Raw genomic sequence first — 57671 nt, forward strand, 5'->3', positions numbered from 1 at the left:
GAACCGGGCACGGCGCACCGTTCGTGACGACTCCAGGGGGAACCGCCGATGCGCATCCGAACCGTCCTCACCCTCTCGGCCGCCGCCACCGCTCTGCTCCTCGCGGTGCCCCAGAGCGGCTCGGCCACCCCGCAGCAGGCCGCCGGCCGGATCGCGAAGTGTGCGGGCAAGGTCCTGCAGCTGAGGGCCGGGCAGTCCGCGGACGCCCGCGTCGTGCACATCGGCGTCACGAACCGTTCCCCCCGTACCTGCACGGTCGACCGCATCCCCACCGTCACCTTCGGGGACCTGGACGGCGCCGCCCTGCCGACGCCCGCGGGAGAGAGCGGCCCGTACCGCCTCGGCCCGGGCCGGACGGCGTACGCGGCCGTCCGGACGATCGCCGACCCCGCCGACCCCGAGGCCCGCAGGGTGGACTCCATCACCGTGTCCGCCGACCCGTCCCTGTTCGGGCGTTCGTTCACCGCGGAGCAGCTGGGCGCGGGGGACGCCGTACTGGTGTGGGAGCCCATGACGACGTGGTGGAAGCCGTCCGTGGCCGCCGCGGACAAGGCGCTCGGCCTCGGCTGAGCGGCTCCCGGCATCCACCCGGCGCGCCCGGTCGCCGCGCCCCGGACAACCCGAGCGGCAGCTCAGCTTTCGCCCCGTGCCGCGAGGTGGGTTTGACTCGTGGTGTGCGCCGGATGCTCTTGCCACTGTTCGTCGCCCTCGGCGCGGCCGGGGCGGTGGTCCTGGCATGCGCCGTGTCGGCGTGGTGGTGGTGTGCGGCGGGGGTCCTGCTGGTCCTGACCGCGCTCGCCGTGCACGACCTGACACAGCGCCGCCGTGCGGTGCTGCGGAACCACCCCCTGCTCGGCCGTTTCCGGCGCGTCGTGGCGGGACGGCACTCCGCCGGACGGGCCGACGACGGGCGTCCGTACGGCCCCGGGGTGGTGGCCCTCGTGCGCGAGCGGGCCGCGGGCGCCGAGGCGCCCGAGCCGTTCGGCACCCGAGGGGACGTGTACGCCGGCGGGCACGAGTTCCTGGAACCGTCGATGTGTCCGGCCGAGGTGCCCGACGAGCCGCCCGTGGTCCGCGTCGGCGGCCCCGACTGCACCAAGCCGTACGACATGGCGCTGCTCAACGTGTCCGCGATGAGTTTCGGCGCACTGTCCTCGCATGCCGTCCTGGCGCTGAACAGGGGGGCGGCGAAGGGCGGTTTCGCGCAGGACACCGGCGAGGGCGGCCTGTCGGACCATCATCTGCGCGGCGGCGGGGACCTGATCTGGGAGATCGGCACCGGGTACTTCGGCTGCCGCACCATCGAAGGGCGGTTCGAGGCACGGGAGTTCGCGGACAAGGCGGCGCTGCCGGAGGTCAAGTGCGTGTCGCTGAAGCTCTCGCAGGGCGCTCATCCGGGGGCCGGCGCGATCCTGCCGGGGGTGAAGGTCGGTGCCGAGGTGGCCCGGGCGCGCGGCGTGCCGGAGGGTCGGGCCGTGGTGTCACCGGCGTGCCACCGGGAGTTCTCCACTCCGCGGGAGATGGTGTGCTTCCTGGCCCGCATGCGGGAGTTGGCGGGCGGCAAACCCATCGGGTTCAAGCTGTGCGTGGGTTCGCGCCGTCAGTTCCTCGCCGTCTGCAAGGCGATGCTCGCCGAGGGGGTCACCCCGGACTTCATCGTCGTCGACGGCGCGGAGGGCGGTACGGGCGCCGCTCCGGCGGAGTTCCCCGGCGCCGTGGGGATGCCGCTCACGGAAGGCCTGCTCACGGTGCACAACGCGCTGGTCGGCGCCGGGCTGCGCGACCGCGTCCGGGTCGGTGCGAGCGGTGGCGTCGCCACCGGCGCCGACATCGTCCGGCGGCTGGCGCAGGGAGCGGACTACACCAACGCCGCGCGCGCGATGATGCTCGCCCTCGGCTGTCTCCGGGCCCGTCGCTGTCACACCGGCACCTGCCCGACGGGAATCGCCACGCAGGACCCTCGTCGGGCGCGCGCCCTGGACATCGCCGACAAGGCCGAGCGTGTCCACCGGTATCAGCGGGCGACCGTGCGCAGCGCGTGCCGGATCATGGCGGCAGCAGGGGTGCGGGACCCGGCCGACCTGGTGCCACGTCTCCTGCTGCGGCGCATCGACGCGGCGACCGTGCGCTCGTACGCGGAGCTCCACGAGTGGCTGGCGCCCGGTGTGCTGGGGGCAGAGGCGCCCGCGTCGTGGCGGGCGGACTGGCGGGCGGCGGACCCGGACGTGTTCTGACCGAACGCGGTCGACGGGCTCAGAAGTCCACGGGGTCGCGGACGATGGGACAGGTCATGCAGTGGCCGCCGCCCCTTCCCCGCCCGAGCTCGGCGCCGACGATGGTGATGACCTCGATGCCGGCCTTGCGCAGCAGCGTGTTGGTCTGGGTGTTGCGGTCGTAGGTGAACACCACGCCCGGTTCCAGGGCGACGGCGTTGTTGCCGCTGTCCCACTGCTGGCGCTCGGAGGCGTAGACGTCCCCGCCGGTCTCGACGACGCGCAGCTCGGACAGGCCGAGGGCCTTGGCGACGACGTCGGTGAAGGGACGCGCGCCCTCGTCGGTGAGTTCGATACCGGGGGCCTTGTCGCTCGGGCGGAGGGAGAAGGTGTGGACCGCGTCCATGATGGTCGGGTACAGCGTGACGAGGTCCCGGTCGGCGAAGGTGAAGACGGTGTCGAGGTGCATGGCGGACCGCAGTTTCGGCATGCCCGCCACGATGACGTGCTCGGCGGCCCCGTTCTCGAAGAGGGCCGCCGCGACCTGGGTGATGGCCTGCCGTGAGGTGCGCTCGCTCATGCCCATCAGCACGATGCCGTTGCCGACCGGCATGATGTCGCCGCCTTCGAAGGACGCCTGGCCCCAGTCCCGTTCGGGGTCGCCCCACCACACGGAGGAGCCCGCGAAGTCCGGGTGGAAGGTGTAGATCGCCTTCATCAGGAGCGTCTCGTCGTGCCGGGCGGGCCAGTACAGCGGGTTGAGCGTGACCCCTTCGTACAGCCAGCACGTCGTGTCGCGGGTGTACAGGGTGTTGGGCAGCGGCGGCATCAGGTACTCGCGGACGCCCGTCGACTCGCGGGCCAGGGCGACATAGCCGGAGCGGAACTCGTCCGGCAGGTCGGCGGTGGCCAGACCGCCGATCAGGTACGTGGCGAGCTCGGCGGGTTCGAGGGTCTCCAGGAAGGCCCGGGTGTCGTCGACGAGTCCGAGTCCGACCTCGTTCGCGGTGATCTTCCGGTCCAGGAGCCAGTCCCGGGCGACGGGCATCGCCATGGTCCGGGCGAGCAGTTCGTGCAGCTCCACCACGTCGACGCCGCGCTCGCGCAGTTTGTTGACGAAGTCGGCGTGGTCGCGCTGGGCGTTCTCCACCCACATGACGTCGTCGAAGAGCAGGTCGTCGGAGTTGGTGGGGGTCAACCTGCGGTGCGCGAGGCCGGGCGCGCACACCAGCACCTTGCGCAGTCTGCCGACCTCCGAGTGGACGCCGTACGCGGGACGGCCGGTGGTGTCCTGACGACTGGTCACGGTGTGCCTTTCTCCGGGTCAGAGGCTGATCCAGCCCAGTGCGAGGGCGACGATGCCGAGGGCCGCGCCCGCGGTCGAGACGGCGAGGACGACGAGTTCGCGGGGCGAGAAGAGCCGTCTGCCCTGCTCGCGCCGCGCCATCACGAACAGGACGGTGGCGGGCGCGTAGATGATGAAGGAGACGAGGATGAACTTCAGTCCTGCCGCGTACAGCAGGAAGGCGGTGTAGAGGGTCGCGAGGAGGCCGACGGCCAGGTCCCTGCCGCGTCCGGCGCGCGCGATCTTGACGGCGAAGGCGGCCGCCAGCAGGAACGGAATCAGTGTCAGGGCGCTGGTCAGGTCCAGCGCGAAGTTGAACGCGTCGTCCGAGAACAGGGTGACGACCAGCATGATCTGAGTGAGGATCGTCGACATCACCAGGGCCGACACCGGCACGTCGGCGGCGGTGGAGCGGGCGAGGAAGCGGGGCATGTCCTCGTCCTTGGCGGCGACGAACAGCACCTCGGCCGCCATCAGCGTCCAGGCGAGGTAGGCGCCGAGCACGGAGACGATCAGTCCGACGCTGACGAAGACCTTGCCCCAGGTGCCGACAGCGCTCTCCAGGACCCCGGCCATGGACGGCTGGCGCAGTTCGGCGATCTCGCTCATCGGCATCAGCCCGTACGACACGATCGTCACCGAGGCGAAGATCGCGAAGACGCTCAGGAAGCCGAGGAGGGTCGCGCGGCCCACGTCCTCGCGGCGTCCGGCGTGCCGTGAGTAGACGCTGGCGCCCTCGACACCGAGGAACACGAACACGGTCGCCAGCATGGTGCCCTTGACCTGGTCGAAGAGCGAACCGGCGTAGTCGGCGCCGGCGAAGTTCTCGGCGAACACGTGCGGTTTCAGGTAGAAGAGCGCGAGGACGACGAAGACGAGGATCGGCACGACCTTGGCCACGGTGACGATCCGGTTGATGGCCGCCGCCTCCTTCACTCCGCGGCGGATGAGGAGGAAGAACGCCCACAGGCCGACGGAGGAGATCACCACCGCGAGGACGGTGTCGCCCTCGCCGAGCGCGGGCGCGATCGCCCCGACGGTCGACATGATGAGCACCCAGTACGTCACGTTGCCGACGCAGGCGCTGGCCCAGTAGCCGAACGCAGAGAAGAAGCCGAGGTACTCGCCGAAGCCCACCTTCGCGTAGGCGTAGACGCCCGCGTCGAGGTCGGGTCTGCGGATCGCCAGGCGCTGGAAGACGAAGGCGAGCATCAGCATGCCGGTGCCGGCGACGGCCCAGGCGATGAGGGCGCCGGCGACGCCTGCCTCCTCGGCGAACCGGCTCGGCAGGGAGAAGACCCCGGCTCCGACCATCGAGCCGACGACCATCATGGTGAGGGTCGGCAGTGTCAGCTTCGCGGCCGGCGGCGCCTGCGCGTCCGTGTCCACCTGCGTCATGGGCGTCCTGCCGGGAAGGGCATCGTCGTGCGCGACCACGATGCGGACCTCGTCATCTGGCGACGCAGCGACCCTAGCAACGAATTGCACCAAATGCCCGATAGGGGAATTGGTCCTATGGTGCTGTTATGGAGCACGCACTCAGCCCCGCGACCCTCTCCGAGCTGCGCAGGCCGCGGCCCTACCCGGCGGTGTCGGTGCTGACGCCGACACACCGCCGTGAACCAGACAACGCCCAGGATCCGGTCCGGTTGCGCAATGTGATGGCCGAAGCCAAGAAGCAGCTGGAGGCCGATCCCGCCGTCACCCGCGAGCGACGCACCGACGTCCTCCAGCAGCTCGACCGGGCCGTGAACGAGATCGACCTGGCACATACCGAGGACGGTCTGGTGATCTTCGCGGCACCCGGCGAGCACCAGGTGTGGTCCCTGGCACGCACCGTGCCCGAGCGCGTCGTGCTCTCGGACACCTTCCTGACCCGCAACCTCGTCGCCGCACAGGCCTCCGAGCGCCCGTTCTGGGTCCTGTCCGTCGCCGCCGACCGGGTCACGCTGTGGAACGGCGGCGGAGGCCATGTCGTCGAGGACCACACGGGCGGCTTCCCGCTGGTCAGAGACCGTGAGAACTTCGACGCGGAGCGTCAGGAGCAGATCGGCGACATCCCGAGCACCTTCCGCGACGAGGGCACCCGCCGGTTCCTGCGCGACGCGGACACCGTCCTGGCCTCGGTCCTGCGGGAGAACCCGCGACCGCTGTACGTCACCGGCGAGACCGCCGCGCTCTCCCTCCTGGACGAGCTCGGCACCGTGACCAAGGACGCGACGCACATCCCGCACGGCGGGCTCGCGCACGGCTCCGCCGAAGCCGTGTGGCAGGCGATCCGCCCGCTGATCAACGCCGAGGAACGCAAGGGGGCCGACCAGGTCGCCCGCGAACTCGAAACGGCCCTCGGCCGCAAGGAGTTCGCCGCCGGCGTCGACGAGGTGTGGCAGAACGCGACCGAGGGCCGCGTCCGGCTGCTCGCCGTCGAGGAGAACTACCGGGTGACGGTCCGCGACGACGGCGACCATCTCGTCCCGGCGGAAAGCGGTGATCTGGACTCCCGTGAGGACATCGTCGACGAGATCGTCGAACAGTGCCTGGAGACGGGTGCCGAGGTCCGCTTCGTCCCCGACGGGAGCCTCAGGGACGCGAAAGGCATCGCCGGGGTGCTGCGTTACTGATCATTCCGACCGACAATCGGACAGAGAACCGAACGTCGGCGGAGAGGTACGGAGCGCGTGAACGACCTGTTGGGTGTCGCAGTCCTGGGTGCCGGACACATGGGAGCCGACCACATACGGCGGATCGACCAGCTGGTGAGCGGCGCCCGGGTCGCCGCCGTGGCGGACCCCGAGACGGACCGGGCGAAGGACGCCGTGGCCGGCATCGAGAACGTCTCGGTGCACGCCGAGGCCGTCGCCGCTCTCGACGCGCCGGGCGTGCAGGCGGTGTTGATCGCCTCCCCCGGTCCGGCGCACGAGGCGGCACTCCTCGCGGCCTTCGCGCGCGGGCTGCCGGTGCTCTGCGAGAAGCCGATGGTGCCGGAGTCCTCCGGCGCGCTGCGGGTGGTGGAGGCGGAGGCGCGGCTCGGCCGCCGGCTCGCCCAGATCGGCTTCATGCGCCGGTACGACGCGGAGTACCTGCGTCTGAAGGCCCTGCTGGACGGCGGCCGTCTGGGCAGGCCCTTGATGCTGCACTGCACCCACCGCAATGTGTCGTCGCCGCCCCACTTCACCTCGGCGATGCTGGTCAACAGCTCCGTCTCGCACGAGATCGACGCCGCGCGCTGGCTGCTGGGCCAGGAGCTCACGGCCGTGACCGTGCTCCGCCCCCGGCCCTCCTCGCAGGCCCCGGAGGGCCTGTTGGACCCCCAGTTCGTACTGTTCGAGACCGCGGACGGCGCCGTGGTCGACGTCGAGGTCTTCGTCAACTGCGGCTTCGGGTACCAGGTGCGGTGCGAGGCGGTCTGCGAATCGGGCAGCGCCCGGATCGGTGACGAGCACACGATGGTGGTGACGTCGGCGGGCGGTGCGCGCGAGGAGGTGGCGCAGGACTATCTGGTGCGGTTCGCCGACGCCTACGACCGTGAGGTGCAGGCCTGGGTGGACGCCACCCGGCAGGGCCGGGTCACCGGCCCGAGCGCCTGGGACGGATACGCGGCCTCCGCCGTCGCCGAGGCGGGCGTCCGGGCCCTGGAGGAGGGCGGCCGGGTGAGTGTCGAACTGGCCCCGCGCCCGGACCTGTACGCGTGAACGACGGCGGCGGGCGCCCGGGCCCGCCGCCGCGCGCCGTCAGCCGCTGCGTGCGGTGCGGCCCGAGTGAACAGCGGTCGAACCCCCGCGAGTCGGCGAGGACGGGCCCCTGCGCACCGTCGCTCCGCGGCCGGCACGTCGCGCGGGCCGGGCTGCCGCGCTGTCGTCACCGGGAACCGGGCGCCGCGCCGTCCGCCGGGTCCGGGACGAGGATGACCTTGCCGGTGACGGTGCCGGACTCGGCGAGCCGTACGGCCTCCGCCGCGCGGCTGAGCGGGACGCGCGCCGCCACCTGGGCGGTGATCGCGCCGTCGGCGAGCAGGGCGAGCACCTGGCCGAGGTCGGTGCGCAGCCGCTCGTGGAAGGCGGCCGAACGACGCTTGCCCGCCCAGATGTTGTAGAAGTGCGTGCGCCGGCCGTTGGGCAGCAGGTTCCACAGGAGCAGCCGGCCGATGAGCTTCAGCACGGGCAGCTTGGACGAGCCGGCGACGTCCCGGGTGGCCGCGGTGCCGTACGAGACGAGCGTGCCGCCCTTCGCCAGCAGACCGAAGGAGTCCACGATGCCGTCGCCACCGACGTGGTCGAAGACGGCGTCGACGCCGCCCGGCGCCAACTCCCTGACCTGGCCGGGGAGATCGGCGGCGCGGTAGTCGAGTGGTGTCGCGCCGAGCGCACGCACCGCCTCGTGGTGCCGGGGCGAGGCCGTGCCGATGACCCGGATACCGGCGTGCCTGGCCAGTTGCACGAGGGTGGAGCCCACTCCGCCGTTCGCCCCGTGCACCAGGACGGTCTGTCCGGCGCGGACGCGGGCGACACGGTGCAGCATCTGCCAGGCCGTGATGCCGTTGACGACCACCGTCTCGGCCTCGGCGGGGTCCAGCCCGCCCGGGACCTCGACGAGACCGGCGACAGGGAGCGCGACGAGGCTGGCCCAGCCGCCCACCTTGGTCAGTGCGGCGAAGCGCCGGCCGACCAGGGAGGCGTCCACGCCCTCGCCGGTCCGGACGACGACGCCGACCATGTCGTACCCGGGCACGAAGGGGAACGGCGGCTGGTCGTAGTACTTGCCGCGGCGCATCTGCTGCTCGGCGAAGGACACCCCGGAGGCCTCCAGGGCGAGGACGACCTCGCCCGCGGCGGGCCGCGGCGCGGGGCGGACACGGATCTCCAGGCCGGAGGGCTCCACGACGCCCGGGAGGACCACCTCGGTCACCGCTCCCCCGGCGGTGTCGCCACGCTCGGCGGGATTGCTGTCCTCGACGGGGTGACTCTCCATGACGGCCTCCGGGTTCATGACGGACAGAGCTCCTTCGTTATCGACTCTCGCTTGCGTGAGAGCTTCTAACTAAAGCTTGCTCCTCTATATTCTGTTGGTCAAGAGCGGTCACCACCGCACCCCCAGCAGACGAAGAGGCGATGACGTGGCCACAGGAAGCCGGACCGGTACGGGCCCGCGCGATCGGTTCCGCGCGCAGGTACGACAGGAGGTCAAGACGGCGGCACTCGGACAGCTGGCCGAAGGCGGTCCGGAGGCGCTGTCGCTCAACGCGGTGGCCAAGCAGCTGGGCATGACGGGACCCGCGCTGTACCGCTACTTCGCCAACCGGGACAGCCTGCTCACCGAGCTGGTCGTCGACGCCTACGGAGATCTGGCGGCCGCACTGTCCCGGGCGGCGGGCCACGAAGCGCAAGGCCCCGGCAGCGGCCCGCACGACACCGGCACGACCGGCGCGGGCGACACGACCGGCGCGGCCCACGGGGGCGGCGCGACGGGCACGGACACGAGCGACGCCGAGGCTCCGGACGCCGTCGCCCGCCTGGCGGCGATCGCCCGGGCCTACCGCGCCTGGGCACTGGCCGAGCCGCACCGCTACCGGCTCCTCTTCCGGGCGCCGCTCCAGGGGTACGACGCCCAGTCGACCAGCCTGGTGGAGGCGTCCCAGCCCGCCATGAACGTCGTACTGGCCGCGGTGAGCGACCTGGCGCAGCCGGACTCGCCGGCTCCGGAGGGTCCGGCTGCACAGTTCCGGCGGTGGATGGAACGTCACGGGATCGAGGACGTCCCGGAGGCGGTCGCCGCGCGGTCCACCATCCTGTGGGCCCATCTGCACGGCTTGGTCAGCCTGGAGATCGAGGGCAATTTCGCCTCGATGGGCATCGACCCGGCGGCCCTGTACGAGGCCGAGGTGAAAGACTTCACGAGCACTCGCACATATGCTCCTCGAACAGGAGAATGAACGACGGGCGCAACCCCGCATCCACCCGTCAAGTCACGTACGCCACCTACGACTTGCACCACCGCACGCGTACCGCATACGTCCTGGGCGACCGGCCCGGAAGGACTGCGGCATATGCCAGATGCACCACCGTATCGGGTGTTGCCAAATCCCTTACAGCGCGTCGCAGGCTGTGCAACAGTCGTAACGGTCCTTCCGTCACACCAGGTCGTACCGTCCCCGCATCGGAGTACGTCATGCCCTCCCACCTCTCTGCGGACCGCTCCGCCGCCCAGCCGCCCCGGCGCGGCTCGGTCGACGCGCTGATCTCGCAGACGCGGCAGCTGCGGGGCGAGGTGGATGCCGTACGCCGTGAGGCACCCTCCGAGGTCACGGACCCACAGGGACGCTGGCAGCGGGCGCTGTGCAACCTGGCGATGCATCAACTCAACGATCTCGACGCGCACTTGGCGCAGCTGCGGGACGGCCCACCACCCTTCCCCGGCGCACCCGCGGCAGCGCCGGCCAGCACTCCGGCCGCGCCCGCCGCGTCCCGGCACGGCTCACTGCTGAGCAGGGTCGGCAGCGCCGAGTGGAATCTGCTGACCGACGAGGCCGGCTGGTCGGGCGAGCTCTACCAGATCCTGGGCCGCGACCCCGCCGCTCCCCCGCTCACCCTGGACGAGCTCCCCTCCCTGGTACTCGACGAGGACCGGGCGAAACTGACCACGATGGTCACGGACTGCCTCATCGACGCCAAACCGATCGACGGGGAGTTCCGCATCGTGCGCCCCGACGGCGAGGTGCGGGCCGTCCACATGATGGCCGAGCCCGTGCTCGACGCCGACGGCAGCACCACTTCGATGTGGGCCGTACTCCGCGACGTCAGTGAACTGCGGCGCAGCCAGCGGACGGTGAGCGAGCGCCGTGACTCGCTGCAACACCAGCGGCACCTCGCGCAGACCGAGCGGCGCATCGCGGTCGAGCTGCAGGAATCCGTGCTGCCGCCCCGGCGCGGTTCCTTGCGGTCCCCGCGCCGGGGCCCCGGAACGCTGGATCTGGCCGCGCACTACCTGCCGTCCTCGACCGGAGCGCTGATCGGCGGCGACTGGTACGACGCACTCGATCTCCCGGACGGGGAGATACTGTTGAGCGTCGGCGATCTCACCGGCCACGGGGTCACCGTGACCTCGGGCATGGCGATGCTGCTCGGCGCACTGCGCGGGATGGCCATGGCGGGCACCGAGCCGGGCCAACTCATGTCATGGCTGAACCAGTTACTGGACACCACCGTCCAGCCCGCTCTCGGCAGCGCCGTCTGTTGCCGCTACCGGCCCGAGACCCGCACCCTACGCTGGGCACAGGCAGGCCACCCCGCCCCCCTGCTGTTCCGCGAGGGGACGGGGCGCGCACTGACACCACCGGACGGCGTGCTGCTGGGGGCGACCTCGGGAGCCGTCTACGGACAGGCCGAAGAGACTCTCGAAGAAGGCGACCTGCTGCTCCTGCACACCGACGGACTGGTGCCGCGGCAGTGGGGATCCTCTCGCCGGGCCGAAGCCGGGAGCGAGACAGGAACGGCCGCCGTACAAGGTCTGCTCGGCTTGGCCCCACGCTTCGACGGAGCCCGTACCGCCCAGGACTGTGTACGGATGGTGGTTGAAGAATTCGGCGAATCCGAGCGCGCGGACGACGCGTGCGTGCTCATCGCCCGGGTCGGTTCCTGACGGCTTCGCGCACGAGAATCACACCGCGCCCTCCGACGGTGCCAAGGACCGGAATCGCCCTTGACCTTGCCCAGGGACCGCAGTCAAGCCCGGACCCCGACCCGTGTCGTCGGCACGGGCTCCTTACGCCCGCGCGCTGTTTCCGCCGCCCCTCGGCTTCAACGAACCGTTGGGCAGGGCCAGTTTGATCTCCTCACGCAGGTCGTGGATCTTCGGATAGCTGGAGTACTGCCCGGTGAGCCGGTACATCTCGCGCAGCCGGTCCCAGGTCCGGTGGGAGGAGTTGGCCCCCATCGAGGTCAGGGCGAGTCGCGCGTACCGGTCGGCCTGTTCGGGATCGTCGGCGATGAAGCAGGCCGACGCCAGGGAGATGTGGTCGAAGATCTTCGACCGGTCCCGGCCCGACTCACGCAGCTTCAGCGCCTCCTTCGCGTGGCGCTGAGCCGTGGCCGCCGCCGACGGCTCGTGCTCGGCGAGGGTGCGGTAGGCGAGAGCCTGCATGCCGTGCATGTCGGCCTCGTCGAACAGCTGCATCCAGCTCGGCGGAGGGACGTCGCCCCGGTCGGAGACGAACAGGTCCTCCGCCTGGCCGAGGGTGCGCCGCATCGCCTGCCCCTTGCCCATGGAGGCCTGCGCCCAGGCCTCGATGGTGTGGAGCATGGCCCGGGTGCGGGGCAGCACCTCCTCGCCGGAACCCGACTTCGCCAGCTTCATGAGGTCGAGTGCGTCGTCGGGCCGGCCCAGATGCACCATCTGACGAGCCGCTCGGGAGAGCGCCTCGCCGGCGCGGGGCCGGTCACCACCTTCTCGGGCCGCGTGCGCGGCGATGACGAAGTACTTCTGAGCCGTGGGCTCCAGGCCGACGTCGTGCGACATCCAGCCCGCGAGGACGGCCAGGTTGGCGGCGACGCCCCAGAGGCGTCGCTGCAGATGGTCGGGGTGCCGGTAGGAGAGCATGCCTCCCACCTCGTTCAGCTGGCCCACCACGGCCTTGCGTTGCAGCCCGCCGCCGCGAGCCGCGTCCCAGGCCCGGAACACCTCGACCGAGCGCTCCAGTTCCTCGATCTCCTGCGACCCGATGGGGGCGGCCTCGTACCGGTCGAACCCAGCGGGGTCGGCGTGCAGGGGATCTTCGAATCGGGGAGCGTCGGCCGCGAGGGCCGGATCGGTGTGGAGCCAGTCGTGCATGGCCGTGCTGAGTGCGGATCCCGCGGCGAGCGCGGCACCCGCGCCCACCAAGCCGCGTCGGTTGAGCATGAGGTCCATTCCCGTGAATTCGGTGAGGACCGCGGCGGTCCGTTCGGGCGCCCACGGCACTCCGTCGGGATGTTCCGCACTCCCGCCGCTCTGCCGCTTTCCCGTACGCCCGTGCCGGACCAGACCGAGGTCCTCGATGGTCACGACACGGCCGAGACGCTCGGTGAACAGGGCCGCCAGCACCCGCGGCACCGGATCGCGCGGGATCTCTCCCATGTCGATCCAACGCCGCACCCGCGAGGTGTCGGTCGCCAGTTGGGGGTGGCCCATGGCCGCCGCCTGCCGGTTGACCATCCTCGCGAGCTCGCCCTTGGACCAGCCGGCCAGGCCGAACAGGTCCGACAGGCGGGTGTTGGGTTGTCCGTTCACGTCAAGCCCCCAGGTTCTCGGCTGATTTGACAGTAACCGCCTGTCAGTTGCTGAGCGACTATTCGCCAGGGTTCGCCAGGGTGCGCCAGATGGTGTGCCAGTGGACCTCGGGTGTCAGGTAGGAACGCGCCACCCCGACCCGGTTGCCGCAGGGACACTCCCCAGGGTGTTCCGGCGCGGCCGGGGCGGGTTGCGCGGCAACTCGCAGGCACACGAAGGGATCTGTATCGCCCATGTACGCAGCATCGTCCTCCGTGTCCGCTCCGCCCCGGTCGTTGCACACCCGCCCGGCGGGCAGCGGCCCCTACCTCGACCCCGCCCGCCAGGCGCCCGTGCTCGGTGCCGGCCGGACGCGACGCGTCCCGGGGCTCGGCACCCAGCCGCTCAGCGGGAGAATCGACTTGTCCGGCCCTCAGGGCGCGCAGCTGCGCACGGCGATCGCGTCGGTGCACCGGATCTGTCCGGAGTTCGCTCCGGTACAGGTGCTGCGCCGCAGCGGACGCTCCGTGCTCCTCGTGGGCACGACGGGGCGCAGCACGGCCGTCGCCAAGTGTTTACTCGACCAGTCACCGATGTGGGCCGATCGGATCCGGCACGAAATAGCTGCCTACCGCTCGTTCGTCCGGCACCGGCCGCCGGTCCGGGTGCCGCGGCTGATCGCGGCGGACCCGGACAACGGCACCCTGGTCATCGAGCGGATGCCGGGCCGGGTCGCCGCGCTCCAGCGGCACCCCGCCGAGGCCCCGCCCCGCGCGGACATCCGGGCGGCGCTGGGCGCGATCTGCCGGCTGAACGCCTGGCGGCCACCGGCGGGCACGTTCGACGCCCCGCTGGACTACGCGGAGCGGATCTCCCGATTCCACGAGCTGGGTCTGCTCACGGACCGGGACATGGGCGATCTGCAGAAGCTGGTGCACGGCATCGCCCATTCGGCGGGCCGTCAGGGCATGGGTCAGTTCTGCCACGGTGATGCCCTTCTGTCGAACATCCTGCTCTCACCGGCCGGTCCAGTGCTGGTGGACTGGGAGCACGCGGGCTGGTATCTGCCGGGGTACGACCTGGCCACCCTGTGGGCGGTCCTCGGTGACGCGCCGGTGGCGCGGCGGCAGATCAGCCAGCTCGCCCAGTCGACGGGGCCCGCCGCGCGGGACGCCTTCCTGGTGAATCTGATGCTCGTGCTGACACGAGAGATCCGCACCTATGAGACGGCCGTGCAGCGTTCGATGCACGACACGGCCCCGGCGGCGCCCGGTCCGGCTCACCCGGGTGCCGCGCCGTCGGGCGAGGAACAGCGGTTGCTGCTGAGGCGGCTGCACGACGACTGCCAGATGGCCCGCCGGGCCGTACGAGCGGCGGTCGGCACTCGCTGACGGGGACGGAGGTCCGCGGTCGCGCCAGGACAGGGGCGCACCGCGGACCTCTGTCGTGTCGCGACCTCACCCGTTCGGTCCATTGGTCCACGCCACTGACGCCGTGCAGGCCGCGTCACCGCCGCCACGAAAACCTTCACCACGTGCGCTGACATGGGAAATCGCCTGCCACTGGGCATGATTGACGGATCGTCGGAGAGCCGGTAGCACTGACGCAGTTCGGCCCCGCACGCCCCACCGCGCCCGACCGTCCCAGGAGGCTGCATTGCCCAGGTCCGCCACCGATCCCCAGGCCCCCAACGGGCGCAGACGCACGCGCAGGACGGCGGGCGCCGTCGCCTCCGCGGCGCTGCTGCTGCCGCTGCTCGGTGCCGCCCCGTCCGGCCAGGCCGAGGCGGAGTCCTCGGCGCGACTCCAGCGGGCCTTCGCGGCCGCGGCCGCGGAGTACCACGTGCCGCAGAGCGTGCTGCTCGCCGTGTCCTATCTCCAGTCCCGCTGGGACGGGCACGACGGTGCCCCGAGTGTCACCGGCGGCTACGGCCCGATGCACCTGACCGACGCCAGGACGGCGATCGCGGGGGCACCGCACCACAGCGACGGGACGGAGGACGCCCGCGGCGACAGCTCTCGCCCGGCCCGCATCCCCACCGCCAAGATGCCGGAGAGTTCCGAACTCCCGGATCGTCTGAAGACGTTGACGAAGGCGGCCGAGCTGACCGGTCTGCCGCCCGAGGCGCTGCGGACGGACGCGGCGGCGAACGTGGAGGGCGGTGCCGCGCTCCTCGCCGCGGCACAGCGGGACCTCGGCGAGCCGCTCAGCTCCGACGCGGCCGACTGGTACGGCGCTGTCGCGCGCTTCTCGGGCGCGGACGACAGCTCGACGGCGGCGACGTACGCACAGGACGTCTACGAGGTGATGCGCGAGGGCGCGCAGCGCACCACGGACTCCGGTCAGCGCGTGGCGCTCGCCGCCCAGCCGGCGCTCAGCCCCGACACGGCGACGCTGCGGCGGGCCGGACTGCGGACGGCCTCCGCCGAGGGCACGGAGTGTCCCGCGGAGGTGTCCTGCGAATGGATCCCCGCTCCGTACGCGGAGTTCGGGGACGGCGACTACGGCAACCACGACCTCGGTGACCGGCCGGGGGCGCAGAGCATCAAGTACATCGTCGTCCATGACACCGAAGGCACCTGGGACGGTGTCCTGAACCTGGTGCAGGACCCCACGTACGTGTCGTGGAACTACACCCTGCGTTCGACCGACGGTCACATCGCCCAGCATGTGAAGGCCAAGGACGTGGCCTGGCACGCGGGCAACTGGTACATCAACGCCAAGTCGATCGGCCTGGAGCACGAGGGCTTCCTCGCCTCGCCGGACGCCTGGTACACGGAGGAGATGTACCGTGCCTCGGCGCGGCTGGTGAAGTACCTGGCGAAGAAGTACTCCGTTCCGCTGGACCGGCAGCACATCCTCGGGCACGAGAACGTGCCGGGCCCGACGACCTCCACCATCCCGGGGATGCACACGGACCCGGGCCCGTACTGGGACTGGCAGCACTACTTCACCCTGCTCGGGCGCTCCTTCCACCGGACCGTGAAGCAGGGCGGCGGGCTGGTGACCATCCTGCCGGACTTCGACGAGAACCGGCCGGAGTACACGGGCTGCGTGACCAAGGGAGAGCCCTGCGCGGCGCACGGCTCCGGTGAGGTGCGGCTGCACACACAGCCGGACGAGAACGCGCCGCTGGTCAAGGACATCGGCCTGAACCCGAGCGGCGCCGACTCGACCATCGACGTGAACGACGTCGCCTCCCGCGTGTCCACCGGCCAGCAGTACGCGCTCGCGGAACGCGACGGCGACTGGACGGCGATCTGGTACCTGGGGCAGAAGGCCTGGTTCAAGAACCCGGCGAGGCAGCCGACGGCGGTGAACGCGTCCGGGCTGGTCGTCACGCCCAAGGCCGGCCAGGCGGAGATCCCGGTCTACGGGCGTGCCTACCCGGAGAAGGAGGCGTACCCGGCGGGCGTGCCCGTCCAGGCGGTGTCGCCGCTGCCGTACAAGCTGCTCCAGGGCCAGCGGTACGCGGTGGGCGACAAGGTGCCGGGCGAGTACTTCTACTCGCCGACCTTCGACACGGCTCCGCACAAGGTCGTGATCGGCTCGGACATGTACTACGAGATCCAGTTCGGGCACCGGGTGGCGTTCGTCCGGGCCGCGGACGTGACCGTGCTCCCGTCGCACTCGTGAGACGAGCGGCCGGGCCCGCCTGGCGCGGGCCCGGCCGCCCATGGGTCGGGGGTCACGGTCGCTCGTCCGGGCGCCGCACTCCCGGCGGTCAGCCCTGCTGGAACAGCTCCGCCGGCAGCGGCTTCAGGAGGGCGTACAGGTCGTCCGTGATGGGGCGGTCCCAGGCGGCGATGGTCACCAGGACGTTGTCGTTGCGGTCGAACTGGACGCATGAGATGCGCGTCTCGGAGAGCTTCAGGCGCCGCACGATCATCAGGTTGTCGCCCTGCATCACCGGCATGTCCTCGGTTCCGGTGACGGTGACCTCTTCGTCGTTCTCCAGGGCGAGGAGCAGCTGGGCCACCTCGAAGGGGACCTCGTCCTCGGCGACGTCGCGGGCCGGGGAGCCCTCCGGCAGATTGCCGATGATCATCGCGGGACCGCGGCCGCCGAACAGGTCGTAGCGCAGGAAGACGCCCTGGCAGCTGCCGTCGGGGGCGGGCAGCAGGCCCGCGCCGAGGTTGCCCGGCCAGTCGCCCGGGTCCATGGCCAGAACGTCGAAGTCGGGCCCGGCGGGCGTGGCGCTGCGGCGGCGGAGGAAGGACATGCCGCAATGGTACGTGCACGGGCGTGTGTCGGGGCTCGGGGGCGCCCGGCGCGAACCGGTGCGAAGGGGCCCGGCCCCGGGGTGTGGGCAGCGGTGTCGCCGCCGGTCACGGGGCGGCCGTCGGCCGGGGCACGCCGACGGCCGTCCGGATCGCCGGGTCGCCCGTCCGGGTCAGCGTTCCGCCGCTTCTCCCAGGGCCGCGGGGAGCCCCGTCGGGTCCGTGCCGACCTTGCGGTAGACGGCCGACAGCAGGCGTACGACGGTGGGCTCCTCGGTGCGCAGTTCCGCGGCGATCTGCGCCGTGGTCCGGCCCCGTACGGTGAGCGCGGCGGCGGCCCGCTCGCGGGCCGTGAGCGTGTCCGTCTCGGTGCCGTGCAGGCGGCGCGGGCGCAGTCCGGCGGCGGTGAGTTCGTCGCGGGCCTCCTCGACGAGGCCGTCGGCCCCGCACTGGACCGCGGCGTCGAGGCCTCGGTAGAGGTGTTCGGCGGCTTCCTTGGGGCGCCCGGCGCGCCGCAGTTCGGTGCCGAGCGCGACCAGGGCGCAGGCCAGTTCGTAGGCGGCCGGTGAGCGTTCCAGGTGGCAGACGGCCTCTTCGAGGAGTTTCACCCGGTGCGAACCGGTGGAGACGTCGGCGGCGGCGCGCAGCGCCTGGCCGATCCCGGAGGGCGCTCCGTACTGGCGGGCACGGTTCACCGCTTCGAGTGCCGTGGCGACGGCGCGTTCCGGTGCGTCGTGGCTCTCGGCCCGGGCGAGGTGGAGCTGCCAGGGGCACCAGGCGGGGTTGCGCATGCCGCGCGGGTCGAGGCGGCGCCCGGCGGAGGCCAGCTCGGCGGACGCCTCCTCGGTGAGGCCGCGGGCGAGGAGCAGTTCGCCGTGCACGGTCTGGGCGTCGGGGAAGACGACGGCGGCGGGGAACGGCGCGCCGAAGGCGTGCTCGTCGGCGGTGCGCGCGGCCTCGGCGACCCGGCCGCGGGCCAGCAGGACCTCGATGAGGACGCCCACGGCATACCAGAGCGCCGGAACGCCGGGCCCGACCCGTTCGGCGAGGCGCAGGCCCGCCCGCACGAAGTCCTCGGCCTCGGCGAGGCGGCCCCGGCGGTAGCGCAGGTAGGCGAGCAGGGTGTAGCCGAAGGAGAGGTGGGCGCCGTGCCAGCCCTGGGCCTCGAAGTCGGCGATCCCGGTGGCGAAGAGTTCCTCGGTGCGGCCCGGGCGGTCGGCATACATGAAGGTGAGGGCGACCAGGACGGGCACCTCGAAACCGCGGTCGGCCTCGGCCCAGCCGAATCCGCCGGCCAGGGCGCGTTCGGCGTGGTGGAGGGCGACGTGGGCGGGCTCGCCGCGCAGGGTGGCGTCCCAGGCGCGCAGGCCGATCACGTACCGCTCGGTGAGGTCGCGTCCGGTGAGCCGGTCGGCGAGGCGGGCCAGGCGGCGGGAGCGGGCGGGCGAGTCGGGTTCGTCGGCGCGGAACGCGTCCCACATGAACTGCTCGGACTGCATGCGCAGGCGTACCCGGGCGTCACCCGTCTGGCGGATCTCGTGGGCGAGGGTCGCCGAGGCCTCGGCGAGGCGGTCGCTGTGGGCGAGGACCTGGGAGAGGCGGTAGACGGTGTTGTGGCGCAGCTCGGGGTCGGCGATGGGTTCTTCGAGTGCGGCGCGCAGATGGTTGACGGTGGTCGCCGGTTCGGTGAGCAGGGAGGCGCAGCCCAGTTCGTACAGGACGGCGGCCCGGTCCTCGAAGGGCGGCGGTTCGCGCAGGGCGCGGGCGAGGTAGCGGCGGGCTGCGTCAGGGGCTCCGGCGCGTTGGGTCTCGCGGGCGGCGGCGCGCAGCTGCTGGACGATCCAGGTGTCTCCGTCGGGGTGGGTCTCCATGAGGTGGCGGGCGGCGGCCGACGGGCCGAGTCCCTCGTCGACGATGCACCAGGCGGCCTGGCCGTGCAGGGCGACGCGGACACCGCCGGGGATGGCGCGGTAGACGGCGGTGGCGATGAGGGGGTGGACGAATTCGAGCGTGCCCGCGGCGTTCAGTGCGCCGGTGAGGATGCGGGCGCCGCGCAGGGCGTCCGCGGCGTCGGCGGCCTCCTCGGGGCCGAGTCCGGCGACGGCGGCGGCGAGCGTGGGGTGGATCTCGGTGCCGAGTACGGCGCAGGCCCAGGCGAAGCGGACGGTGGAGGTGCCGAGGCGTTCGAGGCGGGCGATGAGGCCGCTGCCCTTGACGGCGGCGGCGAGGTCGCGCAGCAGGTGTGCGCCGTCCTCGGTCGGGGTCAGTCCGCGGTCGCGGACCTTCGCGGTCAGTTCGACCGCCTCGAAGGGGTTGCCCGCGGTGACGGCCCAGCACTCGCGGCAGAAGGCGTCGTCGGCCTGGGCGCCGAGGTCCTCGCGCACGAGGCGGGCGACGGCCGCGGCGCTGAGCGGTTCGAGGCCGAGGGGGCGCTGGCCGGCGCGGCCGGGCAGACCTCTGAACGCCTCGGCGTGGTCGGGGAGTTCGTCGGGACGGTAGCCGACGACGAGGAGCAGCGGGAGCTGTTCGGCGCGGGGCGCGAAGGCGGCGAGCCAGCTCAGCGATTCCGCGTCGGCCCAGTGCGCGTCGTCGAGGACGAGGACCATCGGGGCGCGCTGCACCGCGAGGTGGGTGAGCACCCAGTCGAGTCCGTCGCGCAGGCCCTGCTGGTCGGGCGGGGCCCCCGCGGAGGGCGCGCACAGGCCGAGCGCCGGTCCGACGATCGCGTACCAACTCCCCAGCGAGCTGCGGAGTTCGGACTCGGCGGCTCCGGCGAGCTGGGGCTGGAGGAGCTGGCGGGCCACGTGGAAGGCGACGTGCTGTTCCTGTTCGCCGCCGCGCGCGGACAGCACCGTGCATCCCTTGGCGGCGGCGCGACGGCGTACTTCCGCGAGGAGGGTGGTCTTGCCGATCCCGGCCCGTCCGGCGAAGGCGAGCAGTGCGCCGCGCGGGCGGTCCGGCGGCTCACCTCCGTCCCTGCGCAGGCCGGTGAGCTCGCTCAACGCCTCTTCCACGGCGGCGAGTTCGTTCTCGCGCTCGAACATGGTCCGTCGGCTGCGGACGGCGCGCTGCGTCATGATCCACCCCCTGCCACGGTGATGCAGCCGGCGCGGGGAGCGGGTGCGCACCGTGACGTTCAGGCACCTCAGCGTACGCCCGGATCTTCTCCGATGGGGTCGTTGGAGCAGGACTGACCACGGACGCGGGACAACATCCGGTGACCGGCGCCCGTTCCGGCACCGAGGGGTCGTTCTTCAGGCGCTCGCGCGGTGTCGCGCGTGGTGGCGGGCGACCCGTGCGCGGTTGCCGCAGGACGGTTTGCACCACTCCTGTCGCGGGTGCTCCTTGATGAAGTACCGCACGCAGCGCGGCGCGTGGCAGGCACGCAGCCGCTGCCGCTCGGGGCCCGCGAGGAAGGCGAGGGCGGCGTGGGCGAGCGTCGCGGTGAGCTCCGTCCGGCCGTCCGGGGACTCCTGTCGTACGACGGGGTCGGCGCCGTCGGCCCAGGACAGGACGGGGACGGTCGGGACGCGGGCGGCGGCCGTGTTGAGCCGCTCGACCGCCTCGGGCACGGGCAGCAGGCGGGCGGCGTCCGCGGGGCTGGGCTCGCCGGGGCGTACGGCGCGAGCGAACAGCGCCCGTACCGCCGCGCGCAGCTCGCGCACCTCGCTCAGCGCGCGGTCGTCGGCCACGTACGTCGGGGTGTCCGGCAGCAGCCCGGGGTGGTCCCTGACCCAGGCGGTGAGCCCGGCGGGTGCGGCCAGGTCGTCCACGACTCCGCCGTTGCCGTCGTGCCGCACGGTCAGGGCGAGGTCGAGGGCGAGGCGTGCGTCGCCGCTGATCGAGTCGTCCATGGCGCTAATGATAGGTCTACTGGAATCCATTAGCACCTGCGGTCGTCCGGGCCCGGTGGCGACACCGTCGCCGGGTACCCGGCCCGGTCGCCGACGCCGGGACCTCGGCGGCGCCGTGGGCCGCGTCACCGGCGCGGCCTCAGCCCTCGTCGGCCCCGCTCGGCGGCACCACCGCCACCGGGCTCGCGGCGTGCAGCAGGACGGCCCGGGTGACCGAGCCCATCATCCTTGCGGGTGCGAGCAGCCGGCGCCGGTGCCGGCCCACCACGACGAGGTCCGCGTCCTTGGAGGCGGCGACGAGGCGACCGGCCGCGTCGCCCGGCGCCACGGTCAGCTCGACCTGGACGCCCGGGTGCCGTTTCCGGTGCGGGGCGACGAAGCCGTCGGCCAGTGTGCGGGTCTCGCCCTCGATGACGTCCTGTCCGGGAGCGGAGGGCACGAAGTCGCCGGGCGCGGACCAGATCTGAACCGGCCAGGGATAGGCGGCGATCACCTGGACACGGGCCCCGCTCAGGCCGGCCTCCTCGAACGCGAAGGCGAGGGTGGCCTCGTCGGGACCGTCGACGTGGAGGCCGACGACGACACGCGGCCCGGGTTCGGCGGCGGGCGCGTCGGGCACCTCGCGTCCGGGGCGCGGCACCACGACGACGGGGCATGCCGCGTCGGCGGCGACGGCCATGGAGGTGGAGCCGAGCAACAGGCTCGCGAAGCCTCCCCTGCCCCGCGAGCCGAGCACCAACAGCTGGGCGTCGGCGCCGAGTTCGGGCAGCACGGCGGCCGGGGCGCCCTCCAGGGCCACGTACTTCGGGACGGGCGGGCCGGTCCGGTCGGCCAGGTGGGCGCTCACCTGGCCGAGCACCGGGTCGTCGGCGGGGTCCGGCGGGCCGGCGACCAGCACGTCGGGCTGCCCCCAGGGCGCGTACTGCCGCACGTGGACCACGCGCAGGGGTGCCTCGCGGGTCCTGGCCGCGGTGAAGGCCATTTCCAGGGCGCGCAGACTGTCGTCCGACCCGTCGACCGCCGCGATGACCGGCAGGGTACTCATGGAATCCTCGCCTCCGGCACAGACTTCCGATCTTCCTGGGGCCAGCCTGACGCAGGCCCGTTCCCCAGGAAGGGGTCGTGGGTCGAGTGTCCGGAAAAAGGAGAAGGATTCACCTTCGGGCGCGTCACCTCGGGGTGACGCGCCGGCTCACGTCAGGTCGAACTCCCCCTCGCGCGCTCCCGAAACGAACGCTCCCCACTCCGCGGGCGTGAAGATCAACGAGGGGCTCTGCGGGCGGCCACTGTTGCGCATCGCGATGAAGCCCTCGACAAAGGCGATCTGGACGTCTCCCCGCCCTCGGCTGCTGGACTGCCACTCGGCGTTGCTGAGGTCCAGTTCCGGCTTGTCCCAGCCCGCGAGCGGGTGCTGCTCGATGGTGCTTTCGGCCACGTCCGTGCTCCTCCCGGTTCGTCGTCCGCCGCCAGCCTAGCGATCGGTCCGGGCGGCGGACAGGCCACGTGAGGGGGACGGATTCAGGAGGTGGGCGGTGCGGAGCCGACCAGCCACATGGAGAAGAACTGGGAACCGCCCCCGTAGGCGTGCCCGAGGGCCCTGCGAGCGCCGTCGACCTGGTGTTCTCCGGCCTGTCCGCGCACCTGGAGGGCGGCCTCGGCGAACCGGATCATGCCGGAGGCGCCGATCGGATTGGTGGAGAGGACGCCGCCCGACATGTTGACGGGCAGGTCCCCGTCGAGTTCGGTCACCCCGGACTCGGTGAGCTTCCAGCCCTCGCCCTCCTCGGCGAAACCGAGGTTCTCCAGCCACATGGGCTCGTACCAGGAGAACGGCACGTACATCTCCACGGCGTCGATGTCGCGGCGTGGATCCGCGATGCCCGCCTGCCGGTAGACGTCCGCCGCACAGTCCTTGCCGGCCTGCGGCGAGACGAAGTCCTTGCCCGCGAAGAGGGTGGGTTCGCTGCGCATCGCGCCGCCGTGCACCCACGCGGGCGGCTTCGGGGAGCGTGCCGCGCCCGCCCGGTCGGTGAGGATCATCGCGCACGCGCCGTCGGAGGAGGGGCACGTCTCCGAGTAGCGGATCGGGTCCCACAGCATGGGCGAGGCCTGGACCTTCTCCAGGGTGATGTCGTGTTCGTGGAGGTGGGCGTAGGGGTTCTTGAGCGCGTTGCGGCGATCCTTGTAGGCGACGAGGGAGCCGACGGTGTCGGGGGCGCCGGTGCGCCGCATGTAGGCGCGCACGTGCGGGGCGAAGAAGCCGCCCGCCCCGGCCAGCAGCGGCTGCTGGAAGGGGATGGGCAGGGACAGGCCCCACATCGCGTTGGACTCGGACTGTTTTTCGAAGGCGAGGGTCAGGACGGTGCCGTGGACGCGTCCCGCGACGAGGTTGGTGGCGACCAGGGCCGTCGACCCGCCGACGGAGCCGGCGGTGTGCACCCGGAGCATGGGTTTGCCGACCGCGCCGAGCGCGTCGGCGAGGTAGAGCTCCGGCATCATGACGCCCTCGAAGAAGTCGGGGGCCTTGCCGATGACGACGGCGTCGATGTCGGCCCACGTCAGTGCGGCGTCGTCGAGTGCCCGCCGGGCGGCCTCGCGGACCAGGCCGGCGATGGACACGTCCCTGCGGGCCGCCACGTGCTTGGTCTGGCCGATGCCTACGACGGCCACGGGCTCCTTGCTCATCGGGCGTCCCCTTCGAGTACGGCGACCAGGTTCTGCTGGAGGCAGGGACCTGAGGTGGCGTGGGCGAGTGCCCGGTCGGAAGCGCCGCGGTGGATACGGGCGGCTGCCTCGCCGATGCGGACGAGTCCGGCCGCCATCACCGGGTTGGCGGCGAGCGCGCCCCCCGACGGGTTGACGTCGACGCTGTCGTCGAGGCGCAGCGCCTTGCGCAGGACCACCTCCTGGGAGGTGAAGGGGGCGTGCAGTTCGGCGGTGTCGACGGGCCGTTCGAACACGCCGGCCCGCTCGGCGGCCAGCCGCGTGGACGGTGAGTCGGTCAGATCGCGGACGCCGAGGCCGTGCGCCTCGATGCGGTGGTCGATGCCCCGGATCCAGGCGGGACGCTCGCACAGGTCTCGGGCGCGTTGCCCGGCCGCGAGAATCACCGCGGCGGCCCCGTCGCCGATCGGCGGGCAGTCGCCGGTGCGCAGGGGTCGTACGAGGTGGTCGCCGTGGTCCACCGGACCGCGCAGCTGGGCGTGGGGGTTGGCGGTGGCCGAGGCGCGGCTGCGGGCGGCGATCCCGGCGAGCGCGGGCTCGTCGGTCTCGCCCGCGTCGATGAGCGCCTGCGCCTGGAGGGCGGCGAGAGCCACGGAGTCGGGCCACAGCGGGGCCAGGTAGTACGGATCGAGCTGCCGGGTGAGGACGTCCCGCACGGAGCCGGGGGACGACTTGCCGTACCCGTAGACGAGCGCGGTGTCGGCGTCGCCGGTGAGGAGTTTGGTCCACGCCTCGTAGAGGGCCCAGGCGCCGTCCATCTCGACGTGCGACTCGGAGATGGGGGGCCAGGCGCCGACCCCGTCGAGCGCCATGGTGAAGGAGAACGCGCGGCCCGCTAGGTAGTCGGAGGATCCGGAGCAGGTGAAGCCGATGTCGCCGGCTTTCAGGCCCGTCGCGTCGAGCACCTGGTGCAGGACCGGAAGGAGCATCTCCACCTCGGAGAGCTCGTCGCTGGTGCGCCGATGGTCGGTCTGGGCGAACGCGACGACGGCGATGTCCCTGATGGGCCGCATCTACAACAGCTCCTTGTACGTCTCGTAGTCCGCGTCCGGTTCGCCGGTGGGCCGGTAGTGGTCGGGGTGTCGGGCGCCCGGCGTCCACACCGGCTCCACGCGCAGGCCCATGCGCACCTGGTCGTACGGGATGCCGCCGATGCGGCCGTGCAGGGCGAGGTCGGCGCCGTCGAGGGCGATGTGCGCGTAGACGTAGGGCACTTCGATGTCGAGGTTCCTGGCCTTGATGTTGACGATGCAGTACGTGGTCACGGTGCCGCGGGGGCCCACCTCGACCTGCTCGGAGGTGGCGACTCCGCAGGTGGGGCACGCTCCGCGGGGCGGCACGTAGACCTTGCGGCACGACGGGCATCGTTCGCCGACGGTCCGCCGGCCGGACAGGGCGTGGATGTAACCGGTCTGGGCCCGGCCGGGAGAGTAGACGTAGTCGAGGCGCGCCTGGGCGACGATGCCGGTCACCTTGTCCGCGAACTCGCCACTGTGGGCGGCGGGTTCCTCACCCGAGGCACTGCCGTCGTACGGTTCGAAGCAGGCGATGTCGGTGATGGCACCGGAGCGTTCGGCGGCCCAGCGGACACGGACGCGCATGCCGGTGCGTACGGCGTCGGGGCCCGGGGCGTCGAGGGCGTGCAGCAGGGCGGTGTCGGCGCCGTCGAGCCTGACCAGCACCCAGGCGAAGGGGGTGTCGAGGGGCTGGCCACGGCGGGGCTCGTGGTTCCAGGCCCAGGTGGTGACCGTGCCGGTGGGGGCGACCTCGACGAGGTCGCCGATCTCCTCGGCCGTGACCGGGTCGTACTCGACGGGCGGGACCAGCGTGCGGGCGTCGGCGGTCCGTACGCCGAGCACGACGCGCTCGCGCAGGCCGGTGAGGAAGGCACTCTGCACGGGGCCGAGCGAGCGGGTGAAGGGGAATTCGACGACGAGGGGGGCTTTGAGGACTTCGGGCATCCCGGATGTCTCCTTCGGGGGTCGGGCGCGCCGGCCGCGTGGGCCCGTGCCGGGCGGACCCCGGCACGGGCTTCGAGGACCGGGGCGCGCCGGTGCGGGGTTCGGGTCCGGGCGGGCCCGGGCTTCGAGGCGGTGTGCCCCGGTGCCGGGCCTCGGGCCCGAGTTGGGGCTCCGTCGTGCCGTCCGTGCCGTTCCTCGGGGGCGACGCGCGGACGGGAGCCGCGGGATCAGGCGCGCCGGTAGACGGGCGGACGTTTCTCGGCGAAGGCGCGGGCGCCCTCCTTGGCGTCGGCGGTGTCGAACACCGGCCAGCCGCGTCCCAGTTCGGCGGCCAGACCGTCGGTCTCGGTCATCTCGGCGGTCTCGTAGACCGACGCCTTGACGGCTTCGACGGCGAGCGGGCCGCAGGCGTTGACGAGCTCGGCGATCTCCAGGGCCTTGTCGAGAGCCGTGCCGTCGGGGACGACGTGCCCGATCAGGCCGATGGCGGCCGCCTCGCGCGCCGGGTAGGCGCGGCCGGTGAGCAGCATCTCCAGGGCGTGCGTGCGCGGGATCTGGCGTTGCAGCCGGACCGTCGAGCCGCCGATCGGGAACAGCCCGCGCCTGACCTCGAAGAGGCCGAAGCTCGCGGACTCCCCCGCGACGCGGATGTCGGTGCCCTGGAGGATCTCCGTGCCGCCCGCGACGCAGTGTCCTTCGACGGCGGCGATCACCGGCTTGCGGGGACGGTGGTGACGCAGCATCGCCTTCCAGTGCAGATCCGGGTCGGCCTTGAGCCGGTCCCGGTACTCCTGGCCCTCCATCCCCCTGCCCGCCAGCGCCTTGAGGTCCATCCCGGCGCAGAAGGCGCCGCCCGCCCCGGTGAGCACGACCGAGCGGATCGCGTCGTCCGCGTCGGCCTCGAGCCAGCCGTCGTACAGGCCGACCAGCATCGGCAGCGAGAGCGCGTTCTTGGCCTCGGGCCTGTTGAGCGTGAGCACCAGTGTGGCGCCTTCGCGCTGCACGGTGAGGTGTTCCGTCCCACCCATTGCCGTCCTCCCGTCTCAGGAACGAGAACAGGTTGCAGGAGGCGCGGAGTCAGTACAAGAGTTTTCTGACAGACAGTCAGATTTCTTCGCCGGGACCCTTCACAGTTGGGTCGGGCTTTGCTCTGATGACCGTCGAGCCGAGGGCAGCCGCGGACGTTCGGGGTCAGGAGGAGCGGTGGAGTACAACCTTGCCGACCTGTTCGAGTCGGTCGTCGACGTGGTCCCGGACCGTGAGGCGCTCGTCTACGTCGACCACCCGGGCACGGGCGCGGAGCGCCGGCTGACCTACGCGCGGCTGGACGAGGCGGCGAACCGGATCGCCCACCACCTCGCCGACAGCGGGGTACGCCCCGGCGAGCACCTCGGCCTCCACCTCTACAACGGCGTCGAGTACATCCAGACCGTGCTCGGCTGTCTGAAGGCGCGGATCGTCCCCGTCAACGTCAACTACCGTTATGTGGAAGAGGAGTTGGCCTACCTCTACCAGGACGCCGACCTGACGGCCCTGGTCTTCGACGCGGAGTTCACCGACCGGGTGGCGGCCGCCCTGCCGCACGCCCCGGCACTGCGGCACCTCGTGCGCGTGGGGGACCCGGCGCCCGGGGCGGCCACGCTCGACGCGGTGGCGTTCGACGACGCCGAGGCCGCGGGCTCCCCCGGCCGGGGCTTCCCGGCGCGCTCGGCGGACGACCAGTTCATCATCTACACCGGCGGCACCACCGGCATGCCCAAGGGCGTGATGTGGCGGCAGGAGGACCTGTTCTTCGCCGGGCTCGGCGGCGGCGCCCCGACGGGCGAGCCGGTCAAGAGGCCGGAGGAACTCGCCGAGCGGGTCGCGGCCGGAGGTGAGGGGATCACCTTCTTCCCCACTCCCCCGCTGATGCACGGGACGTCGACGCTCACCGCGTTCATCGGCTTCAACTTCGGCCAGCGCGTCGTGCTCCACCGCAAGTACGCGCCCGAGGAAGTCCTGCGGACCGTCGAGAAGGAGCGGGTCACCAGCATGTCGCTGGTCGGCGACGCGATGCTGCGGCCGCTCGTCGACGCGCTGAGCGGGCCCATGAAGGACACCGACTGCTCAGCCCTGTTCAGTGTCTCCTCCTCCGGCGCGATCATGTCGGACACGGTGCGCGAACAGTTCCAGGCGCTCGTCCCGAACGTGATGCTCCTCAACAACTTCGGCTCCTCGGAATCCGGCTTCAACGGCACCGCCACGGCGGACTCGGGCCCGCGGCGCGGCTTCCGCGTACAGGTCAACGCCCGTACGCAGGTGGTGGACCCGGTCACGCACGAACCGGTCGCCGTCGGCGAGCCGGGCCGCATCGCCCAGCGCGGACATGTGCCTCTCGGCTACTACAACGACCCCAAGAAGACCGCCGAGACCTTCTTCCAGCGCGGCGACGAGCGCTGGGTGCTGCTCGGCGACATGGCCACGGTCGACGAGGAGGGCATCGTCACCGTCCTCGGGCGCGGCTCGCAGTGCATCAACACCGGTGGCGAGAAGGTCTATCCGGAGGAGGTCGAGCAGGCGCTCAAGTCGCATCCGGACGTGTACGACGCCCTGGTCGCCGGCGTCCCCGACGAGAAGTGGGGCAACCACGTGGCCGCCGTCGTCCAGCTCCGCGAGGGCGCGCCGCGGCCGTCCCTGGAGGACATCCAGACGCACTGCCGCACCCGCCTGGCGGGCTACAAGATCCCCCGGCAGCTCGTGCTCGCGGACACCATCCAGCGCTCCCCCAGCGGCAAGGCGGACTACCGCTGGGCCCGGTCGGTCGCGGTGGAGGCGGCCCACTGACCTCGCGTCGGAGTCTTTGCACGGCATTGACCTTCCGGTTGAACACCAGGTGAACCCCGGACGTACGCATGATCGCGGCCCCTGATCTGCCCCGAGCCCGGTCTGCCGCGTCGATGCCGGGCTTCGCACGGAAGGACCTTCGGCGTGTCGCACTCCACGCGCACTCGTCAGCTGCCGCAACGGCCGGAACCGGAACCGGAACCGGATTCGGAGGTCGCGGCGCGCGCGGACGCGGACGGGGCTTCCGGCTCGGGCGCGGACGCCGGTGCGCGCGCGGACGGGACGCGCGGCGTGGCCGCGGACGCGGACGGGACGCCCGGCTCGGGCGCGGACGCCGGTGCGGACGCGGACACCGCCACCGAGAAGTACGCGGACGGCACATCGGAGCGGGACACGGCACCGGAGCCGGACACGAGGCCGGAGGCGGACACGAGGCCGGGGACCGACGCACCGACCGACTCGAAGCCGGACACGGACACCTTCACCGGCGACGAGCCCGAGGCACCCGCAGCGCCCGACGAAGAGGAGCCGAAGGCGCGCGCGGCCGGCGCCTCCGCCGGGCAGGCCGACACCTCCCTCGCGCAGGTCGACGGCCCGTCAGGGCGGCGGGGCTGGTGGGGCTGGCGGATCAAGTATCCGCGGGCGGCCCGTGCCGTGACCGTCGGCACCACGGCCCTGGCCGGAGTCCTGGTGCTCTTCGCCCTGCTCGTGCCGAACCAGCTCGACCGCCTCGCGCCCAGTGCCTTCCTGCGGATCCCCGTGGAGGGAGTCCTGCTCGCCGGTCTGCTGCTGGTGCTGCCACCGCGGCCCCGGCGGATCGCGGCGGTCGTGATCGGGCTGGTTCTCGGCCTGGTGACCATCCTGAAGTTCGTCGACATGGGCTTCTACTCGGTGCTGGCGAGGCCCTTCGACCTCGTCCTGGACTGGATCCTGTTCGACGACGCCGCCGAGTGGGTCAAGGAGTCCTTCGGGAAGACCGGCGAGGTGGTCGCCGTGATCGCGGTCCTCGCGCTCGTCGTCGTCCTGCTCGCCCTCATGACCCTCGCCGTCGTGCGGCTGAGCGATCTCATGGCGCGTCACCGCCCCGTCGCCACGCGCACCGTGCTCGTCCTCGGTACCGCGTGGATCACCTGCGTGACGGTCGGCGTGCAGTTCACCGACGTACCCGTGGCGTCGCAGATCAACGCGGAGCTGGTGAAGAACCGCGTGCACCAGGTGCGGGCGGGCCTGCGCGACGGGAAGGTGTTCGCCGAGCAGGCGTCCGTCGACGCGTTCGCCGACACACCGCCCGACCAGCTGCTGACGGGACTGCGGGGCAAGGACGTCCTGTTCACGTTCATCGAGAGCTACGGCCGCACGGCGATCGACGACCCCGCGATGGCCGACCAGGTCGGCTCGGTGCTGTCCGAGGGGACGAAGTCGCTGAAGGCCGCCGGGTTCGCCTCGCGCAGCGCCTGGCTCCGTTCGCCGGTCACGGGCGCCGGGAGCTGGCTCGCGCACTCCACCTTCCTGTCCGGCCTGTGGATCAAGAACCAGCAGCGCTACCGGAGTCTGACCACCAGTGACCGGCACACCCTGACGAGCTACTTCCAGAAGTCCGGGGCCTGGCGCACGGTCGGCATCGTGCCGGGTGTCCGCCGCGCCTGGCCCGAGGGCAAGTTCTTCGGCCTCGACCACATCTACGACTCCGAGCATCTCGGCTACCACGGCCCGTACTTCAGCTGGACGCCCGTACCGGACCAGTTCAGCCTGGAGGCCTTCGAGCGCCTGGAGCACGGCAAGAAGGACCGCAAGCCGATGATGGCCGAGATCATCCTGGCGTCGAGCCACAACCCCTGGGCTCCGGTGGCCCACATGATCGACTGGAACGACCTCGGTGACGGATCGGTCTTCGAGCAGATCAAGAAGGAGGGCAAAGACCCCAAGGAGGTCTGGAAGAACCCCGAGAGCGTGCGCACCGAGTACCGGCACGCCATCGAGTACTCGCTGCACAGCCTCATCGAGTACGTGGAGCGGTACGGCGACAAGAACACCGTGCTGGTCTTCCTCGGCGACCACCAGCCCGTCCCCACCGTCACGGCCGGCAGTTCGAGCCGCGACGTGCCCGTCACCATCGTCGCGCACGACCCCAAGGTCCTGGACCGGATATCCGACTGGGGCTGGACGGACGGCCTCAAGCCGGCGAAGAACGCCCCGGAGTGGCGCATGGACACCTTCCGCGACCGCTTCATGACGGCGTACGGCTCGCGTCCCGGCACGTCCGGGGCGGCCTCCGCACGCTGACGCACGATCCGCCGCCCGCCGGGAGCGCGCCGATCGGTGACCGGGCCCGCAGCGGCCCGGTCACCGCCAGTCCGGAGCCCCCGAAGCGGGCGGCAGCAGCGCTTCGATCTTCGAGCGGATCTCCCCCATGACGGAGACGACGAGGACCTCGTGGTCCGCGGTCAGCCGGTCCAGGGGGACCGAGCAGCTGACGGCGTCGACGGCCGGGGTGTCGTAGCGCAGGGCGAAGCCGAAGCCCGCGATGCCGGGGACGGTCTCCTCCCGGTCGACGGAGTGGCCGCGCTCGCGTACCGCCGCGAGATCGGCGAGCAGCGCGGTGCGCTCCGTGCGGGTGTTCTCGGTGAGGGCCGCCAGCGGTCCGGCGGGCAAGGGGAGCGCGTCGTCGGGGCGTTCGGCGAGGAGCGCCTTGCCGAGGGCGCCCGCGTGGGCGGGGATCCGCCGGCCGACGCGGCTGATGGTGCGCGGGTACTCGTGGGACTCGCGGGTCGCGAGGTAGACGACGTCGGAGCCGTCGAGCCGCGCCATGTGGATGGTTTCTCCGAGGGCCTCCGAGGCCTCGTCGAGGTAGGGACGGACCATCCGCACGCGGCGGTCGCTGTCCAGATAGCTGGTGCCCGTGAGCAGGGCCCGGATGCCGATGCCGTAGAGGGATCCGGTGGTGTCCGTGCGCACCCAGCCGCAGTCGACGAGTGTCCTGAGCAGCTGGTACATGCTGCTGCGCGGCACACCCAGTTCCTCGGCCAGCTCGTCCAGGCGTGAGGGGTGGTCGCCGCGGTCGGCCAGCAGTTCCAGCAACGCGACCGTACGGGCCGCCGACTTCACCCCGCGGACCCCTGAGCTCTCCGGCATGGGCCCCATCGTAAATCCGCGTCGCCGCACCCATTGACCTTCGCGATTCACGAACCTAGCCTCCATTCTCATACATGGACGCCATCTGCATATGAGGATGAGAGATGACAGGGTTCAGCGTGGAGGCCGAAGCCGTGGCGCAGCGACTGCGGGACGGCATGGCGGGCGGCGTGCTGTCCTTCCCGCTCACGAGCTTCCGGGAGGACGGCGACCTCGACCCGGAGGCGTACCGGGCCTATCTGACGGGCCAGTTGGCCGCCGGCCCGGGCGCGGTGTTCCCCGCCTGCGGGACCGGTGAGTTCAGCGCGCTGGACGAGGACGAGTACCGCAGGGTCGTCGGGATCACCGTCGAGGTCGCCGACGGCCGGCTTCCCGTGGTCGCCGGCATCGGCTACGGGTGGGCCCAGGCACGGCGGTTCGCCAAGATCGCCGAGGAGGCGGGCGCGGACGCCGTGCTCGTGCTCCCGCACTACCTGGTCGAGGCCCCGCAGGACGGCCTGGTCGAGCAGTTGCGCCGGATCGCCGCCGGCACCCGGCTGCCGCTCATCGCGTACCAGCGCGGCCCGGTCGCCTTCACCCCCGAGGGCCTGCGCCGGATCGCCGGGATCCCGACGGTCATCGGCCTGAAGGACGGGCACTGCGACCTCGACCGGCTGCAGCGGCTGACGCTCGCCGCCCCCGACGGCTTCCTCTTCTTCAACGGCGCGGCCACCGCCGAGATCCAGGCCCGGGCGTACGCCACCGTCGGCGTCCCCGCCTACTCGTCCGCGGTGCACGCCTTCGCACCGGAGATCGCGGGTGCCTTCTTCTCCGCTCTGCGGGACGGCGACGAGACGACCCTCACCAAGCTGCTGCGCGACTTCTACATCCCGCTCGTCGAACTGCGCGACCGCGTGCCCGGGTACGCCGTGTCACTCGTCAAGGCCGCCGCCCGGCTGCGCGGCCTCCCGGTCGGTGCCGTGCGCGCGCCGCTCACCGACCCCGGCCCGGCCGACCTCGCCGAGCTGGAGCGGATCCTCGACGCCGGTCTCCATCTCGTCAAAGCGGTGCGCCGACCGGCCCGGTGACCGCGCGCGGCCCGGACGGGACCCGGACCGCCCCCAGATGTGCCCGGCAGCCCGACCCACAGTTCAAAGGGGAACTGACCTCATGCCTCTGCTCGTAGTCGGAATCAGCGTGCTGATTCTGCTGCTCCTGATGACGAAGCTGCGACTGAACGGCTTCGCCGCCCTCCTCCTCGTGGCCGTCGGTGTCGGCGTCGTCCGCGGCATCCCGCTGGAGAAGATCCCGGACGTCCTGTCGGAGGGCATCGGGGGCCAGATCGGCGACACGATGCTCACCATCGGGCTCGGCGCCATGGTCGGCCGCGTCATGGGCGACTCCGGCGCCGCACAGCGCATCGCCGGCCGGCTTCTGGACGCGTTCGGCCCGCGCTGGGTCCAGGTGGCCATGGTGGTCACCTCGATGCTGATCGGCGTGACCATGTTCTACGAGGTCGCGTTCATCATCATCGTGCCGATCGCGTTCACGCTGGTGAGGGTCACCGGGGCGAAGCTGCTCTGGGTCGGGCTGCCGATGTCGATCGCGCTGTCCACCATGCACAGCTTCCTGCCGCCGCACCCCGGTCCCACCGCGGTGGCCTCCACCTTCCACGCGTCGATCGGGCTGACCCTGTTCTACGGCCTGTTCATCGCCGTACCGGCCGGCGCCCTCGTCTCGCTCGTCTGGCCGCGCCTGCCGTTCGTCCGGGCGATGGACCCGGCGATCCCGCAGGGCCTGGTCAGTGAGCGTGAGTTCACCGACCAGGAGATGCCCGGCCTCGGCTGGTCGCTGTCCGTGGCCCTGTTCCCCGTCGTCCTGATCGCCGGTGCCGCGGTGACCGACCTCGCGACCTCCGCCGAGACGCCCTTCCTGCACTTCGTCGTGTTCGTCGGCTCGGCGCCGATCGCCCTCCTGCTGACCCTGCTCCTCGCCGTGTGGGCGTTCGGACCGCGGATCGGCCGCAGTCTCGACGAGGTGAGCGCCTCGTGCACCTCGGCCGCGAAGGCCATGGCGATGATCCTCCTGGTCATCGGTGCGGGCGGCGCCTTCAAGAACGTGCTCGTCGAAGGCGGGATATCCGACTACATCAAGGACGCCACCGCACACTGGTCGATCTCGCCGATCGTCCTCGCCTGGCTGATCGCGGTCATCCTGCGCATCGCGCTCGGCTCGGCCACGGTCGCCGTGGTCACGGCCTCCGGCGTGGTGCTGCCGCTGCTGGCCGGAAGCGGGACGCACCCGGAGATGATGGTGCTCGCCGTCTCCTGCGGTTCGATCGCCTTCTCCCACGTCAACGATCCCGGCTTCTGGCTGTTCAAGGAGTACTTCAACCTGTCCGTCATCGACGCGATCAAGGTCCGGACCACCTACACGACGGTGCTCGCGGTGCTCGGCCTCGGCGGTGTCCTGGCCGTCGAGTGGGCCCTGGACGTACTCAGCCTCTGACCTCTCCCTCATGACCCCTCAGCCCGTATCACCCCGTATGCAAGGATTCCGATGAGAACGAGCCAGCAGCCGACCGTCACCGAGTTCTCCGTCTATCCCGTCGCCGGCCGGGACTGCATGGAGCTGAACCTGTCGGGCGCCCACGGCCCCTACTTCACCCGCAACGTGGTCGTCCTCAAGGACTCCGAGGGCCGTACGGGTCTCGGCGAGGTGCCCGGCGGCGAGAAGATCACACAGACGCTGCGCGATGCCGCGCCGCTCGTCGTCGGGGCCGGGGTGGGCGACTACAAGCGCGTCCTGCGGGAGATCGGGAACCGCTTCGCGGACCGCGACGCCGGCGGGCGCGGCGCCCAGACCTTCGATCTGCGCACCACCGTGCACGCGGTCACCGCCGTCGAGTCGGCGCTGCTCGACCTGCTGGGCCAGCACCTGGACGTGCCGGTCGCGGCACTGCTCGGCGACGGGCAGCAGCGCGACTCCGTACGGGTCCTTGGCTACCTCTTCTACGTCGGCGACCCGGGCCGCACCGATCTGGACTACGTCCGCGAGCCCTCTTCCGAGGTGGACTGGTACCGCGTCCGGCACGAGGAGGCCCTGACCCCCGAGGCGATCGTCCGGCAGGCCGAGACCGCGTACGACCTGTACGGCTTCCGGGACTTCAAGCTCAAGGGCGGTGTCCTGGAGGGCGCCGAGGAGGTCAAGGCCGTGCGGGCCCTCAAGGACCGCTTCCCCGAGGCCCGGATCACGCTGGACCCCAACGGCGCGTGGTCGCTGCGCGAGGCCGTCGAGCTGTGCGCGCCACTGGTCGGCACGCTCGCCTACGCGGAGGACCCCTGCGGGGCCGAGGGAGGCTATTCCGGGCGCGAGATCCTCGCCGAGTTCCGCCGGGCCACCGGGCTGCCGACCGCGACCAACATGATCGCCACCGACTGGCGGCAGCTGACACACGCCCTGGCCCTCCAGTCCGTCTCCATTCCGCTGGCCGACCCGCACTTCTGGACCATGCAGGGCTCGGTCCGGGTGGCCCAGCTGTGCAACGCCATGGGCCTGACCTGGGGATGCCACTCGAACAACCACTTCGACATCTCGCTCGCCATGGTCACGCACTGCGGAGCGGCTGCGCCGGGCGCGTACAACGCGCTCGACACGCACTGGATCTGGCAGGAGGGCCTGGAACGGCTCACCGTCGAGCCGCCGCGCATCGTCGACGGCCAGATCACCGTCCCCGACGCCCCCGGCCTGGGCGTCCGCCTCGACATGGACCGACTGCTCGCGGCCCACGAGCTCTACCGGGAGAAGGCCCTGGGCGCCCGCGACGACGCCGTCGGCATGCGCTACCTCGTCCCCGACTGGCACTTCGACCCGAAGCGTCCCTGCCTGGTGCGCTAGGGAGGCACGCCCCGGCCACCGCGGGAGCGCGGTGGCCGGGCTCCGCCGCATCCCCGCGATGACCGGCCGGCAGGCGGGGCCGTGAGTCGGCGGGGATGCGGGTGCGCGGGCCCCTGGGACCATGGCCAGATGCCCCGTCCGCTGTCCCGGCCTGCCGCCGCGCAGGCGCCCGGCGCGAGAAAATCCGGGCCACCCCCTTGTCCGAGGGCCGGTGAGCCTGAATTACTGATCCCGAACACAGCGACCGAATGATCGGTCGTCCGGAATGATGCGGTTGGTGAGGGAGGAGTCCCCATGGCGGATTCCACGGGACCGAAGGACCTGCTGGACGCGGGCGAGCGGCTGGACGCGGACGGGCTGCGGGCGCTCCAACTGGAGCGGATGCGGGCGTCGCTGCGGCACGCGTACGAGAACGTGCCGTTCTACCGCGAGTCCTTCGACAAGGCCGGGGTCGGCCCGGACGACTGCCGTTCGCTCGCCGATCTGGCCCGCTTCCCGTTCACCACGAAGGCCGACCTGCGCGAGAACTACCCGTACGGGTTGTTCGCCGTCCCGCAGGACCGGATCAGGCGTCTGCACGCGTCGAGCGGCACGACCGGACGGCCGACGGTGGTCGGCTACACGGAGAACGACCTGTCGATGTGGGCCGACATGGTGGCCCGCTCCATCCGCGCCGCCGGTGGCCGGCCCGGCGACAAGGCGCACATCGCCTACGGCTACGGACTCTTCACCGGCGGACTCGGCGCCCACTACGGCGCCGAACGGCTCGGCTGCACGGTCATCCCCGCCTCCGGAGGCATGACCGCACGCCAGGTCCAGCTCATCCAGGACCTGAAGCCCGAGATCATCATGGTGACGCCCTCCTACATGCTGACGCTGCTCGACGAGTTCGAGCGGCAGGGCGTCGACCCGCGCGGCACCTCGCTGCGCGTGGGCATCTTCGGCGCGGAGCCCTGGACCGAGGAGATGCGGCGCGAGATCGAGGAGCGGTTCGCGATCGACGCCGTCGACATCTACGGCCTGTCGGAGGTGATCGGCCCGGGGGTCGCCCAGGAATGCGTGGACACCAAGGACGGACTGCACATCTGGGAGGACCACTTCTATCCGGAGGTCGTCGACCCGATCACCGGTGAGGTGCTTCCGGACGGCGAGGAGGGCGAGCTGGTCTTCACCTCGCTCACCAAGGAGGCCATGCCCGTCATCCGTTACCGGACAAGGGACTTGACGCGGCTGCTGCCCGGCACGGCACGGGTCTTCCGGCGCATGGAGAAGATCACCGGCCGCAGCGACGACATGGTGATCCTCCGCGGAGTCAACCTCTTCCCCACACAGATCGAGGAGATCGTGCTGCGCACGCCGGGGGTGGCGCCGCACTTCCAGCTGCGGCTGACCCGGGAGGGCCGCCTCGACGCGCTCACCGTGCGGGCCGAGGCGCGCGCCGGCGCCACCCCCGAGATCCGCGAGGCCGCGGCGCGGGCGATCAAGGCGGCGGTGAAGGACGGGGTCGGCGTGTCGGTCTCGGTCGAGATCGTCGAACCGGAGTCGCTGGAGCGGTCGGTGGGCAAGATCAAGCGGATCATGGACCTGCGGGAACGCCGGACGCCGTGAACCCCCTAGCCCTCGCCGAAGCGGTCCCGCAGCTCCCGTTTGAGGATCTTCCCGCTGGCGTTGCGCGGCAGCTCGTCCACGAACAGGACCCTCTTGGGTGCCTTGAAGTGGGCGAGCTTCTCGCGTGCGTGGGCGACGAGTTCGGCTTCGGTGACCTCGCCGCGGGCGACGACCACGGCGGTGACGGCCTCGATCCAGCGCTCGTCGGGCAGCCCGATCACGGCGACCTCGGCGACCTTCTCGTGCGTGTACAGCGCGTCCTCGACCTGCCGTGAGGCGACCAGCACGCCACCGGAGTTGATGACGTCCTTCACCCGGTCGACGACGGTGAAGTAGCCGTCGGCGTCGCGCACGGCGAGGTCTCCCGAGTGGAACCAGCCGTCGCGGAAGGCCTCCGCGGTCTCCTCCGGTTTGTCCCAGTAGCCCTCGCACAACTGCGGTGAGCGGTAGACGACTTCGCCCGGCGTCCCGTCCGGCACCTCCTTGCCGTCCTCGTCGACCACCCGCGCGTCCACGAACAGCACGGTGCGTCCGCAGGAGTCCATCCGCCCCTTGTGCTCGTCGGGCCCGAGGACGGTGGCCAGCGGCCCGATCTCGCTCTGTCCGAAGCAGTTGTAGAAGGCCAGCTTCGGCAGGCGTTCGCGCAGCCGCTCCAGGACGGGCACCGGCATGATCGACGCGCCGTAGTACGCCTTGCGCAGCCCGCCGAGGTCGCGGGTCGCGAAGTCGGGCCGGTTCGCCAGGCCGATCCACACGGTGGGCGGCGCGAACAGGCTGTCCGCGCGGCCGGCCTCGATCAGGTCGAAGAGGTGGTCCCCGTCGGGCGCGTCGAGGATGATGTTCGACGCGCCGACCGCGAGATACGGGAGCAGGAAGACGTGCATCTGCGCCGAGTGGTAGAGCGGCAGCGAGTGCACGGGCCGGTCCCCCGCGCTCAGGTCGAGGGCCGTGATCGCGCTCAGGTACTCGTGCACCAGGGCGCGGTGCGTCATCATCGCGCCCTTGGGCAGGGCGGTGGTGCCTGAGGTGTAGAGCAGCTGCACGAGCGTGTCGCCGCGCGGCTCGTCGCCGTCGTAGGGGACAGCGGCGTCCAGCCGGGCGAGCAGTGAGTCGTCGGTGTCCCGCAACGCCAGGGTGCGCATGCCGTCGGGGAGCCTGGCCGCGAGGTCCGGGTCGGCCAGGACCAGGGTGCTGCCGGACTGCCCGACGACGTAGGCGAGGTCGTCGCCCATCAGGTTCTGGTTGACCGGGACGTGCACGAGTCCGGCGCGGGCGCAGGCGAGGAAGCCGATCAGGTACGCGTCGGAGTTGTGTCCGTAGGCGCCGACCCGGTCGCCGGGGGTGAGCCCCTGTCCGAGGAGCACGCTCGCCGCGCGGGAGACCGCGTCGTCGAGTTCCGCGTACGTCCACGAGCGCTCGCGGTAGTCGACCGCTGTGCGTGCCGGGGTGCGCCGGGCACTGCGGCGCAGCACCCCGTCAACCGTGCTGCCCTGTCCTGGCGTCATGACACATGATCCTCGGTCCGCGGCACGAGGGAGGTCAAGACGAAGGCACCGGGGTCTCGTCCGGATGCCCGGCGGCGCGCGGCCCGCGCAGCGGGATCGCGACGGACCCCTCTCCGGACGACATACCCATTGGTACGCTCAACCGCCCTTTCCGCCAATGATGTTGGGAGGCACGATGCGCACCCGCCTGAGACGGTTCGTGGTCACGGCCGTCGCCCTGCTCACCGCCTCGGCCACGCTGCCCGCGGCCGCGGCCGAGCGGCAGGACCGTCAGGAACATCCCTCGCACGGCGGCCTGTCGGCCGTGATCCGCTACACCGAGTACGGCATCCCGCACATCGTCGCGAAGGACTACGCGAACCTCGGCTTCGGCACCGGCTGGGCGCAGGCCGCCGACCAGGTGTGCACCCTCGCCGACGGTTTCGTGACGCTGCGCGGGGAGCGCTCCCGCTACTTCGGTCCCGACGCGGCGCCGGACGGTTCGCTGTCCTCGGCGGCCAAGAACCTCTCCAGCGACCTGTACTTCCGTGGTGTCCGGGAGGCGGGCACGGTGGAGAAGCTGCTCGCGGAACCCGCGCCGCGGGGGCCCGGGCGGGACGCCAAGGATCTGATGCGCGGCTGGGCGGCCGGTTACAACGCCTGGCTCGCCCAGAACCGCGTCACCGATCCCGCGTGCCGGGGCGCCGACTGGGTCCGCCCGGTGACACAACTGGACGTGGCCGCACGGGGCTTCGCCCTGGCCGTGCTGGGCGGTCAGGGCCGGGGCATCGACGGCATCACCGCCGCGCAGCCGCCCGCGACGGCACCCGCCGGCACGGCCGCCCCGCAGGAGACGGGCGGTGCGTCCGGGAACTCCCGGACCCCGAACGCGCAGGCCACCGCCCGGGCCGCCCGGGAGCTGTTCGACAACGCCGACATGGGGTCCAACGCGGTCGCCTTCAGCGGTGCCACGACGGCCAACGGCCGGGGCCTGCTGCTGGGCAACCCGCACTACCCCTGGCAGGGCGGCCGTCGCTTCTGGCAGATGCAGCAGACCATCCCGGGGCGGCTGGACGTCCAGGGCGGGGCCCTGCTCGGTTCGGCGACGATATCCATCGGGCACACCGCGCGCGTCGCGTGGAGCCACACCGTCGCGACGGGCGTCACCCTCAACCTCCACCAGCTCACACTGGATCCGACCGATCCGACGTCGTACCTGGTGGACGGCAAGTCGGAACGGATGACACGGCGGAGTGTCACCGTGGCCGTGAAGGACGGCGCGCCCGTGACGCGCACGCAGTGGTGGACGCGGTACGGCCCGGTCGTCACCTCGCTCGGTGCCCAGCTACCGCTGCCCTGGACGTCCACCACGGCGTACGCGCTGGGCGACCCGAACGCGGCCAACCTGCGCGCCTCGGACACCGCGCTCGGCTTCGCCAAGGCCCGCGACACGGCCGGCGTGCTCACCGCCCTGCGGCGCACCCAGGGGCTGCCCTGGGTGAACACGATCGCCGCCGACTCGGGCGGCCACTCGCTGTTCACCCAGTCCCAGGTGATCCCCCGCATCACCGACGACCTGGCGCAGCGCTGCTCGACACCGCTCGGCAAGGTCACCTATCCGTCGTCCGGTGTCGCCGTCCTCGACGGCTCGCGCGGGGACTGCGCGCTGGGCAGCGACCCGGACGCCGTACAGCCCGGGATCTTCGGACCGGCGAAGATGCCGGTGCTGCGGGACGCGCCGTACGCGGAGAACTCCAACGACAGCGCCTGGCTGGCCAACGCGGACCGGCCGGTGACCGGGTACGAGCGTGTCTTCGGCACGATCGGCACGCAGCGGTCGATGCGCACGCGCGGCGCCGTCGAGGACGTGGCGGCGATGGCGGCCCGCGGCCGGCTGACCGTACGGGATCTCCAGGCGCAGCAGTTCGCGAACCGGGTGCCCGCGGGTGATCTGGCCGCGGACGACGTGGCGCGCGCGTGTGCCGCGCTTCCGGGCGGCACGGCGACCGGCAGCGACGGCAAGGCCGTCGACGTGACCGAGGCGTGCGGTGTGCTCACGGCATGGGACCACTCCATGGACACGGGCAGCCGGGGCGCGCTGTTCTTCGACCGGTTCTGGCGGAAGCTGACGGCCGCGGTACCGGCCGCGCAGCTGTGGAAGGTGCCGTTCTCGGCGGCGGATCCGGTCCGTACCCCGAACACGCTGAACACCGGCGCGGCCGGCTTCGCCACGGCCCTCGCGGACACCGTGACGGAGTTGGGCGCGGCGGGCATCTCGCCGGACGAGAAGCTCGGCGCGCACCAGTTCGTCGTGCGCGGCGGCGAGCGCATCCCGGTGCCGGGCGGCACCGAGTCGCTCGGGGTGTGGAACAAGGTCGAGCCGGTGTGGAACCCGGCGGCCGGCGGTTACACCGAGGTCACCACCGGGTCGTCGTACATCCAGGCCGTCGGCTGGGACGGCAGCCGCTGCCCGGTCGCGCGCACGCTGCTGACGTACTCCCAGTCGTCGAACCCGAACTCGCCGCACTACAGCGATCAGACGCGGCTGTTCTCGGGTGAGCGCTGGGTCACGTCGCGGTTCTGCGAGAAGGACATCCTCTCCTCGCCGGGCCTCAGGGTGGTCCGGGTCGGCGAGCACCGCTGACGCCGCGCACGTGGGCCCCACCCCGCGGAGGGTGGGGCCCACGTGCGTCATGACCGCCGGTTCACCGGCCCACGTGCCCCAGCTTCTCGGGGTTGAGGACGGCGTAGACGCCGTCGATGCGTCCTTCCTGCACGGAGATGGTGACGACCTGTTCGATGCCGTCGACCGCGAGCGCGAGGGCGGGAGCGCCGTTGGCGTCGACGACACGTGCCTCGCCGAACGGATAGCGGGCGACCAGTCCGGCGATGAACGCGACCACGTGGTCGCGGCCCACGACCGGGCGCAGCGCCGCCCTGACCTTGCCGCCGCCGTCGTTCCAGGCGATCACGTCCTCGGCCAGCAGGTCGGTCAGACCGCTGAGGTCGCCGCTCTGCGCGGCCTCCAGGAAGCTCGCGAGCAGTTTGGCGTGGTCGTCCTCGGCGAGGGCGAACTTGTCGCGTCCCGACGTGACCCGGCGGCTCGCGCGATGGTGCATCTGACGGCAGTTCGAGGCGGTCGTGTCCAGGATGCGCGCGATCTCGTCGTAGGGCAGGTCGAAGGCCTCCCGCAGGACGAACACCGCGCGCTCCGGCGGCGACAGACGTTCCATCAGATGCACGGTCGCGTAGGCCACCGTGTCGCGCAGCTCCGCGGTGTCGAGCGGGCCGAGCGCTCCCGTCGCGACGGGCTCGGGGAGCCACGGCCCGGTGTACGCCTCGCGGGTGACGCGGGCCGAGCGCAATTGGTCCAGGGCGAGGCGGGTGACGACCGTGATGAGGAAGGCCCGTGGTTCGCGGACGTCCGCCCGGTCGGTGCCGGTCCAGCGGAGGTAGGCGTCCTGGACGACGTCCTCGGCGTCCCACATGCTGCCGAGCAGCCGGTAGGCGAGGCCGAGCAGCAGCGGGCGGTACGCCTCGAACTGCTCGGTCGCCTGCTCCGGAGTCTCCAACTCCTCATTCCTTTCCTGCGGTTCGGCGTACGGCCGGCTCCCTGCCGATCAGCGCCCGGCCGTCACACCATTCAACTCGGCGGCGAACCCGGCGCGCCAGGAGGCGTACCTCGGCCGCCAGTCGAGGGTGAGCACGGCGCGCGCGTTGTCGGCGCCGCGCAGCCCGTTCATGAACGCCACGCCCCAGCTGCCGACGGCGAGCCGGGCGAGTGCCGCGGGCGCCTTCTTGGGCTCCTTGGCGCCGAGCATCCGGGCCAGCTCGGGCAGCCACTCGTGCAGCGCCACCGGTGTGTCGTCGACGATGTTCAGCGGGCCGCTCACGGGCTTGTCGAGCGCGGCGATCACCGCGGTGGCGGCGTCGTGGGTGTGGGTGAAGGAGAACACCGAGTTCCCGCCGCCGACCAGGGGCACCTTCCCGGCCGAGACCTGCTGCACGAAGGAGCCGTCGGAGGCGTAGATGGTGCCGGGCCCGTAGAGGTGTCCGAAGCGCAGGACGGTGCCGCCCGCGTCGGCGGTGCGCAGCTCCAGCTCCTTGAGCGCCTCCAGGACCGGGACGAACTGCTTCGGCGGGCGCTGCCACAACGGGGCGTCCTCGTCGGCGGCGCCCTGTCCGGCCGGGTCGTAGGCGTAGGCCAGACCCTGGGCGACGATCTTCTTGACGCCCGCGTCGTGGGCGGCCTCGTACAGGTTGCGGGTGCCCTCGGTGCGCAGCCGGTTGGTCAGGGCGAAGTCGCGGGCGAGATGGCGCGGGTCGATGGCGGCCGGGATGGCGGTGAGCATGTTCACGACCGCGTCGGGGGCCGCCTCTCGCACCGCCTTGTGCAGCGACGAGCGGTCGAGGGCGTCGGCGGCGACGGTGCCTGTGCCGGGGGTGCGGGAGAGGGCCACCACCTCGTGTCCGACCGAGGTGAGCAGCGGGACGAGCGCCCGGCCGATGACTCCGGTGGCTCCGGCGACGAGTACGCGCATGGAAGTTCATCTCCTGGATGTCGGGCCCCCGGGCGGTCCGGGGATCAGCTCCCGGGGGCGTTTCGGCATCAGGACGGGCGAGTGCGCCTCGACGTGACAGGTCGCGAATGTGACCTGCGTCACACGATTCTGGTGCGGCCCTCCCAGTAGGGGTCCCGCAGGCGCCGCTTGTACAGCTTTCCGTTGGGATCACGCGGCATGACCTCGATGAAGTCCACGCTCTTGGGACGCTTGTAGCCGGCGAGCCGCTGCTCGCAGTGGGCGAGGATCTCCGCGGCGAGCGCCGGGCCGGGTTCATGGCCCGGGGCGGGCTCCACCACGGCCTTCACCTCCTCGCCCCAGTCGTCGTGCGGGATACCGAAGGCGGCCGCGTCAGCCACGGCGGGGTGGGTGAGCAGTGCGGACTCGATCTCGGCCGGATAGATGTTGACCCCGCCCGAGATGATCATGTCGATCTTGCGGTCGCGGAGGAAGAGGTACCCGTCCTCGTCGAGATATCCGAGGTCACCGACGGTGAAGAAGTCGCCGATGCGGTTCTTCCTCGTCTTGGCCTCGTCCTTGTGGTACGAGAATCCGCCGGTGCTCATCTTCATGTACACGGTGCCGAGCTCACCCGGCGGCAGCTCCTTGCCGTCGTCGTCGAAGACGGCGAGTTCGCTGATGGGCCAGGCCTTGCCCACCGTGCCGGGCTTCTTGAGCCAGTCCTCGGCGGTCGCGAAGGCGCCTCCGCCCTCGCTGGCCGCGTAGTACTCCTCGACACTGTGGCCCCACCACTCGATCATGGCCCGCTTCACGTGGTCGGGGCACGGGGCGGCGCCGTGGATCGCGTGCCGCATCGACGACACGTCGTAGCGCGCCCGCACCTCCTGCGGCAGCGCCAGCAGCCGGTGGAACTGGGTGGGGACCATGTGGGTGTGGGTGCACCGCTGGACGTCGATGACGCGCAGCATCTCCTCGGGCGTCCATTTGTCCATCAGCGCCAGGCGGTGCCCGATGTGCAGGGACGCGCCGGCGAACTGGAGCACCGCGGTGTGGTACAGCGGCGAGCAGACCAGGTGCACATTGCCGTCGAACGGCTTGATGCCGAAGATGGCGAGGAAGCCGCCGAGGTACGACTCCTCGGGGAGTTTGCCGGGCAACGGGCGCCGGATGCCGCGGGGGCGTCCCGTGGTGCCCGAGGTGTAGTTCATGACCCAGCCGAGGGTGCGGTCGGCGGGCGGTGACACGGGCTGCCCGTCGAGGAGTTGGCCGTACGGCCGGAAGCCGTCGACCACGCCCACGGCGTAGCGGTGCGAGGCGGGGAGCCCGGCCTCGTCGGCGGCCCTCCGGGCGGCGTCCCCGAACCGTTCGTGTGCGATGAGGACCTTGGCACCGGAGTCGGAGACGATCCAGGCGATCTCGGGGCCGACCAGGTGGTGGTTGACGGGGACGAGATAGAGGCCCGCCTGGGACGCGGCGAGGTAGGCGACGAAGAACTCGGCGCAGTTGGGCAGGACGACCGCGAAGGCGTCGCCGCGTTCGAGGCCCGCAGCGCGCAGTCCGTGCACGAGCCGGTTGGCCGCGTCGTGCAACCGCCCCGCCGTCCACTCCTCTCCGTCCGGTGCGACGAGCGCCGTGCGCCCGGGGTCGGCGGCGGCCTGGGCCCAGAATCCGTTCGGCGGTGTGTTCACGAGCGCTCCTCCCTGCCCGCGATGCGGTTGATGCGGTCGACGGCCCTCTCGAAACCTCGCGTCAGGTCGTCGAACACGGCCTGGACGCTGCGTTCGCTGTTCATCCGGCCGACGATCTGTCCGACCGGTGTGCCGAGCAGCGGCTCCACCTCGTACTTCTGGATGCGCGAGAGCGCCTCGGCCACCAACAGCCCCTGGAGCGGCATGGGCAGCGTCCCGGGTCCGTCCGGGGAGTCCCAGGCGTCGGTCCACTCGGTGCGCAGCTGGCGGGCCGGTTTGCCGGTCAGCGCGCGGGAGCGGACGGTGTCGCCGGACCCGGCCGCCAGCAGTTTGCGGGTGACGGCACGCGAGTGCATCTCGGCCTCGGTGACGGTCAGCCACAGCGAGCCCAGCCACACACCCTGGGCCCCGAGGCTGAGCGCCGCGGCGACCTGCTGCCCGCTGCCTATCCCGCCCGCGGCCAGGACCGGCAACGGATCGACGGCGTCGACGACTTCGGGCGTCAGCACCATCGAGGCGATCTCCCCGGTGTGCCCGCCGGCCTCGTAGCCCTGTGCCACGACGATGTCGATGCCCGCGTCGGCGTGCTTGCGGGCGTGGCGGGCGCTGCCCGCCAGGGCAGCGACAAGGACCGAGCGGTCATGGGCGCGCTCGACGATGTCGGCGGGCGGTGAACCCAGCGCGTTGGCGAGGAGTTTGATCGGATAGTCGAAGGCGACGTCGAGCTGGCCGCGGGCGACCTGTTCCATCCAGCCGGTGATACGCCATCCGGACGCCTCGCCCTCCGCGAGTTCGGGCACACCGTATTTGGCGAGGGTGTCCTGGACGTACTGACGATGACTTTCGGGGATCATCGCCTCGACCTCGGCCTCGGTGACGCCTTCCACCTTCTTCGCGGGCATGACCACATCGAGGCCGTAGGGCCTGCCCGCGACGTGCGCCTCGATCCAGTCGAGGTCGCGGGCCAGTTCGTCCGGTGCGGTGTAGCGGACCGCGCCGAGCACCCCGAATCCGCCCGCGCGGCTGATGGCCGCGGCGACGGCGGGAAACGGCGTGAAGCCGAAGATGGCGTGCTCGACTCCCAGTCTCTTGCTCAGCTCCGTCTGCATGGGCGCAGGATGCCGCAGTCCTCCGGACGAGGGAAGGCCTTTTCTGATGCTCCGTCAGATTTCTTCACGCCCATCCGGGAGGGTTGACACGAGCACGTCTGACAGGAAAGTTTCACTCCGCACACTGGGTCCGGAAAGATACTTTCAGGCGACGCGGGAGGCAGCTCGATGACCGAAGGCGCTGAGGAAAGAGCGGACGGCGGGCTGACCCGTCGTCAATGGGGTCGCGCCGTACTGGCCGTGGGCGGGGCGCTGGCACTCGCCCCCTTCCCCGCGGGCCCCGCGGTGGCCGCGCAGGAGAAGGGACACCGCGCGACACTGCGCCACGGAACCGCCCGGGAGGCGGGCCTGCTCGGCGACCACCTGGATCAACTGGTCACGGACGCCGAGGCGTTCCTCGCGCCCTCGCCCCGGCACCCCTGGTACGCGGGCGCGGTGCTCCTCGCCGGACGCGGCTCGACCGTGGCCCTGCACCGGCCGATCGGCATGGCCGTGCGCTACGCGGCGTACGACGACAAGACCGACACCGGAGTGGAGTTCCCGGCGGACCAGCAGATCCCGGCTGCCGAGGACACCGTCTACGACCTCGCCTCCGTGTCGAAGCTGTTCACCTCCATCCTCGCGGTGCAGCAGATGGAGCGCGGCGCGCTGGAGCTGGAGGCGACCGTCGCCTCCTATCTCCCCGAGTTCGCGGGCGGCGGCAAACAGGACGTCACGATCCGTCAGCTCCTCACGCACACCTCCGGGTTCCGCGCCTGGATCCCCCTCTACAACGCGCCGACGCGCGAGGGAAAACTCAAGCTCATCTGGGACGAGAAGCCCCTCAATGCGCCCGGCACCGTCTACCTCTACTCCGACCTGAACCTGATCTCGCTGCAGCTGGTCCTGGAGAAGGTCACCGGCCGCACCCTCGACGTGCTGCTGCACGACGAGATAACCGCGCCGCTCGGCATGAGCCGCACCCGCTACAACCCGCCCGCCTCCTGGAAGCCGCGGATCGCCGCCACCGAGGACGCACGGCTTCCCTGGTCGGGGCTGAACCGCGGCCTCGTGTGGGGCGAGGTGCACGACGAGAACGCCTACTCCCTCGGCGGAGTGGCGGGGCACGCGGGTGTGTTCTCGTGCGCCTGGGACCTCGCGGTCCTCGGCCGGACACTGCTGAACGGAGGCGCGTACGGCAAGGCCCGCATCCTGCGGCAGGAGACCGTCGACCTGATGTTCACGGACTTCAACACGGCTTTCCCCGGTGACGAGCACGGCCTCGGGTTCGAGCTCTACCAGCACTGGTACATGGGCGCGATGGCCACCCCGCGCACGGCGGGCCACACCGGCTTCACCGGTACCTCGATCGTCCTCGACCCGACGACCGACTCCTTCCTCGTCGTCCTCGGCAACTCCGTGCACCCGGTGCGCACCTGGCGATCCGGTTCCGCTCCCCGGGTCGCCGCCGCGACGAACCTGGCACGGGCCGTGCCGGTCCGCCCCGCACGCGGACGCACATCCTGGTTCTCCGGTACGGCGAACGCCACGACGGCCACGCTGGCCCTGCCCCCGCTCGACACCGGCACGGGCCCCGCCCGTCTGCGCTGCGCCGTGTGGTGGGACACCGAGCCGCAGTCGGACCTCCTCTTCCTGGAGTCCTCGACCGACGACGGAGCCACCTGGCAGCCGGTGCCGTTCACCACGGCGGCGCCCGGGGAGGAGTCTCAGGAGCATTCGGCCGGTACGGCCACCGGCTGGTCCGGGCGGGTGTGGCACCGGCTCGTGGCCCAGGTGCCGCAGGCGCCACGGCTCACGCTGCGCTGGCGGTACACGACCGACCGCCTGTACGTCGGCCGGGGCGCCTACGTCGACGGCCAGCGGGTCGAGAGCGGTGACCGTGTCTCCTTCGACGAGGCACGCCCCGCGGACGCCGCACGGATCGAGGCGGTCGGCTGGGTGGCCTCCCGGGACTGACGGCTCGGAGGTGCCGGGCGGCCGGGCGGGATGCGCCCGGCCGCCCGGCCTGGCCGGGACGGTCGTGGCAGCGCCCGGCCGGAGCGGTCCTGGGAGCGTTCCGGCCGGAGCGCCCGTGAGAGCGCCCGGCCGGCACCGCCGTCGCGACGGTCAGCTCTGCCGGTCGGCCTCCTCCAGCACGGCCATCGCCGCGTTGTGTCCGGGAACCCCGCTCACCCCGCCGCCGCGCACCGCCCCCGCTCCGCACAGCAGCACGTTGGCGTGCCGGGTCTCGACGCCCCAGCGGCCCGTGCCCTCCTGCGCGTACGGGAAGGCGAGGTCGCGGTGGAAGATGTTGCCGCCCGGCAGCCGCAGGTCGCGCTCCAGGTCGAGCGGGGTCTTCGCCTCGATGCACGGGCGGCCCTCGGCGTCGGTGGCCAGGCAGTCGGCCAGCGGCTCCGCGAGATGGGCGTCCAGCTGCGCCAGCGTCGACTTCAGCAGCTCGTCCCGCACCGCGTCGTTGTCCCGTTCGAAGAGGCGGGCCGGAGTGTGCAGGCCGAACAGGGTGAGGGTCTGGTAGCCCTGGTCGACGAGGTCCTGGCCGAGGATGCTCGGGTCGGTGAGCGAGTGGCAGTAGATCTCGGAGGGCGGGGCGGCGGGCAGCTCGCCGGACGCGGCCTGCGCGTGGGCGGTCGCCAACTGCTGGTACCCCTCGGCGATGTGGAAGGTCCCGGAGAACGCCTCGCGCGGGTCGACGGCGCTGTCACGCAGCCGGGGCAGCCGCTTGAGCAGCATGTTCACCTTGAGCTGGGCGCCCTCGGCCGGGGTCGGCGGCTCGTCGCCGGTGAGGTGGGCGAGCTCCTGCGGCGACGCGTTGACGAGGACGTGCCGGGCCGCGACGACGCCCTCGCCGTCGGCGGTCCGGTAGGTGACCTCCGCGGACGTGCCGTCCGTCTCGACGCGGATCGCCTCGTGGCCGGTGGCGATCGTGGCGCCTGCGTTGCGGGCGGCGCCGGTGATCGCGTCGGTGAGCGCCCCCATGCCGCCGACCGGCACGTCCCAGGCCCCGGTGCCGCCGCCGATCACGTGGTAGAGGAAGCAGCGGTTCTGGCGCAGCGAGGAGTCGTGGGCGTCCGCGAACGTGCCGATCAGCGCGTCGGTGAGGACGACACCACGGACCAGGTCGTCGGCGAAGTACTCCTCCACCGCGGCGCCGACCGGCTCCTCGAAGAGCATCCGCCAGGCGTCCTCGTCGTCGACACGGCCCCGCAGCTCCTCGCGCGTGGGCAGGGGTTCGGTGAGCGTCGGGAACACCCGCTCGGCGACGCGGCCGGTCATGCCGTAGAAGCGCTGCCATGCCTCGTACTCGCGGTCGGAGCCGGTCAGCCGCGCGAACGCCTCGCGGGTGCGCCGCTCGCCGCCGCCGACGAGCAGCCCGGTGGGCCGGCCGTCGCGCTCGACGGGGGTGTAGGAGGAGATGGTGCGCCCGCGGACCCGGAAGTCGAGGCCGAGATCCCGGACGATCTTCCGGGGCAGCAGGCTGACCAGGTACGAATAGCGTGAAAGGCGCGCGTCGACTCCGGCGAACGGACGGGTCGAGACGGCCGCGCCGCCGGTGTTCCCCAGACGTTCCAGAACCAGCACGGACCGTCCGGCCCGGGCCAGGTAGGCGGCGGCGACCAGTCCGTTGTGGCCCCCGCCGACGATCACGGCGTCGTATCCCTCGTGTGCAGGCATGGTTCTTCGTAGCACGTGATGATCTACGTCGGCCAGGGGTGCGCGGCAAGCGGCGGGCGCCCGAGCGGGCGGGGGCGGTGCTGACTCGCCGTTCAGCGGATGGCGGACGTCCGGTGCTCGGGGCCCGGCTCGCCGCCCGGGCGCCGCCCGGGATGCGGTGCCCGGTGCTCCCGACACGTGGCCCGGCCGCCCCCGGAGCGCGGTGCCGGACGTCCACGGCACGCCGCCCGGGCGCCGCCGGGTGCGGTGACCGGCGCTCCCGGCACGCTGCCCCGTCGCCGGCGGAGCGCGGTGAGCGGTGAGCGGTGAGCGGCGGCCGTGACTTCCCGTTCAGTGGCCGCCGGACGCCCGCCGCTGGCGCAACGCCGCCACCCTGCGGTACAGCTCGACGGCCTCCTGACCGTGTCCCAGCTGCTCGAGGCAGTGTGCCTCGTCGTTGCGGCTGCCGAGGGTGTCGGGGTGGTCGGGGCCGAGGACGCGTTCGCGGGCGGCGGCGACGGCGCGGTACTCGGTGAGGGCGTCGGCCCAGCGGCCGAGCCAGCCCAGGCCGACGGCGACCTCCCTGCGGCTGACGAGGGTGTCCGGGTGGTCGGGGCCGAGGACGCGTTCGCGGATCGCGCACACGTCACGGGACTCCGCGAGCGCCTCCTCCCAGCGGCCCATGCGGCCCAGGTTCACCCCCAGGCCGTGCCGGGCGCGCAGGGTCTCGGGGTGCGTCGGGCCCTGCACCCGGACGCGGTCGTCGATCAGGTCGCGGTAGAGCGTCAGGGCCTGCGCGCTGCGCCCGAGCCTGCCGAGGCTGATGCCGACCTCGTAGCGGGCGGCGAGGGTGTCGGGGTGGTCGGGCCCCAGCGCCTGGGCGCGCGCGTCGGCCACTTCCTGGTAGGCGTGGAGCGCTTCGGGCCAGTGGCCGAGCTGCCCGAGGGCGTAGGCGACCTCGTACCGGGTGACGAGGGTGTCGGGGTGGGTGGGACCGAGGACGCGGGCCCGGGCGGCGGCTACCTCGCTCGCCATGCGGTACGAGTCCTCCAGCCGTCCTAGCCTGCTCAGGTTGAAGGCGAGGTTGTGGCGGCAGCGCAGGGTGTCGGGGTGGTCGGCACCCATGGCCCGCTCGCGGGCGGCGAGCACCGACGTATAGGTCTGGTGCGCCTCGAAGTGGCGGCCCAACTGACCGAGCACGTAGGCCATCTCCTGGCGCGCCGCGAGGGTGTCGGGGTGGTCGGCGCCGAGCACGCGCTCCCTGGCCTCCGCGACGTGCGCGTACTCGCGCAGCGCGTCGGCGGGGCGCCCGGTGCGGCTGAGCGTGAAACCGACCTCGTAGCGGCTGGCGAGCGTGTCGGGGTGTTCGGGGCCGAGGGCGTGCTCGCGTTCGGCGGCGACGGCGCGATGCACCTCTCCCGCCTCGGTCCACCGGCCGAGCCGCCCGAGGCTCAGCCCGGCGTTGTGCCGCCCCGCCAGTGTCGTGATCAACTCCATTGACGGGGCGGGGCGTTCGGGAACCGCGGGCCCGCTCGTCACAGCCGTCGAGGGCCGGGCGATCCAGTCTCCGGTGAGCCCGGCCGACACGTCCGGCGGGGTGCTGCGCAGTCCGCCTCCGGCGGCCTTGTGGCCGGTGGTCATGCCACGGGTCCAGGACGGCAGCCGGGGTTCGCGGGACGGCGGCTGTTCGGGGCGCGTCTGTGTCGAGGGCGCCACGGCACGGCGGCCCGTGACCGCCGGGGTGACCACCGTGGGCACGTACATCGGGGTGGCGCGGCCCGCGCCGATGCGGCGGGCCAGCTCGCGGGCGTCCTGCGGGCGCTCCTCGGGCTGCTTGGCGAGCAGGTCCAGGATGATCCGCTCGACGTACTCGGGCAGTTCGGCGCGGTGGCTGCGCGGTGGCTCGGGGGGTGTGTCGCGGTGGCCGACGAGGACCGCCCACGCGTCGTCGAGGTCGAACGGCGGTGCCCCGGTGGCGATCTCGTAGAGCACGCACCCGAACGAGTACAGGTCGCTGCGCTGGTCGACATGGGAGCCGCCGATCTGCTCCGGCGACATGTAGTGCGGCGTGCCCATGGCGATGCCGGTGCCGGTCAGCCGGGAGGTGAAGCCGATGTCGTGGCCGAGGCGGGCTATGCCGAAGTCGCAGATCTTCACGGTGCCGTCGGCCAGCCGCATGATGTTCGCGGGCTTCAGGTCGCGGTGCACGATGCCCTGCTGGTGGGTGTAGGCCAGCGCGGCGGCCACCTGGTCGGCGACGTCCACCACGTCGGCGACCGCCAGCGGATGGTGCTTGTTGTCCTCCAGGAGCTGGCTGAGGTTGCGCCCGTCGAGCAGCTCCATCACCAGGTACAGCACTCCGTCGGACTCGCCGAAGTCGTGGACCACGGTCACACCACGGTGCTGGAGGGCGGCGGCGACGCGGGCCTCGCGGCGGAACCTCTCGCGCAGGACACGCGTGAAGGACTGGTCGTGGTGCGGTCCCAGCGGCTTGAGGCACTTGACGGCCACCTGCCGGCCCAGTGACTCGTCACGCGCACGCCACACCTCGCCCATGCCGCCGCGCCCGATCAGATCGAGCAGCCGGTACCGGCCCTGGATCAGCCTGGAGTCCGCCATCTCGTGTGATCGCCCCCGTCACTGCTCAGCCCGCGCCCTCCCCCGGCCCGTCCAGTATGGCGAGCTATCTGCCGACCTTGTATGGTGCGGGGCGCGAGCCGGGGCCGAGCCGTGACATGGCGCGCAGAATGTGTTTGGGCGGGAGTTGCCAGCGCAGACGTGCGGGAACACAGCGCAGGGCGGTGCCCGTGACGCGCAGGTGCCGGGTCACCGAGGCCGGCGGCGGGGCGGGCCTGCCGTACAACTCGTGGGCGTACGGCGGCAGAGAGGCGTACGCCAGCTGTGCCACGCGCCGCCAGAGCACGGCGCGCGCCGGGAGCATCAGCGGGTGGACGGGCGGACGCCGCAGGAAGGCGTCCACCTCTTGGGCCTCGGGACCCGCCGCGAGCTCCGGAAGCATCGTGTCGAAGTAGGCGGCCAGCTCGACCCGGCTCGCCGGTACGTTTGCGGGGTCGAGCCCTACCAGTCGCGCGCTGACCAGGTGTTCGGCGACGTACCGGTCGGCCTGCTCGTCCGTCAGCCGGAAGCCGGAGCGCCGCAGCACGTGGAGGTAGGAGTCGATCTCGGCGCAGTGCACCCACAGCAGCAGTCCGGGTTCGTCGACCGGGTGGCGCGCCCCCGTGCCGGGATCGGTGGTCGTGAGCATGCTGTGAATCTTTCGTACCCTCGCCCCTGCCTTCTCGGCAGCCTCACCGGTGCCGTACGTCGTCGTGCCGACGAAGTCCGCGGTGCGCATCAGCCGGCCCCAGGCGTCGCGCCGGAAGTCGGAGTTCTGCGTCACCCCGCGCACGACGCGCGGGTGCAGGGCCTGGAGGTACAGCGCGCGGATGCCGGCGACCCACATCATCGGGTCGCCGTGCATCTGCCAGGTCACGGAGCGGGGACCGAAGAGTCCCGGGTCGCCCGGGAACGTGCTCTCCACCGTGTCAGGCTAACGCCGGACCCGGGGCATCCCCAGTCCGATCCACGAGATGATCTCGCGCTGGATCTCGTTGTTGCCGCCGCCGAAGGTGAAGATCACCGCGGAGCGGTAGCCACGTTCGAGCTCGCCGTGCAGGACGGCTCCCGCGGAGCCCTCCTTGAGCACCCCGGGCGCGGCGACGATCTCCATCAGCCAGGCGTACGCGTCGCGGCGCGCCTCGGAGCCGTACACCTTGACCGCGGAGGCGTCCTGCGGGGTGAGGGTGCCCTCCTGGACGGCGTTCACCATCTTCCAGTTGAGCAGTTTCATGGCGTCGAGCCGGGTGTGGGTCTGCGCGAGCCGGCGGCGCACCCACGGGAGGTCGGCGACGCGGCGGCCGTCGGTGAGCTTGGTCTCCATGGTCCAGCGCTGCACGTCGTGCAGGGCCCGGATCGCCATGGTGCCGTGCGCGGCGAGCGTCACGCGTTCATGGTTGAGCTGGTTGGTGATCAGCCGCCATCCCTTGTTCTCCTCGCCGACCCGGCGGGTGACGGGGACCCGGATGTTCTCGTAGTAGCTGGCGGTGGTGTCGTGCGAGGCGAGTGTGTTGATCAGCGTGCACGAGTAGCCGGGGTCGGAGGTCGGCACCAGGAGCATGGTGATGCCCTTGTGGGGCGGCGCGTCGGGGTCGGTGCGGACGGCGAGCCAGACCCAGTCGGCGGTGTCGCCGTTCGTCGTCCAGATCTTCTGCCCGTTCACGACGTAGTCGCCGTCGCCGTCGCGGACCGCCTTCGTCTTCAGCGCGGCGAGGTCGGTGCCGGCGTCGGGCTCGCTGTAGCCGATCGCGAAGTCGATCTCGCCGGAGAGGATCCTGGGCAGGAAGTGGGACTTCTGCTCCTCCGTCCCGAACTGCATGATCGTCGGGCCGACGGTGTTGAGGGCCATCAGGGGCAGGGGCACGCCCGCCTGGGCCGCCTCGTCGAAGAAGATGAACTGTTCCATGGGGGTCAGCCCGCGCCCGCCGTACTCCTCCGGCCATCCGACGCCGAGCCAGCCGTCCGCGCCCAGACGTCGGACGGTCTCGCGGTAGAAGCGCTTCTGCGAGGCGGGATCGGCGTACCGGGCGTAGGCGTTGTCGGGCACCAACTGGGCGAAGTAGTCGCGCAGTTCGGTGCGCAGACGCTGCTGCTCCGGCGTGTATTCGAGATGCACGGCGCCTCCTGTTGCCCGGTGCCCGAGCTGGTTCTCCCGGCTGGTCGGCGCACAGAGTAGAACGTGTTGCAGAACTTGGGAATGCTGATGACGCGTCAGAGGAATTTCCCGTGCTCCCCTTCGGCGACCACCGCCACTCCTTCCCCGGGGCCCGATCACCGGGCCCTGGGGCCTCTCGGCCGATCACCGTCTCTCCGGCGCCTCTTGTCCGATCACCGGGCCCCGGGCCCGTTCGGCACGCACCGCCACCACCACGGCACCGGCGATCATCACCGCGCCGAGCGGGAGGCCGCGTGCCCCCCGTGCCGCCCTTGGCCCGCGCCGCCGACGACAGGGAGATCGACGAGCACTTCGACGTCGGCCTCACGGCGCTGCTGGACGGCTTCGAGCTGCTGATCCGGCCGGCCTGACGTCCGGTGCACGCAGGAGGGCGGCCCCGGTCGAGGACCGGGGCCGCCCTTCCGTCACCGCTCAGTGGGCCACGGGAGTCGCCCCCGCGGTGACCTCCTGTCGGCCTCCGGCGGCCGGCTTAGGCGCCAGCACCCGTTCGGCCAGGAACCCGAAGACGAGCCCGAAGGCGGTCCACAGGGTCAGCTGGATGGCGAGGGCCGCGAGCCGGAACTGCCAGAGCAGGGTGCCCGAGAAGTCCTTCGGAACCTCGTTCACGGCCGGCAGGAACGCGTAGGCGAGACCGATCGTGAGGACGAAGAACGCGCCCCCCGCGATCGTCGCGTTCCAATTGCCCAGGCGCGGCGCGAGGCGCTTGCCCAGGATCACGGTCGCGACGGCCAGCAGCACGCTGAGCACCATCATCAGGAAGTACAGGGTCGTGCGCTTCCCGATGGTGTCGGGATCGCCGACCGACGGCGGGTTGGCCGGGTACTTCAGGAACGGCACGACATAGACCGCGAGCAGGCCCGCCACCGACAGCAGCAGCGCGCTCGCCCGCGGCCCGAAGCGGCCGATCCTGCCGAGCGCGAAGCAGTACGCGAGAGCGGCGATACCGCCGAACGCGACCCCGTAGACGAGGACGCCGGTGGCCAGGCCGCCGGTGGACTGCATCGTGCGGGACACCGCTTCCACGCCGTGCTCGTGCGCGTGGGAGTGCGCCTCTTCGTAGCCGATCGCCGAGTCGACGCGCGGCTCGCCCAGGAAGTAGGCGACGACCAGGGCGAGCAGGCCCGCGGCGAGTCCCGCGAGCATGCCACGCACCAACAGGTTTCTTACGATTGCGGAATTCATCGGCTCGTACGTCCCGTGGTCGTCAGTGGCACGGGAAGCCGAGCAGGTGGCGGGCGTCGTGGACCCACTCGTGGACGTTCTCGCCGGACACGACTGCGGTGGCGCCCTGTTCGGCGCCGACGAAGTAGAGCAGGACCAGCATCAGGATGCCGAAGAAGACCGCCCAGGGGGCGATCGCGCCGATCGGCAGCTTGGCGGGTACCGCGGTGGGTGTGGCGGTCGGCTGAGCGACGGACTGCGCCATGGGGCAGAACCTCCTGGGGAACTCGCGTCCCATTCCGGTGGTGCACTGGACGACAGCCGCGGGTCTGACTTGCCCTGCCCTCACCGCCCCTGGCGAGGGGGGGTCGTGCTGGGCTTACAGTGGCGCGACCGTGCCGGATTTCCACCGGGCTTCCGCCGAGCCGTCGTCGATTTCGACGCGACGGTACCGCGTCGGCGGGTTCCGGCCAAGGGCGCACGGGGGAGCACGGGGTGCGCCCCCACGGACCGGGTGTGCGGCGGATTCCCTTGCCCCATAAGGCTTTTCGGGCCGGCGGACACCACGAGAACCCATGAGAGTGAGGACATGACAAGTCGAGTGATCTTGATCTCAGCCGCGCTGGGCGCCGCACTGCGCGAGGCCCGCTTCGACGACGGACGTCCGCTCGACGCGTCCGGACTGCGGCTCGCGCGGGCGGCTGCGGGACAGCTGCCGGCCGCGGAGCGGCAGTGGGTCTCCCCCGCCGTGCGCTGTCGTGCGACCGCCGACGCTCTCGGTCTCGAAGGCGCCCCGGACGCACCGGAGTTGGCCGGTCTCGACGTGGGCCGCTGGCGCGGTGCGACTTTGGCGGAGGTGAGCGCGCAGGAGCCCGAGGCGGTGGCGGGCTGGCTGGCCGACCCCGGGGCCGCGCCGCACGGCGGCGAGTCGGTACGGGCGTTCTGCGACCGGGTGGCCGGCTGGCTGGACGGCACCGCGCAGGCGTCGGGCCGGACGGTCGCCGTGGTGGAGCCGGAGGTCGTACGGGCCGCGCTGGTGCGGGTTCTGGGTGCGCCGGACGCGGCCTTCTGGCGCGTCGACGTACCGCCCCTGACCGCCACGGAGTTCAGCGGGCGATCGGGGCGCTGGAACGTACGCGCGGGGCGTCCACTGGCGGAGCCGGGCTGATGCGCCGGCCGGAATTCCGGTCGCCGGCCGATGTTCCGGTCGTCCGCCGGAGTCCCAGGCATCCGCCGGAGTTCCCGCCGTCCGCCGGAGTTCCAGGCATCCGCCGGAGTTCCAGGCATCCGCCGGAGTCCCAGGCATCCGCCGGAGTTCCCGCCGCCCGCCGGAGTCCCAGGCATCCGCCGGAGTTCCCGCCGCCCGCCGGAGTCCCAGGCATCCGCCGGAGCGCCGTTCCCGGCCCGGACGTTCCGGTCCCGTCCCGTCGTGCCGCTCCCACCCGCGCCCGGGCGGGCCGGCGGACGGCTTCGCGCGGCGCTCGGCCCACAGCGTCCCGCACGGCGCGCGGCGCCGGACGGCCCCTGCCGCCCTCAGCCCAGGACCGCGAGGAAGTCCGCACACGCCTGCGCGCACGCACGGCACTCCTTCGCCGCGTCCCGCGCACCGTCGTACTCGTCGAAGACGAGGGCGCCCTCCAGGCAGACGTCGCGGCACCATTCCACCTGGGAGCGGACAGCGGCCTCGTCCCGGTGCGTCCCCTCGGACAGCACCAGGCAGGTCGCGTCGCACACTTCCGTGCACTGGATGCCCTTGCGGCGTACGCGATCCTGCTCCTCGGGCCCGTCCGGATCCATGAGGCTCGCGCGCAGCGCACAGACCCTGGCGCACTCGGTGCACGCCTGGGCGCAGGCGAAGCGGTCCTCCAGGAACCGGATGAGCTCCTGCCGGGAAGTCGTCGATGTCACCACGCGCGGGTAGCCGCGCGCCTTCGCGTCAAACCCGTCCGCGGCGTCCGGAACACGGCCCTGTGCGCCCGGTGCACACCGGGCCGCCCGACGTCACGCGCCGGCCGCCTCCTGGGCGATCCGGTCGAACTGGGCTCCCATCGCCTCGGAGAGCGCCTGGGCGGCGGACAGCGGGCGGACCATGACCATGAAGTCGTCGATCTTCCCGTCCTCGTCGAAGTGGAGGAAGTCGCAGCCGGTGATCTTCTTGTCGCCGACCTTCGCCTCGAAGACGAGCGCGTGGTCGCGGCCGTCCGCGCCGCCGATCTCGCGGACGTAGTGGAAGTCGGTGAAGACGCGCGTGACGCCGCGGAGGATGG

44 protein-coding genes and 1 riboswitch (1 of these 45 only partly in view) are annotated in these 57671 nt (G+C 72.0%); of the genes, 17 read left to right on the plus strand and 27 right to left on the minus strand.

From position 1 onward, the window contains the following. Positions 1–48: 48 nt before the first annotated feature. On the plus strand, positions 49–570 hold the full coding sequence (locus tag ACZ4IF_RS30280) for a DUF4232 domain-containing protein (protein WP_467568423.1): 522 nt from the start codon (positions 49–51) through the stop codon (positions 568–570). 113 nt (positions 571–683) lie between these two features. After that, the gene (locus ACZ4IF_RS30285; protein ID WP_467568425.1) at positions 684–2234 is read left to right on the plus strand and encodes an FMN-binding glutamate synthase family protein; all 1551 of its coding nucleotides are present in this window, start codon (positions 684–686) and stop codon (positions 2232–2234) included. Positions 2235–2253: 19 nt separating this feature from the next. Here the strand turns inward: ACZ4IF_RS30285 and ACZ4IF_RS30290 are convergent, their stop codons facing one another. Together ACZ4IF_RS30290 and ACZ4IF_RS30295 are read right to left on the minus strand one after the other, a co-directional pair. Next, the gene (locus ACZ4IF_RS30290) at positions 2254–3519 is read right to left on the minus strand and encodes an arginine deiminase (RefSeq protein ID WP_359490464.1); all 1266 of its coding nucleotides are present in this window, start codon (positions 3517–3519) and stop codon (positions 2254–2256) included. Between the two features lie 18 nt (positions 3520–3537). Continuing rightward, positions 3538–4956, minus strand: coding sequence for a basic amino acid/polyamine antiporter (locus tag ACZ4IF_RS30295; protein WP_467568427.1), 1419 nt, complete (start codon positions 4954–4956; stop codon positions 3538–3540). Positions 4957–5084: 128 nt separating this feature from the next. Between ACZ4IF_RS30295 and ACZ4IF_RS30300 the strand changes: the two genes are divergently transcribed. Both ACZ4IF_RS30300 and ACZ4IF_RS30305 read left to right on the plus strand, forming a co-directional pair. Then, a complete protein-coding gene (locus tag ACZ4IF_RS30300; protein ID WP_467568429.1) occupies positions 5085–6179 on the plus strand; it encodes a baeRF3 domain-containing protein in 1095 nt (364 codons plus the stop codon). A 57-nt stretch (positions 6180–6236) separates the two neighbouring features. After that, positions 6237–7250, plus strand: coding sequence for a Gfo/Idh/MocA family protein (locus tag ACZ4IF_RS30305; protein WP_467568431.1), 1014 nt, complete (start codon positions 6237–6239; stop codon positions 7248–7250). Positions 7251–7416: 166 nt separating this feature from the next. Here the strand turns inward: ACZ4IF_RS30305 and ACZ4IF_RS30310 are convergent, their stop codons facing one another. Continuing rightward, on the minus strand, positions 7417–8526 hold the full coding sequence (locus tag ACZ4IF_RS30310) for a medium chain dehydrogenase/reductase family protein (RefSeq protein WP_467568579.1): 1110 nt from the start codon (positions 8524–8526) through the stop codon (positions 7417–7419). A 145-nt stretch (positions 8527–8671) separates the two neighbouring features. Between ACZ4IF_RS30310 and ACZ4IF_RS30315 the strand changes: the two genes are divergently transcribed. Both ACZ4IF_RS30315 and ACZ4IF_RS30320 read left to right on the plus strand, forming a co-directional pair. After that, a complete protein-coding gene (locus ACZ4IF_RS30315; RefSeq protein ID WP_467568433.1) occupies positions 8672–9487 on the plus strand; it encodes a TetR/AcrR family transcriptional regulator in 816 nt (271 codons plus the stop codon). Between the two features lie 236 nt (positions 9488–9723). Next, complete coding sequence (locus ACZ4IF_RS30320) at positions 9724–11193, plus strand: PP2C family protein-serine/threonine phosphatase (protein ID WP_467568435.1); 1470 nt, start codon at positions 9724–9726, stop codon at positions 11191–11193. Between the two features lie 123 nt (positions 11194–11316). Here the strand turns inward: ACZ4IF_RS30320 and ACZ4IF_RS30325 are convergent, their stop codons facing one another. Beyond that, positions 11317–12819, minus strand: coding sequence for a DNA-binding protein NsdB (locus ACZ4IF_RS30325; RefSeq protein ID WP_359490476.1), 1503 nt, complete (start codon positions 12817–12819; stop codon positions 11317–11319). 233 nt (positions 12820–13052) lie between these two features. On the opposite strand from ACZ4IF_RS30325, the gene ACZ4IF_RS30330 reads away from it, so the two are divergent. Both ACZ4IF_RS30330 and ACZ4IF_RS30335 read left to right on the plus strand, forming a co-directional pair. Then, entirely contained in the window at positions 13053–14189 is a 1137-nt protein-coding gene (locus ACZ4IF_RS30330; RefSeq protein WP_359490478.1) for an aminoglycoside phosphotransferase family protein, read from the plus strand. A gap of 265 nt (positions 14190–14454) precedes the next feature. Further along, the gene (locus ACZ4IF_RS30335; RefSeq protein ID WP_467568438.1) at positions 14455–16434 is read left to right on the plus strand and encodes an N-acetylmuramoyl-L-alanine amidase; all 1980 of its coding nucleotides are present in this window, start codon (positions 14455–14457) and stop codon (positions 16432–16434) included. Positions 16435–16522: 88 nt separating this feature from the next. On the opposite strand, the gene ACZ4IF_RS30340 is transcribed toward ACZ4IF_RS30335, so the two are convergent. The 9 genes from ACZ4IF_RS30340 to ACZ4IF_RS30380 all read right to left on the minus strand — a co-directional run bounded on the left by ACZ4IF_RS30340 (position 16523) and on the right by ACZ4IF_RS30380 (position 26585). Beyond that, entirely contained in the window at positions 16523–17020 is a 498-nt protein-coding gene (locus tag ACZ4IF_RS30340; RefSeq protein ID WP_467568440.1) for a hypothetical protein, read from the minus strand. Between the two features lie 171 nt (positions 17021–17191). Next, positions 17192–20095: an ATP-binding protein gene (locus ACZ4IF_RS30345; RefSeq protein WP_467568442.1), complete on the minus strand. Its 2904-nt coding sequence runs from the start codon at positions 20093–20095 to the stop codon at positions 17192–17194. A gap of 177 nt (positions 20096–20272) precedes the next feature. After that, a complete protein-coding gene (locus ACZ4IF_RS30350) occupies positions 20273–20872 on the minus strand; it encodes a CGNR zinc finger domain-containing protein (protein ID WP_467568444.1) in 600 nt (199 codons plus the stop codon). A 139-nt stretch (positions 20873–21011) separates the two neighbouring features. Beyond that, positions 21012–21917, minus strand: coding sequence for a universal stress protein (locus tag ACZ4IF_RS30355; protein WP_467568446.1), 906 nt, complete (start codon positions 21915–21917; stop codon positions 21012–21014). Between the two features lie 147 nt (positions 21918–22064). Then, positions 22065–22307 carry a DUF397 domain-containing protein gene (locus ACZ4IF_RS30360; RefSeq protein ID WP_028799506.1) on the minus strand — a complete coding sequence of 81 codons (243 nt, stop codon included), beginning with the start codon at positions 22305–22307 and terminating at the stop codon, positions 22065–22067. An 83-nt stretch (positions 22308–22390) separates the two neighbouring features. Beyond that, the gene (locus ACZ4IF_RS30365) at positions 22391–23557 is read right to left on the minus strand and encodes a thiolase domain-containing protein (RefSeq protein WP_467568448.1); all 1167 of its coding nucleotides are present in this window, start codon (positions 23555–23557) and stop codon (positions 22391–22393) included. Then, a complete protein-coding gene (locus tag ACZ4IF_RS30370; RefSeq protein WP_359490494.1) occupies positions 23554–24609 on the minus strand; it encodes a thiolase domain-containing protein in 1056 nt (351 codons plus the stop codon). Before ACZ4IF_RS30370 ends, ACZ4IF_RS30365 begins: the two co-directional genes overlap by 4 nt. Continuing rightward, a complete protein-coding gene (locus ACZ4IF_RS30375) occupies positions 24610–25557 on the minus strand; it encodes a Zn-ribbon domain-containing OB-fold protein (protein WP_467568450.1) in 948 nt (315 codons plus the stop codon). A gap of 227 nt (positions 25558–25784) precedes the next feature. Continuing rightward, complete coding sequence (locus ACZ4IF_RS30380) at positions 25785–26585, minus strand: crotonase/enoyl-CoA hydratase family protein (protein ID WP_359490498.1); 801 nt, start codon at positions 26583–26585, stop codon at positions 25785–25787. A 175-nt stretch (positions 26586–26760) separates the two neighbouring features. On the opposite strand from ACZ4IF_RS30380, the gene ACZ4IF_RS30385 reads away from it, so the two are divergent. Together ACZ4IF_RS30385 and ACZ4IF_RS30390 are read left to right on the plus strand one after the other, a co-directional pair. Then, positions 26761–28380, plus strand: coding sequence for an acyl-CoA synthetase (locus ACZ4IF_RS30385; RefSeq protein ID WP_467568452.1), 1620 nt, complete (start codon positions 26761–26763; stop codon positions 28378–28380). A 144-nt stretch (positions 28381–28524) separates the two neighbouring features. Then, positions 28525–30663, plus strand: coding sequence for a sulfatase (locus tag ACZ4IF_RS30390; protein WP_467568454.1), 2139 nt, complete (start codon positions 28525–28527; stop codon positions 30661–30663). 60 nt (positions 30664–30723) lie between these two features. Here the strand turns inward: ACZ4IF_RS30390 and ACZ4IF_RS30395 are convergent, their stop codons facing one another. Then, positions 30724–31512 carry an IclR family transcriptional regulator gene (locus tag ACZ4IF_RS30395; RefSeq protein WP_467568457.1) on the minus strand — a complete coding sequence of 263 codons (789 nt, stop codon included), beginning with the start codon at positions 31510–31512 and terminating at the stop codon, positions 30724–30726. Between the two features lie 104 nt (positions 31513–31616). On the opposite strand from ACZ4IF_RS30395, the gene ACZ4IF_RS30400 reads away from it, so the two are divergent. The 4 genes from ACZ4IF_RS30400 (at position 31617) to paaK (ending at position 36996) form a co-directional block, all read left to right on the plus strand. After that, positions 31617–32579, plus strand: a complete 963-nt coding sequence (locus tag ACZ4IF_RS30400; protein ID WP_467568459.1) for a 5-dehydro-4-deoxyglucarate dehydratase — start codon at positions 31617–31619, stop codon at positions 32577–32579. 82 nt (positions 32580–32661) lie between these two features. Beyond that, positions 32662–33999 (plus strand): gluconate:H+ symporter, encoded by a 1338-nt coding sequence (locus ACZ4IF_RS30405; RefSeq protein WP_467568461.1) that lies wholly within the window; start codon positions 32662–32664, stop codon positions 33997–33999. Between the two features lie 51 nt (positions 34000–34050). Then, positions 34051–35388, plus strand: a complete 1338-nt coding sequence (locus ACZ4IF_RS30410) for an enolase C-terminal domain-like protein (protein WP_467568463.1) — start codon at positions 34051–34053, stop codon at positions 35386–35388. A 294-nt stretch (positions 35389–35682) separates the two neighbouring features. Beyond that, positions 35683–36996: a phenylacetate--CoA ligase PaaK gene (paaK, locus tag ACZ4IF_RS30415; protein ID WP_467568465.1), complete on the plus strand. Its 1314-nt coding sequence runs from the start codon at positions 35683–35685 to the stop codon at positions 36994–36996. A 5-nt stretch (positions 36997–37001) separates the two neighbouring features. On the opposite strand, the gene ACZ4IF_RS30420 is transcribed toward paaK, so the two are convergent. Then, a complete protein-coding gene (locus ACZ4IF_RS30420) occupies positions 37002–38501 on the minus strand; it encodes an acyl-CoA synthetase (protein ID WP_467568467.1) in 1500 nt (499 codons plus the stop codon). Between the two features lie 175 nt (positions 38502–38676). Between ACZ4IF_RS30420 and ACZ4IF_RS30425 the strand changes: the two genes are divergently transcribed. Beyond that, positions 38677–41124: a penicillin acylase family protein gene (locus tag ACZ4IF_RS30425; protein WP_467568469.1), complete on the plus strand. Its 2448-nt coding sequence runs from the start codon at positions 38677–38679 to the stop codon at positions 41122–41124. A gap of 61 nt (positions 41125–41185) precedes the next feature. On the opposite strand, the gene ACZ4IF_RS30430 is transcribed toward ACZ4IF_RS30425, so the two are convergent. From ACZ4IF_RS30430 to ACZ4IF_RS30445, 4 genes are all read right to left on the minus strand, one after another. Further along, positions 41186–42052 (minus strand): RNA polymerase sigma-70 factor, encoded by an 867-nt coding sequence (locus ACZ4IF_RS30430; RefSeq protein WP_467568471.1) that lies wholly within the window; start codon positions 42050–42052, stop codon positions 41186–41188. 48 nt (positions 42053–42100) lie between these two features. After that, positions 42101–43021 (minus strand): NAD-dependent epimerase/dehydratase family protein, encoded by a 921-nt coding sequence (locus tag ACZ4IF_RS30435; RefSeq protein WP_467568473.1) that lies wholly within the window; start codon positions 43019–43021, stop codon positions 42101–42103. Positions 43022–43140: 119 nt separating this feature from the next. Beyond that, positions 43141–44691, minus strand: coding sequence for an acyl-CoA synthetase (locus ACZ4IF_RS30440; RefSeq protein ID WP_467568475.1), 1551 nt, complete (start codon positions 44689–44691; stop codon positions 43141–43143). Then, positions 44688–45800, minus strand: a complete 1113-nt coding sequence (locus ACZ4IF_RS30445; protein ID WP_467568477.1) for a nitronate monooxygenase — start codon at positions 45798–45800, stop codon at positions 44688–44690. Before ACZ4IF_RS30445 ends, ACZ4IF_RS30440 begins: the two co-directional genes overlap by 4 nt. A 168-nt stretch (positions 45801–45968) precedes the next feature. On the opposite strand from ACZ4IF_RS30445, the gene ACZ4IF_RS30450 reads away from it, so the two are divergent. Further along, positions 45969–47756 carry a serine hydrolase domain-containing protein gene (locus ACZ4IF_RS30450; protein ID WP_467568479.1) on the plus strand — a complete coding sequence of 596 codons (1788 nt, stop codon included), beginning with the start codon at positions 45969–45971 and terminating at the stop codon, positions 47754–47756. Positions 47757–47906: 150 nt separating this feature from the next. On the opposite strand, the gene ACZ4IF_RS30455 is transcribed toward ACZ4IF_RS30450, so the two are convergent. From ACZ4IF_RS30455 to ACZ4IF_RS30480, 6 genes are all read right to left on the minus strand, one after another. Beyond that, positions 47907–49472: a phytoene desaturase family protein gene (locus tag ACZ4IF_RS30455; RefSeq protein WP_467568481.1), complete on the minus strand. Its 1566-nt coding sequence runs from the start codon at positions 49470–49472 to the stop codon at positions 47907–47909. Positions 49473–49802: 330 nt separating this feature from the next. Next, entirely contained in the window at positions 49803–52070 is a 2268-nt protein-coding gene (locus tag ACZ4IF_RS30460) for a serine/threonine-protein kinase (RefSeq protein ID WP_467568483.1), read from the minus strand. 64 nt (positions 52071–52134) lie between these two features. Beyond that, positions 52135–52932, minus strand: a complete 798-nt coding sequence (locus tag ACZ4IF_RS30465) for an oxygenase MpaB family protein (protein WP_467568581.1) — start codon at positions 52930–52932, stop codon at positions 52135–52137. Between the two features lie 69 nt (positions 52933–53001). Next, entirely contained in the window at positions 53002–54183 is a 1182-nt protein-coding gene (locus ACZ4IF_RS30470) for an acyl-CoA dehydrogenase family protein (RefSeq protein ID WP_467568486.1), read from the minus strand. A 471-nt stretch (positions 54184–54654) separates the two neighbouring features. Beyond that, positions 54655–55425, minus strand: coding sequence for a CbtA family protein (locus ACZ4IF_RS30475; protein WP_467568488.1), 771 nt, complete (start codon positions 55423–55425; stop codon positions 54655–54657). A 22-nt stretch (positions 55426–55447) separates the two neighbouring features. Beyond that, positions 55448–55669, minus strand: a complete 222-nt coding sequence (locus ACZ4IF_RS30480) for a CbtB domain-containing protein (protein ID WP_028799529.1) — start codon at positions 55667–55669, stop codon at positions 55448–55450. Positions 55670–55707: 38 nt separating this feature from the next. Beyond that, a riboswitch (cobalamin riboswitch) is annotated at positions 55708–55848 on the minus strand. Positions 55849–55993: 145 nt separating this feature from the next. On the opposite strand from ACZ4IF_RS30480, the gene ACZ4IF_RS30485 reads away from it, so the two are divergent. Next, the gene (locus ACZ4IF_RS30485) at positions 55994–56572 is read left to right on the plus strand and encodes a histidine phosphatase family protein (protein WP_467568491.1); all 579 of its coding nucleotides are present in this window, start codon (positions 55994–55996) and stop codon (positions 56570–56572) included. A 365-nt stretch (positions 56573–56937) separates the two neighbouring features. On the opposite strand, the gene ACZ4IF_RS30490 is transcribed toward ACZ4IF_RS30485, so the two are convergent. Continuing rightward, positions 56938–57312 (minus strand): four-helix bundle copper-binding protein, encoded by a 375-nt coding sequence (locus ACZ4IF_RS30490; RefSeq protein WP_467568494.1) that lies wholly within the window; start codon positions 57310–57312, stop codon positions 56938–56940. Between the two features lie 93 nt (positions 57313–57405). Continuing rightward, a protein-coding gene (locus ACZ4IF_RS30495; RefSeq protein ID WP_467568496.1) for a nuclear transport factor 2 family protein crosses the window boundary here: on the minus strand, positions 57406–57671 show its 3' portion. The gene runs 127 nt beyond the window's last position; the window shows 266 of its 393 coding nt (coding positions 128–393); the start codon falls outside the window, past its right edge — the gene reads right to left on this strand; its stop codon occupies positions 57406–57408.

The sequence above is a fragment of the Streptomyces sp. NPDC025784 genome (genome assembly GCF_055558435.1).

Bases quoted from the DNA above. Each gene is read 5' to 3' on its own strand.
- ACZ4IF_RS30280 (WP_467568423.1), top strand. From the start codon at position 49: ATGCGCATCCGAACCGTCCTCACCCTCTCGGCCGCCGCCACCGCTCTG.
- ACZ4IF_RS30285 (WP_467568425.1), top strand. From the start codon at position 684: ATGCTCTTGCCACTGTTCGTCGCCCTCGGCGCGGCCGGGGCGGTGGTC.
- ACZ4IF_RS30295 (WP_467568427.1), bottom strand. From the start codon at position 4,956: ATGACGCAGGTGGACACGGACGCGCAGGCGCCGCCGGCCGCGAAGCTG.
- ACZ4IF_RS30300 (WP_467568429.1), top strand. From the start codon at position 5,085: ATGGAGCACGCACTCAGCCCCGCGACCCTCTCCGAGCTGCGCAGGCCG.
- ACZ4IF_RS30310 (WP_467568579.1), bottom strand. From the start codon at position 8,526: ATGGAGAGTCACCCCGTCGAGGACAGCAATCCCGCCGAGCGTGGCGAC.
- ACZ4IF_RS30320 (WP_467568435.1), top strand. From the start codon at position 9,724: ATGCCCTCCCACCTCTCTGCGGACCGCTCCGCCGCCCAGCCGCCCCGG.
- ACZ4IF_RS30330 (WP_359490478.1), top strand. From the start codon at position 13,053: ATGTACGCAGCATCGTCCTCCGTGTCCGCTCCGCCCCGGTCGTTGCAC.
- ACZ4IF_RS30340 (WP_467568440.1), bottom strand. From the start codon at position 17,020: ATGTCCTTCCTCCGCCGCCGCAGCGCCACGCCCGCCGGGCCCGACTTC.
- ACZ4IF_RS30345 (WP_467568442.1), bottom strand. From the start codon at position 20,095: ATGACGCAGCGCGCCGTCCGCAGCCGACGGACCATGTTCGAGCGCGAG.
- ACZ4IF_RS30350 (WP_467568444.1), bottom strand. From the start codon at position 20,872: ATGGACGACTCGATCAGCGGCGACGCACGCCTCGCCCTCGACCTCGCC.
- ACZ4IF_RS30355 (WP_467568446.1), bottom strand. From the start codon at position 21,917: ATGAGTACCCTGCCGGTCATCGCGGCGGTCGACGGGTCGGACGACAGT.
- ACZ4IF_RS30365 (WP_467568448.1), bottom strand. From the start codon at position 23,557: ATGAGCAAGGAGCCCGTGGCCGTCGTAGGCATCGGCCAGACCAAGCAC.
- ACZ4IF_RS30370 (WP_359490494.1), bottom strand. From the start codon at position 24,609: ATGCGGCCCATCAGGGACATCGCCGTCGTCGCGTTCGCCCAGACCGAC.
- ACZ4IF_RS30375 (WP_467568450.1), bottom strand. From the start codon at position 25,557: ATGCCCGAAGTCCTCAAAGCCCCCCTCGTCGTCGAATTCCCCTTCACC.
- ACZ4IF_RS30380 (WP_359490498.1), bottom strand. From the start codon at position 26,585: ATGGGTGGGACGGAACACCTCACCGTGCAGCGCGAAGGCGCCACACTG.
- ACZ4IF_RS30395 (WP_467568457.1), bottom strand. From the start codon at position 31,512: ATGCCGGAGAGCTCAGGGGTCCGCGGGGTGAAGTCGGCGGCCCGTACG.
- ACZ4IF_RS30400 (WP_467568459.1), top strand. From the start codon at position 31,617: ATGACAGGGTTCAGCGTGGAGGCCGAAGCCGTGGCGCAGCGACTGCGG.
- ACZ4IF_RS30405 (WP_467568461.1), top strand. From the start codon at position 32,662: ATGCCTCTGCTCGTAGTCGGAATCAGCGTGCTGATTCTGCTGCTCCTG.
- ACZ4IF_RS30410 (WP_467568463.1), top strand. From the start codon at position 34,051: ATGAGAACGAGCCAGCAGCCGACCGTCACCGAGTTCTCCGTCTATCCC.
- paaK (WP_467568465.1), top strand. From the start codon at position 35,683: ATGGCGGATTCCACGGGACCGAAGGACCTGCTGGACGCGGGCGAGCGG.
- ACZ4IF_RS30420 (WP_467568467.1), bottom strand. From the start codon at position 38,501: ATGACGCCAGGACAGGGCAGCACGGTTGACGGGGTGCTGCGCCGCAGT.
- ACZ4IF_RS30425 (WP_467568469.1), top strand. From the start codon at position 38,677: ATGCGCACCCGCCTGAGACGGTTCGTGGTCACGGCCGTCGCCCTGCTC.
- ACZ4IF_RS30435 (WP_467568473.1), bottom strand. From the start codon at position 43,021: ATGCGCGTACTCGTCGCCGGAGCCACCGGAGTCATCGGCCGGGCGCTC.
- ACZ4IF_RS30445 (WP_467568477.1), bottom strand. From the start codon at position 45,800: ATGCAGACGGAGCTGAGCAAGAGACTGGGAGTCGAGCACGCCATCTTC.
- ACZ4IF_RS30450 (WP_467568479.1), top strand. From the start codon at position 45,969: ATGACCGAAGGCGCTGAGGAAAGAGCGGACGGCGGGCTGACCCGTCGT.
- ACZ4IF_RS30455 (WP_467568481.1), bottom strand. From the start codon at position 49,472: ATGCCTGCACACGAGGGATACGACGCCGTGATCGTCGGCGGGGGCCAC.
- ACZ4IF_RS30460 (WP_467568483.1), bottom strand. From the start codon at position 52,070: ATGGCGGACTCCAGGCTGATCCAGGGCCGGTACCGGCTGCTCGATCTG.
- ACZ4IF_RS30465 (WP_467568581.1), bottom strand. From the start codon at position 52,932: ATGCACGGCGACCCGATGATGTGGGTCGCCGGCATCCGCGCGCTGTAC.
- ACZ4IF_RS30475 (WP_467568488.1), bottom strand. From the start codon at position 55,425: ATGAATTCCGCAATCGTAAGAAACCTGTTGGTGCGTGGCATGCTCGCG.
- ACZ4IF_RS30480 (WP_028799529.1), bottom strand. From the start codon at position 55,669: ATGGCGCAGTCCGTCGCTCAGCCGACCGCCACACCCACCGCGGTACCC.
- ACZ4IF_RS30485 (WP_467568491.1), top strand. From the start codon at position 55,994: ATGACAAGTCGAGTGATCTTGATCTCAGCCGCGCTGGGCGCCGCACTG.